We start from the raw sequence: 45,706 nt of genomic DNA on the forward strand, positions 1-45,706 counted from the left end.
GGCGGCGCGCCATGGCCTCGCGGGTCAGGGGTTGGAACATGCGGATTCCTTTGCGGTTCGGCCAGCCCTAGCTGGAAAAGGCGGCGTTGGCGACCTGGGTGACGCGCTTGACGAAGATGCCCGGCGTCACCACGGCCTCGGGCGACAGCTCGCCCAGCGCGACCTTGGCGCGCACCTGCACGATGGCGGTCTTGGCCGCCATGCACATGACCGGGCCGAAGTTGCGCGCGCTCTTGTTGTAGGTGAGGTTGCCCCAGCGGTCGGCCAGGTCGGCCTTTACCAACGCGAAGTCGCCATGCAGGGGCTGTTCGAAGACGTGGCCACGGCCGTCGATCATGCGCGTTTCCTTGCCGCGCGCCAGTTCGGTGCCGTAGGCTGTGGGCGTGTAGAACCCGCCCAGGCCGGCGCCGGCCGCCCGCAGGCGTTCGGCGATGGTGCCTTGCGGCACGCATTCCAGTTCGATGCGGCCCTGGCGGTAGAACTCGTCGAAGACCCAGGAGTGCGAGGCCTTGGGAAACGAGCAGATCACCTTGCGCACGCGCCCGGCCTTGATCAACGCCGCCAGGCCGGTTTCGTGGTTGCCGGCGTTGTTGCTGACCACGGTGAGCTCGCGCGCGCCCTGCGCGATCAGCGCGTGGATCAGCTCGGTGGGCATGCCGGCGCCGCCGAAACCGCTGATCAGCACGGTGGCGCCGTCGTGCACGTCCGCAACGGCGGTCTCGGGAGTGTCGTAGAACTTGTCGATCATGCGGGGCTCCTGCGCTTTCAGTCCACGGTGATACGCGCCTGCTTGATGATCCCGGCGTAGCGCGTCGAGTCCGTCTTCATCAGGTCGGCGAATTGCGCGGTGGTGCCGCTGACCGGCAGGAAGCCCGCGTCCAGGAATTTCTGCCTGACGTCGGGCTCCTTGACGATCTCGCTGATCTCGCGCGCCATGCGGTCGATGACCGGCGTGGGCGTGCCGGCCGGCGCCATCAGGCCCGCCCACGAACCGGTGACGAAGCCGGGCAGGCCGGCTTCTTCCATGGTCGGGATCGAGGGCTCGGTCGGCCAGCGCTGCTTGCCGGTGAACGCCAGCGCCTTCAGCCGGTTCTGCTTGACGTACTGCATGGGCACGAGGATCGGATCGAAGACCATGGACACGCGGCCGCCCAGCAGGTCCGCCAGGATGGGGGCGCTGCCTTTGTAGGCCACGTGCGTCATGGTGATCTTGCTTTGCAGCGCGAAGTCCGCGCCGGTCAGGTGCGCGCTGGAACCGTTGCCGCTGGAGGCATAGGTGAGCTTGTCCGGATTCTTGCGGGCATAGTCGACCAGTTCGGCCACCGTCTTCACGGGAATGTCTTCGGCCACGAACAGGAACAGGGGCAGGTCCGCCATCTGCACCACGGGCGTCAGGTCGGCGGGCTTGTAGCCCAGTTTGTATAGATGGAAATTGATGATGTAGGCGGGCAGGATGGAAAGAAAGGTGTAGCCGTCCGGCTCCGCCTTCGCGGCGATGGCGGCCCCCACGCTGCTGTTGGCGCCGGGGCGGTTCTCGATGATGATGGTCTGCTTCAGGCGCGGGCCGAGCTTGTCCATCACGATGCGCGTGACGATATCGGTCGAGCCGCCTGGCGTGTACGGCACGATGACTTTGATCGGCTTGCTGGGCCAGTCGTCTGCGGCGTGAACGCCAGCGCCGGCGGCCAGGCCGGCGGCCGCCAGGGCCGTGCCCAGCAGGGATTTGAGGGTGCTGCGGCGGGACTGCAAGTGGCTTGCATGGGTCATGGGTTGGGTCTCCTCCATGAATCGGCCGCTCGCGTAGTCGCGGCCGTTATTTTTTGAGAGATCGCGGCGCCGGCAGCGGCGGGCCCGGGACGCGAAAAAAGTATGGCACCAAGGCAAGCGGCCATCGCGGTCTGGCGGGCGGATAAAGTTCGTTCACCGGACAGGTCTGCAACCTTCAGGAATCGCGCCCCGTCCTCCGGGTTTCCACTAGGCGCCTTCGCGTTGTTCACGCCGTGGACATGGCTTAATCTGGCGGCCGGCCCAGTAAGGCAGGGCTCGGTTTCAACCGCAGTCGGCTTACAAGCCGGCGCGGCATCCATACTCAGGAGAAGTGATCATGAAGCGGTCCATCTTGTTTGCAGCCGGCGCCTTGGCCCTGGCTTGCGCATCCCAGGCGGCGGTGGCGGGGCCCACCCTCGATGCCGTGAAGAAAAAAGGATTCGTGCAGTGCGGCCTGACCGACGGCGTATCCGGCTTTTCGGCGACCAACAGCAAGGGCGAATGGGAAGGCATGGACGTGGACATTTGCCGCGCGGTCGCGGCGGCGGTGTTCGGTGATCCGACCAAATTCAAGGGCACGCCGCTGTCCACCCAGCAACGCTTCACGGCGCTGCAATCGGGCGAGGTGGACGTGCTGCTGCGCACCGTCACGCTGACGCAGACCCGCGACACGTCGCTGGGCCTGGCGGCCGTGGCGGCCAGCTTCTACGACGGCCAGGGCATCCTGGTGAGCAAGAAGCTGGGCGTCAAGAGCGCCAAGGAACTCAACGGCGCCACGGTCTGCGTGCAGCCCGGCACCACCACCGAGCTCAACCTGGCCGACTGGTTCCGCACCAACAACATCGAATTCAAGCCGGTGGTGATCGACAAGGTGACCGAGGTCGTGCGCGCCTTCGAATCGGGCCGCTGCGACGCCTTCACCGACGACGCCTCGCAACTGGCCGCGGTGCGCGCCACCCAGGTCGCCAAGCCGGACGACTACGAGATCCTGCCGGAACGCTTCTCCAAGGAGCCGCTGGGTCCCATGGTGCGCCAGGGCGACGAGAACTGGCTGGGCATCGTGCGTTGGACGCTGTTCGCGCTGATGGAGGCCGAGGAATACGGCATCACCCAGAAGAACGTCGACGAAATGTTGAAGAGCAACAACCCCAACATCGCCCGCATCCTGGGCGTGACGCCGGGGGCGGGCAAGAACATGGGGCTGGATGAGAAGTGGGCCTACAACGCCATCAAGGCAGTGGGCAACTACAGCGAAGTGTTCGAGCGCAACGTGGGCAAGGACAGCAAGCTCGGCCTGCAACGCGGCACCAATGCGTTGTGGAACAAGGGCGGCGCCATGTATCCCTGGCCGATCCGCTAAGGTTCGCGCCAGCCTGGACGGCCCGGATTTCCGGGCCGTTTTTTTATGGCATCGCCACGCGATACGTCTGCACCGTATTGCGGTACGCTATGCGCTTTCCACTGGACGGCCCACGCGCCATGACGCAGACCCGAAACGCCGAGGATTCCCCACTGTTCATCGCCGCGCTGGCGCGCGGCGTCTCCGTCCTGCGGGCCTTCAGCGAGGGGCAGCCCGCCATGACCTTGCCGGAGCTGGCCGAAGCGACCGGACTGAGCAAGAGTTCGGTGCAGCGCTTCACCCACACGCTGTGGACGCTGGGCTATCTGCGCAAGGACCCCTTGAGCAAGAAGTTCTCGCTGGGGCCCTGGTCGCTGGAGCTGGGCATGAAGTACGTGCAGACCAGCCCGCTGGTGCTGGGCGGCAATCCTTTCCTGCACACGCTCAACCGCAACAGCCAGGAAACCTGCAGCCTGGCCGAGCCCGACGGTCTGGACATGGTGTACGTGGCGCGCTTTGCCACCCACAAGGAAATGTTCGTGAACATGCCGGTGGGCATGCGCCTGCCGCTGTACTGCACGGCGGCGGGCCGGGCGGTGCTGGCCAGGCTGGATCCCGCGGTCGCGCGCGGTCTCCTGGAACGGTGCGACCGCAAGGCCTACACGGCCGCCACCATCACAAGCATGGACGTGCTCCTGGCCGAGCTGGAGTTTGCCCGCAGGCACGGCTATGCGCGCTCCAACGGCGAGTTCTATCCGGGCGACATCACGGTCAGCGCCGCGGTGCTGGATGCCGGTGGCACGCCGGTAGGCGCGGTCAACGTATCGGTGCCGTCCAGCCGCTGGTCGTTCGAGCAGGCGCAGGCTGTGTTCGGTCCGCAAGTGGTGGAAACGGCGCACGCCATCAGCGCGTCGCGCACGCTGGGGCGGTCGCGCCCCTTCTATGAAATGGAGCCGCCGGGCGGCGCCCTGCGCGACGCGATGCCGTTCGCGGGCGACGAGGCCTGATTCCAGGGGGCCCGGGTCCCGGGCGCGCCGACCACGTGCGTTCGTTATTCATACTAATTTAGTCGGATATAAAACTGCTGATTAGGGGAAACTCCCTAATTGGCCGGATGCTTGTACGCACGCTACTCTTATTTCGACACGATCATATCGCACAGCGATTTGATTGAATCTAAATAGTGATCCCAGCCTTATCAGGGCAGCGGTCGTCACCCAGGAGCCGAGTTGTGCAGCAGCCAGCCGAAGTCTGTTTTCATCCCGTCGCCGGGTTCATGGGCCTGCCTGCCGTCCGCGCCGCGGGCATGGGCGCGGCGCGCGCCTGCGTGGTCGGCATTCCCTTCGATTGCGGCACGCATCCGTTCCGGGTCGGATCGCGCCAGGGGCCGGACGCGATCCGCGAGCAGTCCAGGCTGCTGCGGCCGGTGGATATCTTCCGGCGCCACGGCATCGACAACCCGCCGGAGTTCCTGCGCGCCATCGACGTGGGCAATGTGGCCTGCCATCCGGGCGATCCGGACGCCTCCTATCCGCTGATCGAGGCCGGCATAGGCGCCATCCTGGATTCGGGCGCCATTCCGATTTCCATGGGAGGCGATGGCGCGGTCACCTTGCCGCAGCTGCGCGCCGTGGCGCGCCGCCATCCGGATTTCGTGGTGCTGCATTTCGATTCGCACACCGACACCTATCCCATCCCCGGCTACAACACCGCCACCACCTTCACGCGTGCCGCCGAAGAAGGGCTGCTGGACGTGGCCTCCAGCTTTCACGTGGGCACGCGCGGCAGTTCCTTCATGCCGGGCGTGCTGGAATTCGGCCGCGAGGTCGGCTACACGATCCTGCCCTATGACGACTTCGACCAGGACCAGAAGGGCGCGCTGGCCAACATCAAGCAGCGCATCGGCCAGCGGCCCGTGTACCTGTGCTTCGACATGGACATCTTCGATCCTTCCTGCGCGCCGGGCGTGTGCACGCCGGAGTGGGGCGGACTTACGGCCAAGGAAGGGCTGGCGCTGCTGCGCCAGCTCGCGGGCCTGAACTTCGTGGCGTTCGACGTGAACACCGTGTCGCCGCCGCAAGACGTGCAGGGGGCCACGGCCTTCCTGGCAGCCACCGTCATGCAGGAATTCTGCGCGCTGGCGGCGGTAGCGGTGCAGCAGTATCCGCAGGGGCGTCCGGCCTGAGCCGGCAGCGCCACGCCAACCAATTCATCCAAGGGGAAAACGATGAAACTCAAATCCATTCTGCTGGGCCTGGCTGTAGCCGGCCTGCTGGCCCAGGGCGGCGCGCAGGCGCGCACGCTGGACGAGATCCGCGCGGACCAGAGCCTGAACGTCGTCACCACGGCGTCCGCGCCGCCGCACGGCTTCAAGAATCCGAAGTCGAACCAGCTGGAGGGCATCATGGTGGACGTGGCCGCGGCCGTGGCCAAGCACCTGAAGGTGTCGGACAAGCTGTCCGACGTGCCGTTCTCCGGCCTGATTCCCACGCTGACCTCGGGCCGCGCCGACGTGATGTCCGCGCCGCTCTTCATCACCGAGGAACGCGCCCGCGCCATCGATTTCTCGGCGCCGGTCTATGAATGGGGCGAGGGCATCGTGGTCAGCGACAAGGCCGACAAGAAGTACGCCAAGTTCGAAGACATGAAGGGCCAGCGCGTAGGCGTGCTGGTGGACTCGGTGCAGTTCAACATGATCAAGGACATGCCCGGCACCAAGGTGTCGACGTACCAGGACTATTCCACGCTGCTGGCCGACGTGCGCGCCGGCCGCATCGACCTGGGCATCGTGGATCCGCCCAGCATCATCTACCAGATCAAGACCAAGAACATCCCCGGCGTGAAGCTGGACACGGGCTATCAGCCGCAGCGCAAGTGGCAGGTGGGCATGGCGGTGCAGAAGGGCAATGCCGCGCTGCTGGAGGCGGTCAACGGCGCGCTGGCACAGATGAAACAGAACGGCGAGCTCGCCGCCATCGGGCAGAAGTGGGGCGTGGCCGACCTGATGAGCAAGTGACGCCGTACCGGCACGGATAAGGAGTACGACTTGGATCTCGCGACCCTGCGCATGTACCTTACCCCCCTCGCCGAGGGCACGGTCTGGACCCTGGCGCTGTTTTTCTCTTCGGCATTCCTGGCGGTGGCCCTGGGCCTGGTCGTCTGTCTGTGCCGCCTGTCGCCGTCGCGGCTGCTCAGCCGCGGCGCGCGTTTCTACATCGACGTGATACGCGGCACGCCGCTGCTGCTGCAGCTGTTCTACATCTACTACGGCCTGCCCGAGATGGGCGTGGTCATCAACGGCTTCGTTGCCGGCGTATTGGGCCTGACGCTGAACTTCGGCGCCTATCTGGCCGAACTCTTCCGCAGCGGCATCCAGTCGGTGGACAGCGGCCAGTACGAGGCTGCGCGCGCGCTGGGCCTGGGCAAGATGCAGCGGCTGCGCCGCATCGTGCTGCCGCAGGCCTTGCGCACGGTGTTCCCGGCGCTGGGCAACTACGCGCTGGTGCTGATCAAGGAAACCTCGCTGGTGGCCGTCATCAGCGTTTACGAATTGATGCGCGCGGGCGAAATGCTGGCGGGCGCCACCTTCCAGGCGCTGACCGTCTACACCATGGTGGGCGTCATCTACTTCGCCATGTGCAGCGTGCTGTCCTACGTGTTCCGCCGTTCCGAAAAGCGCCTGACCGTGCCGGGCTACTGGAGCGGCGCGGGCGAAAACCATGACATTTCCAAGGCCTGATGCGATGGATGGATTGAACTACGCCGCCCCTATCATCACGATGCAGGGCGTATGCAAATGGTATGGCGACTTCAAGGTGCTGGACGAGCTGGCGCTGGAGGTGTTGCCAGGCGAAAAGCTGATCCTGTGCGGGCCGTCCGGCTCCGGCAAGTCCACCACCATCCGGCTCTTGAACCGGCTCGAGGAACACCAGCAAGGCCGCATCGTCGTCGACGGCATCGAGCTGAACGACGACCTGAAGAACATCGAGCGCATCCGCGCCGAGGTCGGCATGGTGTTCCAGCACTTCAACCTGTTTCCGCACCTGACCGTGCTGGACAATTGCACGCTGGCGCCGATGCTGGTGAAGGGCGTGCCGCGCGAGGAAGCCGAGGCCCGCGCCATGGAATACCTGGAGCGCGTCAAGATTCCGCAGCACGCCTCCAAGTACCCGGGCCAGCTGTCCGGCGGCCAGAAGCAGCGCGTGGCGATTGCGCGGGCGCTGTGCATGCGGCCCAAGATCATGCTGTTCGACGAGCCCACATCCGCGCTGGACCCCGAGATGGTCAAGGAAGTGCTGGACACCATGGTGGCGCTGGCGCGCGACGGCATGACCATGGTGTGCGTGACGCATGAAATGGGTTTCGCGCGCGAGGTCGGCGACCGCGTGGTCTTCATGGACCAGGGCGCCATCGTCGAGGCCGACACGCCGGACAATTTCTTCCGCGCGCCGCGCACCGAACGCGCGCAGGCCTTCCTGGGGCAGATACTGGGTTGATCGGGCCTTTCAAATTCCGTTTGGCGGAACCTGTGGAATGGTTCCATGACGGCGGCCTGAAATGGCTCTAGCCGGTTTCGGCTACGCTACCTATCATGCATGTCACGCGGGCGCGCATGCGCCCATGCACCGCCAATGGAAAATGATCAGGGAAAAACGATGAACGGCGCTGATAGTCTTTGCGATACCTTGCTGGCCAACGACGTGGATGTTTGCTTCGCGAACCCCGGCACATCCGAAATGCACTTTGTCGCGGCATTGGATCGCAAGCCGAAGATGCGCTGCGTGCTGGGCCTGTTCGAAGGCGTGGTGACCGGCGCGGCCGACGGCTACGCGCGCATGGCCGACAAGCCTGCCGCGACGCTGCTGCACCTGGGCCCGGGCCTGGGCAACGGGCTGGCCAACCTGCACAACGCCAAGCGCGCCCGCACGCCCATGGTCAACATCGTGGGCGACCACGCCACCTATCACGTCCAGTACGACGCGCCGCTGACCAGCGACGTCGAAGGCGTCGCGCGCCCGATGTCGCATTGGGTCAAGCGCACCACCAAGGCCGCCGACCTGTCCGCCGACGCCGCTGAGGCCGTGGGCGTGGCGCGCCGCTCGCCGGGCAACATCGCCACGCTGATCCTGCCCGCCGACGCGGCCTGGACGGACTTGCCGGAAAACACCGCGCCGGTGCTGGCCAAGAGCGAGGCCTTGGCCCAGACCTCGGCCGACGCGGTGCGCGCGGCGGTTGCCGCGATCCGCTCGGGCGAAGTCACGACGCTGATGCTGGGCGGTTCCGCGCTGCGTGAACGCGCGCTGAACGCCGCCGGCCGTATCGCGCGCGCCACCGGCGTGCGGCTGGTGTCGGAAACCTCCAACCGCCGCATCGAGCGCGGCGGCTCGCGCACGCCGGTGGACCGCCTGCCGTATCCGATCGACCTGGCGGTGGCCAAGCTGAAGGACGTGCGCCATCTGGTGCTGGTGGGCGCGAAAGCGCCGGTCGGCTTCTTTGCCTATCCCGGCAAGCCCAGCCTGCTGGCGCCGCCCGACTGCAAGCAGGTGGTGCTGGGCACGCCCGAGCAGGACCTGGCGCATGCGCTGGAGTGGCTGGCCGATGAGCTAGGCATCGCCCAGGACGCGCCGCGCCTGGCCGCTGCCCCCGCCAACTACGAGGTGCCGCAGTCCGGCAAGTTGACTGGCGCCGCCGTCAACATCCTGGTCGCGCACCATCTGCCGGAGCAGGCCATCGTCTGCGACGAGTCCATCACCCAGGGCCGCGAATTCCCGCTCTACAGCGTCAACAGCGCGCCGCACGATTGGCTCATGCTGACGGGCGGCGCCATCGGCATCGGCCTGCCGCTGGCGACCGGCGCTGCCGTCGCCTGCCCGGACCGCAAGGTCGTCACCCTGCAGGCAGACGGCAGCGGCATGTACACCTTGCAGGCGCTATGGACGCAGGCGCGCGAGAACCTGGATTGCCTGACCGTGATCCTGGCCAACCGTTCCTACGCCACCCTGCACGGCGAGATGAAGAACGTCGGCGTACAGGAACCCGGGCGCAACGCCCGCCGCATGCTGGATCTGGAAGAACCGTACCTGGACTGGACGCATCTGGCGCGCGGCATGGGCGTGGAAGCGGTCAGCGTGGATACGGTGGAAGGCTTCGCGCGCGCGCTGCAGGAAGGCTTGAAGCGCCGCGGCCCGTTCCTGATTGAAGCGGTGATCTAAACCCCCAGATAGCGCGTCAACTGCTCGGGCTGCCGGGCCAGCGACGCGCTGTCGCCGTCCTGCACGATCTGGCCTTTTTCCATCACCAGGCAGCGGTCGGTGTGTTCCAGCACCGCCCGGTAATTGCGGTCCACGATCAGCGTGGACATGCCGCTGGAGCGGATCTGGCGGATGATTTTCCAGATCTCGGCCACGATCAGCGGGGCCAGGCCCTCGGTGGCTTCGTCCAGGATCAGCAGTTCGGGATTGGTCATCAGCGCCCGGCCGATGGCCAGCATCTGCTGCTCGCCCCCCGATAGCTGCTGGCCGCCATGGCCCAGGCGTTCCCGCAGGCGCGGAAACACCTCCAGCACGCGCGCGTAGGTCCAGTCCTGGCGGCCGTCGCGGCCGGCGCGCGCTGCCACCTGCAGGTTCTCGCGCACGTTCAGGTTGGGAAAGATGCCGCGCCCTTCGGGTACATAGGCCACGCCCATGCGGGCGATGGCGTGGGGCTGCGCGCGGGTGCAGTCACGCCCGCTCACGCGCACGCTGCCCTGGGCGCTTCTGACGTGGCCCATCAGGCTGCGGATCAGCGTGGTCTTGCCCATGCCGTTGCGCCCCACCAGGCCTACGGATTCTCCGGGCGCGATATGCATGTCGATGCCGCGCAGCACATGGCTGGCGCCGTAGTAAACGTGCAGGCCGCCTGCTTCGATCAATGCGGTCATACGCTGGCTCCATGGCTGTCTTCGCCCAGGTAGGCGGTGCGCACGTCGGGGTTGGCGCGGATCGCGTCTGGCGTGCCGCTGGCGATGGCGGCGCCGTTGACCATGACGGTAATGGTTTCGGCGACGCGGAAGACCGCGTCCATGTCGTGTTCCACCAGCAGGATTGCGTGGCCGGGCTTGAGCGCTTCCAGCAGCTCCAGGATGCGGTCGGTTTCCTCGGGGCCCATGCCGGCCAGGGGTTCGTCCAACAGCAGCACCTGCGGTTCGCCAGCCAGGCACATGGCGATCTCAAGCTGGCGCTTGCGGCCATGCGGCAGCAGCCCGGCGTCGCGCGCGGCGTCGTCCGCCAGGCCGGTGCGCTCCAGCGCGTGACGCGCAAGCTCCGCGCTGTGGCGGCATTCGGCGGCGGACCGCCACCAGTGCCAGAAGCGCTGGCGGCGAGCCTGGGCGGCCAGCCTGCAGTTTTCGAACACGCTCAGTTCGGGAAAGATGGTGGACCGCTGGTAGCTGCGGCCCAGGCCCGCGCGCGCCCGCTCGGGCTGGCGCCAGGCCGTGATGTCGCGGCCGCCCAGCATGACTTGGCCGCTGCTGGGCGCAAGTTCGCCCGACAGGATGTTGATCAGCGTGGACTTGCCTGCGCCGTTGGTGCCGATGACGGCGTGGACCTGGCCGCGCTGCAATTCCAGCGACACGCCGTTCACCGCCGTCAGGCCGCCGAAGCGGCGCGTGACCGCGCTTGCGGCCAGCAGGACATCAGACATGGGGCTCTCCCTGGATGGGCAGGCGGGCGGGGGCCTGCTGACGGCTGGAATGCGCGGCATCCGGTTTGGGCGCGGCGCGGGCGGTGTCGGCGTCCAGGCTGGGGGCGGCAACGTGCGCCGCGCGGCGCTGGCGCAGCTGAGCCGGCAGCCCGGCCAGGCCGTTGGGCAGCAAGGCCACCAGCGCGATGATGGCCACGCCCAGCGGCAGGTGCCAGTGGCGCGCGTATTCGCCGAAAATCTCCTGCGACTGGAACAGTTCCTGCATCAGCACCAGCGCCACAGTGCCCAGCACCGCTCCGCCCAGGCTGCCCATGCCGCCCAGGATCACCATCAGCAGTACCAGGCCGGATTGTTCCCAGGCCAGCAGCTCGGGCGTGACGAAGCCGTCCTTCAGGGCGAACAGAAAACCCGCCAGGCTGGCCAGCGTGGCGCCGATGACATAGGCGGCCAGCTTGTAGGGATAGGTCGAGTAGCCGGCCGCGCGCATGCGCTGTTCGTTGATGCGGATGCCGGCGAGCGCGGCGCCGAAAGGCGAGCGCCGCAGCAGCGCCAGGAAGCCCCAGGTCAGCGCCAGGCAGGCGAGCACGAAGAAGTAGAAGGTCCGGGCATCGCCCAGGTCGAACGGCAGCCAGCCGCCCAGGGACAGTTCGGGCCGGAAGTACAGGTAGATGCCGTCGCTGCCGCCGCCGATCTTGGTGTCGTGGAACACGTAGTAGGCCATCTGCGAGAAGGCCAGCGTGACCATGATGAAGTACACGCCGCGGGTGCGCAGCGCCAGCGCGCCGGTCGCCAACGCATAGGCCGCGGCGGCGAGCAGGGCGGCCGGCAGCAGCCACCACAGGCCGGCGGCTTCGGATTCCGGCGACAGCAGCGCCGCGACGTAGGCGCCGATGCCGAAGAAGGCGGCGTGGCCCAGGCTGACCAGTCCCGCGCCGCCCACCAGCAGCTGCAGGCTGAGCGCGAAGATTCCATAGATCATGATCTTGATCGCCAGGCCGGTGTAGTAGTCGCTGCCGCTCCAGGAGAAAACGGCCAGCGCCAGCAGCGCCGCAATGGGCAAGAGTCGGTTCAACATGGTCAGCCCTGCTTGAACAGCCCTTCGGGCTTGCAAAGAAGTATGAAGGCCATCAGCAGGTACACCAGCACGCCCGCCGCGGACGGGAACAGCACCTGGCCGAAGGTTTCCACCACGCCCACCAGCATCGCGGCCAGGAAGGCGCCACGGATCGAGCCGATGCCGCCGATCACCACCACCACGAAGCAGATGATGAGTACGCCGTTGCCCATGCCGGGATAGACCGAGGACACCGGCGCGGCGATGCTGCCTGCCAGCGCCGCCAGCGCCACGCCTGCCGCGAACACCAGGCGGTAGAGCTTGTTGATGTCTATGCCCAGCGATCCGATCATCTCGCGGTTGCTGGCGCCGGCCCTCAGCATCATGCCCAGCCGCGTGCGCGTGATGACCCAGTACAGCAACAGCGCCACCGCGATGCCGACGGCGGAAATGAACAGCCGGTAGACCGGATAGGTCATGACGTCGCCCAGCGCGATGCTGCCCTGCAGCCAGGCTGGCAGGGGCACGCCGTGCACGTCGTTGCCCACCAGGATGCTGCGCAGTTCTTCGAAGACCAGGATCAGGCCGTAGGTCATCAGCACCTGCTGCAAGTGGTTGCGCTTGTACAGGTAGCTGAAAAAAGCGGCCTCCAGCAGATAGCCCAGGGCGCCGGCGGCCAGCACGCAGACCGCCAGCGTGGCCAGGAAGCCGCCGCCCAGCCAGCGGTCGACGGCCGGTCCCAGCGCGAACGCCATGTAGGCGCCGATCATGTAGAAACTGCCGTGGGCAAGATTGATGATGCCCATGATGCCGAAGATCAGCGTGAGTCCGCTGGCCACCAGGAACAGCAGCAAGCCGTACTGGAAAGCGTTCAGGCTCTGGATGAGCAGGATGCTGATGTCCATGGGGCCTCCCTGTGGCGGATTGCGGTCAGAGCTTGCAGCCGCGGGCCGGGTCGGCCAGCTTCTTCACGGCGATATCCACGACCTTGTTCTCCAGCCCGTCGACGCGGCGCAGGTAGATGTCCTGCACCGGGTTGCCCGCGCTGGACAGCGTGAAGGGGCCGCGCGGGCTGTCCACCGTGGCGCCGCGCATGGCCTTGCGGAAGTCTTCCTTCTTGGCGAAGTCGCCCTTGACCGCGGCCAGGCCCGACTGCATCAGCTGCGCGGCGTCATAGCCCTGCACCGCGTAGACGTCGGGCTGTGCCTTGTAGGCTTTGCTGTAGTCGGCGCGGAAGGCGTTGTCGCGCGGCGTGTTCAGGCCGTCTGCATAGTGCAGCGTCGTCAGCAGGCCTTGCGCCGAAGCGCCCTGGGCCTCCAGCGTGCCATCGGTCAGGAAGCCCGAACCGTACAGCGGGATGGTCTTGCCCAGGCCCGCGGCGTAATAGTCCTGCACGAACTTCACGGCGCCGCCGCCTGCAAAGAACGTGAACACCATGTCGGGCTTGAGCGCCGCGATCTCGGTCAGCAGCGGCTGGAATTCCACGTTGGGAAACGGCAGGCTCAGTTCCTTCACGACCTTGCCGCCGGCCTTCTCGAAGCCTTCCTTGAAGCCGCCGATGGCCTCGTCGCCGGCCGCGTATTTCCAGGTGATGGTGACGGCCGTCTTGTGGCCCTTGGCAAAGGCCACTGGACCCATGGCGTAGGCCGGCTGCCAGTTGGTGAACGAGGTGCGGAAGATGCCCGGGCCGCACAGCGGACCGGTGATGGCGTTGGCGCCCGCGTTGGTCACGATGAGTGTGGTGTCGGCATCCTTGGCGGCCTTGGCCAGCGCCATCGCCACGCCCGAGTGCACGGTGCCGATCAGGACGTCCACCTGGTCGCGCTTGATCAGGCGGTTGGCGTTTTCGGCGGCCTTGGCGGGGTTGGACTCGTCGTCCACCTTGAAGTATTCGATCTCGCGTCCGCCCAGCTTGCCGCCTTGTTCCGCGACATACAGCTTGAAGCCGTTCTCGATGGCGTTGCCCAGCGCGGCGTAGGTGCCGCTGTAGGGCAGCATGAAGCCGACCTTGATCTTGTCGGCGGCCTGGGCGCCGGTGGCGGCGAGCGTCAGAGCCGCGGCGAGCGCAGCCCGAGTCAGGGCGTGGTTCATGGTTAGTCTCCGTGCTTGTTATGGGCCGACGTGAGGTCAGCGGGGTTGTGCCAGGCCGCCGACGAAAGCGGCGACGGCCTGGATGACTAGCGCCGGCTGATCCTTGTGCGCAGAGTGGCCGCAGTCGGGCAGTTCCAGCAGTTCGGTCTGGGGCGCGAGCCTGCGTATGCCGCGGATCTGCGCCAAGGTGCCGTATTCGTCGTCCAGGCCCTGGATGGCCAGCACCGGACAGGCGATGCGCGACAGGTAGTCGTGCAGGTTCCAGCGGCGGAACGCCGGGTCCAGCCAGATATCGTTCCAGCCCCAGAACGCCGAATCCGGGTCCGCGTGATAACGCCCCAGCCGGGCGCGCAGGTCAGTGTCCAGGTAGGCCTGGCGCGCCTGCGCGATGCTGGCGACCGACACGTCTTCGACCAGGATATGGGGCGCGGCGGCGACCACGCCGGCCACCGCGTCCGGATGCATGGCCGCATACAGCAGGGCGATGGAGCCGCCGTCGCTGTGGCCGAACAGCGCCGGCTTGTCGCGCCTGGCGTCCACGCCCAACGCGGCGAGCAGCGCGGGCAGCACCTCGCGCGCCTCGACGTGCATGAAATCCACCGGCCGCCTTTCTTCAGGCGGCCGCGGCGTCGATTGCCCATAGCCATAGCGCGAATACACCAGTCCACGGCAGCCGGCTGCCGCACAGACGCGGTCGGGCCAGTCCTTCCACATGGACACGGAACCCAGCCCTTCGTGCAGAAAGACCAGCAGCGGGGCGCCGGAACGGTCGGACCCGATCCACCGGCATTCCAGGCGCAGATCCCGGCCGCCGGCATGAAACTCGGCAAACACGGTCTCGGCCACGGCGCAGGCGCTCATAGCGTGGCCTCTTCCAATTGGCGCAGGCGGAAGCGCTGTATCTTCCCGGTGGCCGTCTTGGGCAGTTCTTCCGTGAAATTGATCTGGCGCGGATACTTGAACGGCGCCAGATGCTGCTTCACGTAATTCTGCAGCGCAGCCCCGGTCTGCGCGTCGGGCTCGAAGCCGGGACGCAGCACCACGTAGGCCTTGGTCTTGACCAGCCCGTCGTGGTCCGGCACGCCGATCACGGCCGCTTCCAGCACAGCCTCGTGCTGCACCAGGATGTTCTCGACCTCCACTGGCGACACGTACTGGCCGCTGACCTTGATCATGTCGTCGCTGCGCCCGGCATAGGTGTAGTAGCCGTCCGCGTCGCAGGTGTACTTGTCGCCGCTCTTGAGCCAGTCGCCCAGGAAGCACTGGCGCGTCTTGTCGCGGTTGTTCCAGTACATCAGGGCTGCGCTGGGGCCTTTGATGTAGAGGTCGCCGATGGCGCCGGGCGGCACCGGGGCGCCGTTCTCGTCGCGCAACTGCACCTCATAGCCCGGTACGGGCTTGCCGGTGGTGCCGTAGCGCAGTTGTCCCGTCTGGTTGGAGATGAAGATGTGCAGCATCTCGGTGGAGCCGATGCCATCCAGGATCTCGCAGCCGAAGTGGCGCGTGTAGCGTTCGCCGATGTCGCGCGGCAGCGCTTCGCCGGCGGACGTGCAGATGCGCATGGCGACCTGTTCGCGCGCCGGCAGGTCGGGCGATGCCAGCATGCTGGCGTACAGCGTGGGCACGCCGTAGAACACGGTGGGCCGATGCTGCGTCAGGCGTTTGAAGACCGCTTGCGGCGTGGGGCGTTCGCCCATCAGGATGACGGTCGCGCCCACGGACAGGGGGAAGGTCAGGCCATTGCCCAGGCCGTAGGCGAAGAACAGCTTGGCGGCCGAGAACACCACGTCGTCCTCGCGGATGCCGAGCACGGGCTTGGCATAGAGTTCGGCCGTGTGCCACAGGTTGCCATGGGTGTGGACCACGCCCTTGGGTTTGCCGGTGGAGCCCGACGAATACAGCCAGAAAGCGATCTCGTCGGACAGGGTGCGCGCCGCTGGCGCGAGCGGGGCGGCGGCCAGCAGCGATTCGAATTCGCGCCCGCCTTCGGGTAAGGGGCCGGCGGGCTGGGAAACCACCAGGTGTTCGACATCGGCGGCGGCCTGCCCCAGCGCGGTCTGCACCACTGGCAGCAAGGCGCCCGATACGAACACGGCGCGCACGCGGCTGTGGCCAATGATGTAAGCGTAGTCATCGGCGGTAAGCAGGGTGTTCACGGCCACCGGCACCACGCCCGCATGCAGCGCGCCCAGGAATACCACCGGCCAGTCGACAGTGTCCTGCATCAGCAGCAGGATGCGCTCCTCGCGCCGCAGGCCCAGCTGGCGCAGCGCGCCGGCCATGCGCGCCACCCGCTCCGCCAGTTCGCCGTAGCTGATCTGGCGGGTGTCGTCGATGTAGGCCGGCTTGGCGGCGCGCGGCGCATTGAGCGCCGCCAGGTGGCTGGCGAAGTTGAGTTCGTCGGGACAGGCGTTCACGGTTGTCTCCTGATGTCCTGTGGGGGGAGCCGCGCTGTGTGTGTTTTTCTGGCGGCGGGTGGGGCGGGGCCTCTCAGGTGCGCGTGAATTCGATGGCGCCGCCCGGCAGCAGATACAGCACCAGCGCGCGGCCGCCGCTCACGGTCGGGCTGTGCGCGCTGCCGGGGCCATAGACCAGCCAGCCGGCGCCGTGGCCGTCGAAGCGGGCGCCCTCGGTCAGCGGCATGATCATGTCGATCTCGCCATTGGGGTGCGCGTGGTGGGGGCCGGCAAGATCGTTCATGTCCACCACGTCCACGGAGCAGTCCGCCAGGTCTGGCGCGGGCTTGATGACGCGGCCGTAGCGGATGCCGCCGCCTTCCCGGCTGCACATCCAGCCCTCGGCCACGCCCTGCCTACAGGTGGCGTAGATCTCCTGGAACAGGGCGCTTTGCGGGCCGGCCTCGCGGTTCAGGCTTTCCTGCAGCGCCGCGTCCAGCGGCTGGCCTTGCGTCAGGCGCGTGACCTCGCGCATCAGGGCATGGAATTGATCAGGCGTACTCACCGGGCTCCTCCTTTACACTGTCGGCGCTTCAGAATCGACATGAAATCGACTGCTGCTTTTTTGCACATGAGGCGCTTTGGACTGATTGAATGGAAAAATAGTGCTTCCATTGATTATGGTCAAGCACTATAGTGCATAAAACGTGGTAATCAGGGTTTTTGCGGAGTCACGTAAACATGAATCAAGCGCTAGATGCGGCGCCATCCGAACCCAGGCGGGAAGCGTTCCTGGTGGCCTTGGGCGAGCGGGTGCGCCGCCTGCGGGCCATACGCGGCATGACCCGCAAGAGCCTGTCGCAGGTGACTGGCGTATCGGAGCGCCATCTGGCCAATCTGGAACATGGGGTGGGCAATGCCTCCATCCTGGTGTTGCTGCAGATCGCACGGGCCTTCAACTGCGCGCTGGCCGAATTGGTGGGCGACGTCACCACCGAATCGCCCGACTGGCTGCTGATCCGCGAGCTGCTCAGCGGCCGCACGGAATCCGACCTGCAGCGCGCGCGCGAGGCCCTGACCCAGCTGTTCGGCGTAGGGGCGGGGGCGCAGCGCCCCAACCGCACCCAGCGCGTGGCGCTGATCGGCCTGCGCGGCGCGGGCAAGTCCACGCTGGGCCAGATGCTGGCCGATGACCTGGGTTATCCGTTCGTGGAGTTGAATCGCGAGATCGAGCGCGTGGCCGGCTGCAGCATCCTGGAAATCCACAATCTGTACGGCCCCAATGCCTACCGCCGCTACGAACGGCGGGCGCTGGAAGAGGCCGTGCAGATCTACCCGGAAATGGTGCTGGCCACGCCGGGCGGGCTGGTGTCCGAGCCCGCCACCCTCAATCTGCTGCTGGCGCATTGCTACACGGTATGGCTGCGCGCCACGCCCGAGGAGCATATGGGCCGGGTCATGGCGCAGGGGGATTTCCGTCCCATGTCGGGCAACAACGAGGCCATGGCGGACCTCAAGCGCATCCTCGCCGGACGCGAAGCCTTCTACGCCAAGGCCGACCTTACCTGGGTCACCAGCAACCTGGACGTGCAGGAGAGCTTTGCCGGCCTGCGCACCCAGGTGCGCAAGGCCTGCGGCCTGCCGCTATAGCTGGATTCGATGCCGGCAGCGCCGGCAATATGCATTTTTGTGCATGCCCCGCTTGACGGGGCTTTTTTTGTCCTCTAATCTGCACAATAATTCATGTAGTGCAGTATTTTTCCTGTTTTGGCAGGCGTACGAGGAGACACACTATGAGCAGCACCCTCAACCGGGTTGATTTCCGGACCGACCCCGAGCAGTACCGCCACTGGCGCTTGAGCTTCGACGGCCCGGTCGCCACGCTGGCCATGGATGTTGCCGAGGACGGTGGCCTGCGTCCGGGCTACAAGCTCAAGCTGAATTCCTACGACCTGGGGGTGGACATCGAACTGCATGACGCCTTGCAGCGCATCCGCTTCGAACACCCGGAAGTGCGCACCGTGGTCGTGACCAGCATGAAGGACCGCATCTTCTGTTCCGGCGCCAATATCTTCATGCTGGGTCTGTCCTCGCACGCCTGGAAGGTGAACTTCTGCAAGTTCACCAACGAAACCCGCAACGGCATTGAAGATTCCAGCCGCCACAGCGGCCTGAAGTTCATCGCCGCGCTCAACGGCGCCTGCGCCGGGGGCGGCTACGAGCTGGCGCTGGCCTGCGACGAGATCATGCTGATCGACGACCGATCGTCGGCGGTCGCGCTGCCCGAGGTGCCGCTGCTGGGCGTGCTGCCCGGCACCGGCGGCCTGACCCGCGTGACCGACAAGCGCCGCGTGCGCCACGACCATGCCGACATTTTCTGCACCCTGGTCGAGGGCGTGCGCGGCCAGCGCGCCAAGGATTGGCGCCTGGTGGACGAAGTGGTCAAGCCGGCCCGCTTCGAGGAGGCCGTGCGTGAGCGCGCGCAGGCGCTGGCGCAGGGCAGCGACCGCCCGGCAGGCGAGCAAGGCATCGTGTTGACGCCGGTGCAGCGCACGGAAAGCGCCGATGGCCTGTCCTACCGCTATGTGGACATCAAGTTGGACCGCGAGAAGCGCCAGGCCACCTGGACGGTGCGCGCGCCCGAGGGCGCGGTGCAAACCGAGCTGCAGGACATCGTCGCGGCCGGCGCGGCCTGGTGGCCGCTGCAGATGGCGCGCGAACTGGACGATGCCATCCTGTCGATGCGCACCAACGAACTGGACATCGGCACCTGGATCATCAAGACCGAAGGCGACGCCGCGCTGGTGTTGGCCGCGGATGCCGCGCTCCAACAGCATGCGGACCACTGGTTCGTGCGCGAAACCGCCGGCATGCTGCGCCGCACCTTGGCGCGCCTGGACGTGACCTCGCGCAGCCTGTTCGCGCTGATCGAACCCGGCTCCTGCTTTGCAGGCACCTTGCTCGAACTGGCGCTGGCTGCCGACCGCAGCTACATGCTGGACAACGAAGACGAATCCGCGCCCGCGCAGATCGTGGTGGGCGAGCGCAATTTCGGCGCCTATCCGCTGGTCAACGGCCAGAGCCGCCTGCAGCGCCGCTTCTATGAAGAGGAAGCGCCCCTGGAAGCGGTGCGCGCGCGCGCCGGCCAGCCGCTGTCGGCCACCGACGCGCTGGAGCTGGGCCTGGTCACCTATGCGCCCGACAACATCGATTGGGACGACGAGGTGCGCATGATGCTGGAAGAGCGCCGCGCGCTGTCGCCCGACGCCCTGACCGGGCTGGAAGCCAACCTGCGCTTCGGCGGCCAGGAAACGATGGAGACCCGCATCTTCGGCCGCCTCACGGCCTGGCAGAACTGGATCTTCAACCGCCCCAACGCCGCCGGCGACAAGGGCGCGCTCAAGCTCTACGGCAAGGGCGAGCAAGCCGCATTCGACTGGAACCGGGTCTGACGGCCCCGCGTCACCGCGCCGCGTGAACGCGGCCACCCCAAAGGAACAGGAGCGAGACATGTCTGGAATCAACTACACCGATAAGATCCCCAACAACGTCAATCTGTCCGGCGACCGCACCTTGCAGCGCGCGCTGGAGCATTGGCAGCCCAACTACCTGCAGTGGTGGCAGGACATGGGGCCTGACGGCTCCCACGGCTTCGACGTCTACCTGCGCACGGCGGTCAGCGTGCAGCCCGACGGCTGGGCGCACTTCGACCACGTCAAGATGCCGGACTACCGCTGGGGTATCTTCCTGGCGCCGCAGGACGGGCAGCGCAAGATCCATTTCGGCGAGAACATGGGCCGCGACGTCTGGCAGGATGTGCCCGGCGAGCACCGCGCCAACCTGCGCCGCATCATCGTCACGCAGGGCGACACCGAACCGGCCTCGATCGAGCAGCAGCGCCACCTGGGCCTGACCGCGCCGTCGCAGTACGACTTGCGCAACCTGTTCCAGATCAACGTCGAGGAAGGCCGCCACCTGTGGGCCATGGTCTATCTGCTGCACCGCTACTTCGGCCGCGATGGCCGCGAAGAGGCGGACGCGCTCCTGCAGCGCAGCTCGGGGGATTCCGACAATCCGCGCATCCTGGGCGCGTTCAACGAGAAGACGCCCGATTGGCTGGCCTTCTACATGTTCACCTATTTCACCGACCGCGACGGCAAGTTCCAGCTGTGCGCGCTGGCGGAGTCCAGCTTCGATCCGCTGGCGCGCACCACGAAGTTCATGCTGACCGAGGAAGCGCACCACATGTTCGTGGGCGAATCCGGCATCTCGCGCGTCATCCAGCGCACCTGCGAGGTCATGAACCAGCTCAAGACCGATGACCCGCAAGCGGTGCGCGCGGCCGGCGTGATCGACCTGCCCACCATCCAGCGCTACCTCAACTTCCACTACAGCGTCACCATCGACCTGTTCGGCGCGGATCAGTCCTCCAATGCGGCCATTTTCTACGGTTCGGGCCTGAAGGGCCGCTACGAGGAAAGCAAGCGCACCGACGACCACCAGCTGAAGAACGACACCTACCGCGTGCTGACCGTGGAAAACGGCAGGCTGCGCGAGATCGAGGTGCCGATGCTGAACGCCCTGAACGAAGTGCTGCGCGACGACTTCATCCGCGATTCGGTCGCTGGAATCGGGCGCTGGAACAAGGTCATCGAAAAGAGCGGCCTGCCGTTCCGGCTGCAAGTGCCGCACAAGGCCTTCAACCGCCAGATCGGCACGCTGGCAGGCATCCGCATGTCGCCCGAAGGCGAGATCCTGTCCGAATCGCAATGGCAGGCCAACAGTCACAAATGGCTGCCGACGCCCGAGGACCGCGCCTTCGTTGCATCGCTGATGGGCCGCGTCACCGAGCCGGGCAAGTTCGCCAACTGGATCGCGCCGCCCGTCATGGGCGTCAACCGCCAGCCGGTGAATTTCGAGTACGTCCGTTTCAACTAAAGCGGGGCGGCGGCTGTTTCCACGGCCGCCTACCGGAGCATGGGGAAGACCGAGATGAACGCTCCCTTACCAGCAGAAGTCCTGAAGCAGCACCTGATCGATCCCGAGATCTGCATCCGCTGCAATACCTGCGAAGAAACCTGTCCGATCAAGGCGATCACCCACGACTCGAACAACTACGTGGTGGACCCCGAGATCTGCAACGGCTGCATGGCCTGCGTGCCGCCTTGCCCCACGGGGGCGATCGACAACTGGCGGCTGATGGTACGCGCCGAAGCCTATGGCGTGCAGGAACAACTGGGCTGGGAAGAACTGCCGGGCGAGAAGGCGCTGCCGGAAACGGCTGCCGCCGCGCCGGCCGGCGATGAGCCGGATACGCCGCAGCCTGCCGCGCCCGCGCCGTCCACCGCGCCCGGCGCAACGGTCCCGCCCTGGTCCGCCGCCCATCCATACGTCAACCTGTACACGCACAAGACGCCGATGACGGCCACCGTGGTCGGCAACTACCGCGTGACCGGCGCCGACACGGAAAGCGACATCCACCATATCGTGCTCGACTTCGGCGAGCTGCCGTTTCCCGTGCTGGAAGGGCAGTCCATCGGCATCCTGCCGCCCGGCGTGGACGCGCAGGGCCGGGCGCACCACGCGCGCCAGTACTCGCTGGCCAGTCCGCGCGACGGCGAGCGGGCCGGCTACAACAATCTTTCGCTGACCGTAAAGCGCGTCACCGAGGACCATGCGGGCGCCGCCGCGCATGGCGTGTGCTCGAACTACCTGTGCGACCTGGCCAAGAACGACAAGGTGCAGGTGATCGGGCCGTTCGGCCACACCTTCCTGATGCCCAATCACCCCCGCGCCAATCTCATCATGATCTGCACCGGCACGGGTTCGGCGCCCATGCGCGCGATGACGGAGCGCTACCGCCGCCGCATCGAGACCGGCGAAAACGGCAAGCTGCTGCTGTTCTTCGGCGCGCGCACCGAGCGTGAACTGCCGTACTTCGGGCCGCTGATGAAGCTGCCGCGAGATTTCATCGACATCAACCTGGCGCTGTCGCGCGAAGCCGGGCAACCCAAGCGCTACGTGCAGGACCTGATCCGCGACCGCGCAGGCGCGGTGCGGGAACTGCTGGCGGACCGCAATACCTGCATCTACGTGTGCGGGCTGAAGGGCATGGAAGTAGGCGTGCTGGACGCCCTGCGCGATGTGACGGTGCAAGCGGGCCAGGATTGGTCTATCCTGCATGATGCATTGCGCCGCGAAGGGCGCCTGCATTTCGAAACGTACTGAATCCACAAACATGCGTGGCAATCGGCGCGCGCTGGCGCGCCGATTGCATTTGCGGGGGGAATCCACAAAATGAAGTTCGCCGAGTTCAAGGACGGCATGGTCATCAAGGGCGGTCCGGTCACCCTGACGGAAGCCGAGATCCTGGAGTTCGCACGCAAGTTCGATCCCCAGTGGTTCCACACCGATCCCAAGCGCGCCTCCGAAGGGCGCTGGGGCGGCCTGATCGCCAGCGGCTGGCATACCTGCGCGCTGGCGATGCGCATGGCCGTGGACGCGGCGCTGCACGATTCCGAATCCTTCGGCTCGCCCGGCCTGGGCGAGGTGCGCTGGCGCACGCCGGTGCGTCCGGGCGACACCCTGCGCCTCGAAGCGCGCGTGCAGGGCGTGCGCACCTCGTCGTCGCGTCCCGACCTGGGCATCATTACCTGGGCCTGGACGGTCCTGAACCAGCACGACGAAGGCGTGCTGGAGCTGGACGCGACCAGCCTGTTCGATCTGTCCGGCGAAAACTGAGGCTGGCCGTCTAGCGCTTGCCTGTCTGCTTCAGGATGGCGGCGGCTTCAGGACCGGCTGCTGCCTTCCAGTTCTTGACCGAGTCCGCCGCGGCATCCTTCAGCGCGCGCTGCACGGGCAGCGGCACCGACGTATTGATCGCCACGCCGTTCTTGCGCATGTTGGCGTAGTTCTGCTGCAGGCGGCCGTCGATGCGCTTCCATTGTTCGGTTTCGGTCTGCGCCGCCGCCTGGTCGATGGCGCGGCGCGTGCGCGCATCCAGCGCCTGATACGCCTGCAGGTTCATCGTCGCCACCGAGATCGGCATCGCGTAGTTGATTTCCGCGAAGTTGGGCAGGTGCTCCCAGAGCTTGCGGCCCGCGCCGCCGTCGCCTGACGACAGTACTGCGTTCACCTCGCCCGAGGCGATCAGCGGCATCGCATCCGCGAAGGAAATGTTCTGCGCGCGGGCGCCGGCTTTCTGCATGACGTCCTGCGACGTGGCGTCGTAGGTGCGGATGCTCAGCTTCTTCAAGGCCGCGACGCTGTCCAGCTTCTGCTTGGACCAGATGCCGGACGCCGGCCACGGCGTGGTGTACAGCAGCTTCTGCCCATGCGCCGCTAGCAGCTTCTCGTAGGCGGGGCGGGCGGCCTTGTTCAGGTTGCGGGCCTTGGACAACGAGTCCGCCAGGAACGGCAGGGACGACACGCCGAACAAGGGATACTTGGCCGCCAGTGCGCCGGCGAAGGCATCGCCCGCATCCACCTTGCGCGCTTGCACCGCATCGATCATGTCGGCCGACTTGATCCCCTTGGACGCGTCATAGCTGGCGTCGATGACCACGTTGCCCGCGGTCTTGGCGCGGACCAGTTCGGCAAACGTGGATACGCCTTGTCCGGGCATGGAGGTGGCCGGATACTCGGTGGCCATCGTGAGGGTGGTGACGGCGTAGGCGCCATGGGCCATGAACGCCATGGCAATGCCTGTCATCAGGCGGAGGGTGGGACAGCCTTGCATGCGCGGCTCCTGGGCTCGGGGGGAAACCTGGTCGGGACACGCGGCAGGGCGCGGGAGCGCCCGGCCCTGTGCCTGGCCGATGCTGCAAAGCGTACGGCGAGTGCAAGGGCTCGCCTATACGGGCTTTCGGCAATGCGCGGGTTGTTGCGGGGACGAGAGCGGCCTGGCGGCAATTACTGGATGGGCAGGCCGTGCATCTTCAAGAAGGACAGCTTGTCCCAGTAACCCCGCTGGAACACGATCCTGCCGCCGCGCACCGTAAAGAATCCGCAGCCGCGCAGTCCCAGGGGATCGCGCCATTCCAGGGCAGCAACCTCGCCGGCTTCATGGATCGTCTCCACGATGCAGGTCATGTCGGCCTGGGCGAACTCCCGTTCAAACATCGCTCGTATGGCCTCGCGTCCGACGATGGGCTCCTGGGTTACCTGATGGTTCACCGCCGCTTCATCGTAAAGCTCCGCCAGGCCAGCGGCATCGGCGGCATTGAACCGTAGGACCCATTCTTCGACCAGTTGCCGCGGAGTCATGTGTGCTTCCTTTTTTTGGGGGGACTTACGTTGTAAACGAAATTTGGGTGGCGCGGCCACAGCCGTCTCGGCCTAGCAAAAACTGCGCATTAATGCATGGATATTGCTACGTAATATGCTGTAATTACTAGAAGAATTGCCAGTTATAAAGTACAGTGACCTTATGGAATTCAATGCTCCGTCGGAGGTAAAGTATGAAGCTGGAAGACCGCATGAGTCGCTCGATCAAGCAGCGCGCAGGGGTTGTCGTTTTGCGCTCGGACTTTGCTGATATGGCGAGCGACTCACAGGTCGGGCGAGTCTTGGCCCGCTTCGTCGATGACGGGATGCTTGTACGCATCAGCAAAGGGGCTTTTGCCAAGACCCGCGTCAACCAGTTCACGGGCAAGCCGACCGCTGCAGGAACGCTGGAAATGATTGCTGCGGAGCTTTTTCGCAAGCTCAAGATCTCTGTGAAACCTAGCGCGTTCGTAGCCGAATACAACTGCGGCAAATCGACCCAGATTCCCATGGGGGCGACTGTCAGTACGGGACGCCGGCGCATCACTCGAAAAGTGACTGTAGGGAGCAGCACGCTGACGTATGAAAAGGATCTCAGACGAACAGAAGTCTGATGTTGAAGACGCCGCCACGGCAGGCCTGCTGGGCGCCTTGCCGCCTGCCGTCGTTGAGAAAGACCTGCACATCACTGATGTGCTACGAATTCTGGCCCAGATCGAGGTCGCGCACATTGCGCATCAGAAAGGCCGCAAGAAGGGGGATCCCAGGCCGGCGTCCATCCCCGTGGCTACGCGCTTGGTCTTCGCCGGCGGGACCTGCCTTTCGAAAGCGCATGGTCTGGTTGAGCGGATGTCCGAGGACATAGACATCAAGGTTGTGCTGGACAATGTGCCGGAAGGCTATGTGCTGCAAGACGGTCACACAGACCGGGCTCGGCTAGGCAATCTGCATCGGCAGGTGGAGCGGCTTCTCACGGATATCGGCTTCCAACTTGTGACCCGTGACGATGAGGATAACCCCGTTGCGCGGGACAGCCGTCGTTACTACTGTCTTTCGATTTCATATGCGGCGCATTTTCAGGACGTATCTGGTGCGCTGCGTCCCGAGCTCAAGCTTGAGCTGATACATCGTTCTACCGTGTTGGCGGCTGAAATGCGCGACATGGGCTACATGTTCGACGGCCTTGTTCCGCGCGTAGCGCCCCTGCGTTTTTCGATGGCATGCATCACGGTCGCGGAGACGCTCGCGGAGAAGGTGTTGTCACTGCTGCGGCGCTGCGCTTGGAATTGGGATGGGCATCAGCGCGGGGAGTACGACGCCGCCTTGGTGCGCCATGTCTATGACGTCTGGCGTATTGCAGAAATCCGGCCCGATGCCTTGGCGGCAGCCCGTCAGATCTTTGCGGAACTGGTCCGAAAAGAGGTAGAGGAATTCCGCGGCCAGCATCCTGGGTTTGATCAAGACGCATACTCGGTGCTGAGGCGCACATTGGCGTCTGCTGCCGTTCATGAAGGATTGAAGACGAACTTCGAGCAAAGTCTGAAGCCACTGCTCTACGCTGCGCGGAAGCCGGAATTCGAGACCTGCTATGCGGTCTTTGCGCGTACTGCAGAACAGTTGCTGAATCTCCCCCCGTCTGACTAACGACTTTTCAACGGCACCGGTATCAGGAAGGCGGGCGCGGCGCTCGCTGTCCAGGGGCAGCAGGCGCCGCCCTGTGTTGAGTCGCGCGAAAAAAAACCGCCCCGTAGGGCGGTTTCGTCGGAACCGAACAAGCGATCAATAGAACGCCTGGATGCCGGTCTGCGCGCGGCCCAGGATCAGGGCGTGCACGTCGTGGGTGCCTTCGTAGGTGTTGACTACTTCCAGGTTCACCAGGTGGCGGGCCACGCCGAACTCGTCGGAGATGCCGTTGCCGCCGAGCATGTCGCGCGCCAGGCGGGCGATGTCCAGTGCCTTGCCGCAGGAGTTGCGCTTCATGATGGAGGTGATTTCGACGGCGGCGGTGCCTTCGTCCTTCATGCGGCCCAGGCGCAGGCAGCCTTGCAGGGCCAGCGTGATTTCGGTCTGCATGTCGGCCAGCTTCTTCTGGATCAGCTGGTTGGCGGCCAGGGGGCGGCCGAATTGCTTGCGGTCCAGCGTGTACTGGCGGGCGGTGTGCCAGCAGGCTTCAGCGGCGCCGACGGCGCCCCAGGCGATGCCGTAGCGGGCGGAGTTCAGGCAGGTGAACGGACCCTTCAGGCCGGACACGCCGGGCATCATCTGGTCGGCGGACACTTCCACTTCGTCCATGACGATTTCGCCGGTGATCGAGGCGCGCAGGCCGACCTTGCCGTGGATGGCCGGGGCCGACAGGCCCTTCATGCCCTTTTCCAGGATGAAGCCGCGGATCTTGCCGTCGAAGTCGCCGCCGACGCACTTGGCCCACACCACGAAGACATCGGCGATGGGGGAGTTGGTGATCCACATCTTGTTGCCGGAAATCTTGTAGCCGTCGGACGTCTTGACGGCGCGGGTTTCCATGCCGCCGGGATCGGAGCCGTGGTTGGGTTCGGTCAGGCCGAAGCAGCCGATCCATTCGCCGCGAGCCAGCTTGGGCAGGTACTTCTGCTTTTGCGCTTCGCTGCCGAATTCGTTGATGGGCACCATCACCAGGGACGACTGCACGCTCATCATGGAGCGGTAGCCGGAGTCGATGCGTTCGACTTCGCGGGCGATCAGGCCGTAGCTGACGTAGTTCAGGCCGGCGCCGCCGTATTCGACGGGGATGGTGGCGCCCAGCAGGCCCAGTTCGCCCATTTCGGAGAAGATGGCCGGGTCGGTCTGTTCGTTGCGGAACGCGTTCAGAACGCGCGGGGCGAGCTTGTCCTGCGCATAGGCGTAGGCTGCGTCACGCACCATGCGTTCTTCTTCGGTCAGTTGCTGGTCCAGCAACAGGGGGTCTTGCCAGTGAAAGGAAGGATTCGAGGACATGCTGGGTCTCCGCTATGGATTTCGGAATGCTAGAAAGTTTAAACCTAAAATAATTCAGGCGGCAAGCGGCGAATGGAACGGCGGGCGCGCGGCGGCGCCGTTCCGTCCCGCCTTCAGTGCTGCGCCTTGAGCGCTGCGTCGCGGATTTTTTCCAGGGTCGTGCCCGGGGTGATGGTTTCCGGATCGATGAAGCAGTGCAGGATGGCCGGCTTGCCGCTGGCCAGGGCGCGTTCGAAGGCCGGGCCGAACTGCTCGGTGGTTTCGACGCGTTCGCCGTGGCCGCCAAAGGCGCGCGCGTAGTCGGCGAAATCCGGATTCTTCAGCTCGGTCGCGGAAATGCGGCCGGGGTAGTGCTTTTCCTGGTGCATGCGGATCGTGCCGTACATGCCGTTGTCCACCAGCACCACGACGATGGGCAGGTCGTACTGCACCGCGGTCGCGAATTCCTGGCCGTGCATCAGGAAGCAGCCGTCGCCGGCGAAGCAGACCACGGTCTTGTCCGGCGACACGCGCTTGGCGCCCACGGCGGCGGGCAGGCCGTAGCCCATGGAGCCCGACGTCGGCGCCAGCTGCGTGCCGTAGCGGGTGAAACGATGGAAGCGGTGCAGCCAGGTGGCGTAGTTGCCGGCGCCGTTGGTCATGATGGCGTCTGCCGGCAGCGTCTTTTCCAGGTAGGCCATGACCTGGCCCATCTGCAGCGCGCCAGGCGTCGTGATGGTGCTGGGGTCGCTCCATTTCAGGTACGACTCGCGCATGGCCTGCGTGCCGGCGGCCCAGGCGGGCTGAGCCGGCGCCTTCAGGCCGGCCAGCGCCTGCGCGAAGGCGGCGGGCGAGGTATTGATGGCCAGGGCGGGGCGGTAGACGCGGCCCAGCTCGGCGGTATCGGGGTGCACGTGCACCAGCTTCTGCTTGGGTACCGGAATGTCCAGCAGCGTGTAGGCCTGGCTGGGGTTTTCCGACATGCGGCCGCCCACCAGCAGGATCAGGTCCGCGTCGGCGACGCGCTTGAGCAGCGCGGGATTGATGCCCAGGCCCACGTCGCCGATGAAGCAGGGGTGGTCGGCCGGGAACAGCATCTGGCGGCGGAAAGACACGGCCGTGGGCAGCGCATGGCGCTGCGCAAAATCGGCGAACTGCTGCACCGCGCGGGCGTCCCAGCGCGTGCCGCCCAGGATGGCGACCGGATTCTTGGCTTCGGCCAGCAGCTTTTCCAGGTCGGCCAGTTGGCCGGCCGTGGGGGCGGAATCAATGATTTCGTAACGCGGCGCGTCGGCGACCTTGGCGGCTTCGACCAGCATGTCCTCGGGCAGCGCGATCACGACCGGGCCGGGACGGCCCGAGGTGGCAATGTGGAAGGCGCGCGACACCAGTTCGGGAATGCGTTCGACCTGGTCGATCTCGGTGACCCACTTGGCTTGCGTGCCGAACACGGCGCGGTAATCCATTTCCTGGAAGGCTTCACGTTCGCGCATGCCGCGCTCGATCTGGCCGACGAACAGGATCAGGGGGGTGGAGTCCTGCTTGGCGATGTGCACGCCGGCCAGCGCGTTGGACGCGCCCGGGCCACGGGTCACCATGCAGATGCCGGGTTCGCCGGTCAGCTTGCCGTGGGCGTCGGCCATCATGGCCGCGCCGCCTTCCTGGCGGCACACCGTGACCTTGATGTCCGCATCGTGCAGGCCGTCCAGCACTGCCAGATAGCTTTCGCCGGGGACGCAGAAAACATGTTTGACGCCCTGCGCAACCAGCTGGTCGACCAGGATGTGACCGCCAAGGCGGGATTCTTGCTGGGACATGGGGGTGGTAGTCATGATGAGCCGAGGTTAGGACATCCGAGCATAATGTTCCTTGATCGCACAATGCAATTGATAAAATTGCACAATCTATTGACCCACCGGCACGACCTGCCATGCTGCGCCGCGGCAAGATCCGCCCGGCCGAGCGGCGGGGACGCCCGCCGGCACCTGGCGGTTCCCTCGATATGAGAAACGGCATTCCCAACCTGAGCGCCCTGCAGGCGTTTGAAGCGTCAGCCCGTCTGGGCAGCTTTTCCCGCGCGGCCGAGGAACTGTCCCTGACGCACAGCGCCGTCTATCGCCAGGTGGCCAGCCTGGAGGCGCGCCTGGGCGTGCAGCTGTTCACCCGGGTACGCCGGCGCATCGTGCTGACCGACCATGGGGCCGAGTACGCCGGCCGCATCCGCCACCATCTGGACCAGATCGAAAAAGACACCTTCGGCCTGGTCAGCCGCACCGGCATGGGCCGCAGCATCCATATCGCCGTGGTGCCCACCCTGGCGACGACCTGGCTGATCCCGCGCCTGGCGGATTTCCAGCGCGAGCATGGCGACATCACGGTCAGCCTGTCCGTGCGCACGTTGCCATTCCAGTTCAAGGACCAGCCCTTCGACGGAGCGCTGTATCACGGGGACGGATTGTGGCCAGGCACCCAGGGCGTGCTGCTGTTCCCCGAGCGCGAACTGGTGCCCGTGTGCGCGCCGGAGCTGGCGGCGCGCACGCCGGAGCCGGGCGCCAGCGCCTTGTCCGGCATGACCCATTTGCACCTGGTGTCACGGCCCGACGCCTGGCGCCAGTGGTACGCGGCCAATAGCCATCTTTATGGTCCGCACGCCGCCGGCGGCCCGCGCTACGAACTCTTCACCATGGTGATGGCGGCGGTGCAGGCCGGCCTGGGCGTCGGGCTGATGCCGCGCTTCTTGGCCCAGCCCGCGCTGGACCAGGGCACGCTGGCGATGCCCGTGCCGCAATCGCTGTCGGTCAGCCAGGGCTACTACTTCGGCTATCCGCAGCGCAGCGAACGCTCCGAGGCGCTCAAGCTCTTCGAGAGCTGGCTGAAGTCCGCCGCCGCGGGCGTGGGCGGACGCTGAGCCGTAGAATCCTGGCATGCCCGCGACCCGCCCCCCGCTTGAATCCCAGGCCGATATCGACGCCTTCATCGACGCCGTCTGGCTGGAAGACGGCCTGTCGGCCAACACCCTGGCTGCCTACCGGCGCGACCTGACGGGCTTTGCCCGCTGGCTGGAAGACCCCGAAGCCTATGCGCGCGAAATGGCCGACCGCCATGGCGATGCGGCACAGGCCCACGCGCTGCCTGCTGGACCCGCCAAGCCCTTGCGCGATGCCGGCAAGGCTGACATCGAAGCCTGGTTCGCCTTCCGCCACGAGGAAACCCGCGCCACCACCGCCAACCGCAGGCTGGCCGCGCTGCGCCGCTTCTACGCCTGGGCCTTGCGCGAGCACCGCGCCGAACGCGATCCCTGTCTGACGCTGATCGCGGCCAAGCAGCCGCCGCGCATGCCCAAGACGCTGTCCGAGCAGCAGGTGGATGCCTTGCTGCGCGCGCCCGACCTGGAGCAGGCCCGTGGCCTGCGCGACCGCGCGATGCTGGAAACGCTGTATGCCACGGGCTTGCGCGTGTCCGAGCTGGTGGGCATGCGCACGCTGGACGTGAGCCTGAACGAAGGCGTGGTGCGGGTGGTGCTGGGCAAGGGCGGCAAGGACCGACTGGTGCCGTTGGGCGCCGAGGCTGCGCATTGGATCGACCGCTACCTGAAGTCCGCGCGGCCAGAGCTGGCGGCCGGGCGCGTGAGCGATGCGCTCTTCATCACCGGCCGGGCCGAAGCGATGTCGCGCCAGGCGTTCTGGCAACTGGTGAAGAAGTACGCCTTGCTGTCGGACGTGCGCGCGCCGCTGTCACCCCACGTGCTGCGGCACGCCTTCGCCACGCACCTGCTGAACCACGGCGCCGACCTGCGCGTGGTGCAGATGCTGCTGGGGCATGCCGACATTTCCACCACGCAGATCTACACGCACGTCGCGCGCGAACGCCTGAAGGCGCTGCACGCGACCCACCATCCCCGCGGCTAGCCGGCGCGCGCCGCTTCGAAATTCTTCTTTCACGCATAACCATGAGCAAAGCCCGCCACGTTTCCGAAACGCCCGCCACCCAGTTCCTCAAGCAGAACAAGGTGACGTACACGGAACATACCTATGACTACATCGACCATGGCGGCGCGGGCGAAGCCGCGCGCCAGTTGGGCCTGGATCCGCATGCGGTGGTGAAGACCCTGGTGATGGAGGACGAATCCGCCAAACCCCTCATCGTGGTCATGCACGGCGACCGCGAAGTTTCCACCAAGAACCTGGCGCGCCAGGCCGGGCTCAAGCGCGTCGAGCCCTGCAAACCCGAGGTCGCGCAGCGCCATTCGGGCTATCAGGTGGGTGGCACCTCGCCCTTCGGCACGCGCAAGAAGATGCCGGTGTGGGTCGAGGCCGAAGTGCTGGACTACCCGGTGGTCTACATCAACGGCGGGCGGCGCGGGTATCTGATCGGCATAGACCCCAAGGTACTGGTCACGCTGCTGGGCGCCAAGGGCGTAACCGTCGCGCTGGAATAGGGCGGGCTGGCGTGGGCGTGGTATTCCCATACCACCACCCAAGCCGATGGCGGCGTCACAATAGGGGCGTAGATCAAGAACCGGAGCCCGGCCACGGGCGCTGAACCGGCTTTCCGCCATCCCTAGGAGACAAACATGAGCAAGCGACTGTTGATGCTGGTCGGCGACTACGCCGAGGACTACGAGACCATGGTGCCGTACCAGACCCTGCTGACGGTGGGGCACACGGTGCATGCGGTATGCCCGGACAAGAAGGCGGGCGACACCATCGCGACTGCGATCCATGACTTCGAAGGCGCACAGACCTACACCGAAAAGCGCGGCCACAATTTCGCGCTGAACTATGACTTCGATCGCGTCGAGCCGTCGTCCTACGACGGCCTGGTGATTCCGGGCGGCCGCGCGCCGGAGTATCTGCGCCTGAACGAAAAGGTGCTGGACATCGTGCGCGCCTTCGACAAGGCGGGCAAGCCCATCGCGGCGGTCTGCCACGGCGCGCAACTGCTGGCCGCGGCCGGCATCCTGAAGGGCCGCACCTGCTCCGCCTATCCGGCGTGCGCACCGGAAGTGCGCCTGGCAGGCGGCACCTATGCCGAGATCGGCATCGACCAGGCCTACACCGACGGCAATCTGGTGACGGCGCCGGCCTGGCCCGCGCATCCGGCCTGGATGTCGCAATTCCTGGCGGTGTTGGGCACGAAGATCACGCCCTGATCTTCACCGCCACAAAGCGCCAGGGCCGCAAACATGCGGCCCTGGCGCTTTTCCTTTACGGCTTGGAAATCAGGCGAAATCGAGCACGATGCGGCCTTCGATCTGGCCGCGCCGCATGCGGTCGAACACGTCGTTGATGTTCTCCAGGCTTTCGGTGGCGACAGTGGCGTGCACCTTCCCCTCTTCGGCGAACTGCAGCGATTCCTGCAGGTCCAGGCGCGAACCCACGATGGAGCCGCGCACGGTGACGCCGTTGAGCACCATGTCGAAGATCGACAGCGGGAAGTCGCCCGGCGGCAGGCCGTTGAGCGCCACGGTCCCGCCGCGGCGCACCATGCCCAGCGCCTGCTCGAAGGCCTTGGGCGATACCGCCGTGATCAGCGCGCCGTGCGCGCCGCCGATCTCGCGCTTGAGGTAGGCGGCCGGGTCGGTAGTCTTGGCGTTGACCGTGACCTCGGCGCCCAGGCGGCGGGCGAAGTCCAGCTTGGCGTCGTCGATGTCCACCGCGGCCACGTTCAGGCCCATGGCCTTGGCGTACTGCACCGCCATGTGGCCCAATCCGCCAATGCCCGAGATCACTACCCAGTTGCCCGGACGGGTGTCCGTCATCTTCAGGCCCTTGTAGACGGTCACGCCGGCGCACAGCACGGGCGCGACCTCGACGAAACCGACGTTCTTGGGCAGCAGGCCCACGTAGTTGGCGTCAGCCAGCGCGTATTCGGCGAAGCCGCCGTTCACGGAGTAACCGGCGTTCTTCTGTGTTTCGCACAGCGTTTCCCAGCCGCCCAGGCAATGCTCGCAATGCCCGCAGGCGGAATACAGCCAGGGTATGCCGACGCGGTCGCCTTCCTTCACATGGGTCACGCCCGCGCCCACCGCGACCACATGGCCGACGCCCTCGTGACCGGGAATGAAGGGCGGGTTGGGCTTGACGGGCCAGTCGCCTTCGACCGCGTGCAGGTCGGTGTGGCAGACCCCGCAGGCTTCAATCTTTACCAGCAATTCGCCCGGACCCGGGCGCGGCACCGCGACTTCTTCGATTGCCAGGGGCTTGCCGAATGCTCGTGCAACCGCTGCTTTCATGGTTTTATCCATCACTGCCTCCGAAGTCTGATCAAGATTCCTTATGCTCGAACGTGGACGCTTTCCCGACCATGATTTATATCAACCGAGCGGGCTGCCCGCCGATGCCGGAAACGTGTGGTTGCAGAAAGAGGCCGGCCGCCGCGCCCTTGCCCGGGCCGCGGCAAACGGCGTACAGTCAGCCGTAGGCCTCCCGGCCCAGGCCTCGCGCCCAGTCCCGAGTTCCAGGAGCTCCCATGTGTGAAATCTTCATCCGCGCCAGCGAACAGTCCTACGCGCCCGAAACCCGTTCGCTGCGGCTGCATGGCGTGGCTACCAGCCTGAGGCTGGAACAGTTGTTCTGGCAGGTATTGGAAGAAATCGCCGGCCGGGACGGCATGCGCGTGACGCAGCTGATCGAACGTTTGTACGACGAACTGATCGAGTATCGCGGCGAGGCCGCCAATTTCACGTCGTTCCTGCGCGTATGCTGCCTGCGCTACCAACTGTTGCAGGCGGAGGGCCGCATTCCGTTGGATGCGGCCGTGCCGATCCGTTCGCTCAACCCGCAGGCCGTGCTGGAAGGCTTGCCGCCCACGCTGTACGACGCCCAGCCTCTGCGCCCGAAACGCAAGGCTGCCTAATCCGTCAACACTGGCGCCGCCGCCACGGCAAAAAGCAAAGGGCCCGAATTCTCGGGCCCTTTGTTCATGTGGAGGCAGCGCAGCAGGCGTTCAGCCGCCAGACTGGATCGACGCCATCGCCACTTCGTTCTGCACGATGCGGCGGATGCGCACCGCATCGCCGATGCGTGAGAGTTTGCCTTGCGAATCCAGCAGCACGATGGCCAGATCGCGGCCGTTGATGCGGGCCAGCATGACCAGGCATTCGCCGGCTTCGTTGATGTAGCCGGTCTTGGACACCTTGATGTCCCAGTCGGGCTTGCGCACCAGCAGGTTGGTGTTGCGGAAGGTCTGCGTGCGGTTGTTGACCTCGACGTCGTACTCGGTATCGGTGGAGTAGCGGTGGATCAGCGGGCGCTGGGAGGCCGCGCGCAGCAGTCGGGCCAGATCGTGCGGCGACGAGACGTTGTCGCTGGACAGGCCGGTGGGTTCGATGAAGCGGGTGCTGGTCATGCCCAGCGCCTGCGCCTTGGCGTTCATGGCGGCCACGAAAGCCGGCAGGCCGCCCGGATAGTGGCGGCCCAGCGCGTTGGCGGCGCGGTTCTCGGACGACATCAGAGCCAGGTGCAGCATGTCGCCGCGCGACAGCTTGGTGCCCACGCGCAGACGGGAGGTGGTGTGCTTGAGGCCGTCGACGTCTTCGTCGGTGATCTCCAGCATTTCGTCCATGGGCAGGTTGGCGTCGACCACGACGACGGCCGTCATCAGCTTCGAGATCGAAGCGATGGGGCGCACTACGTTTTCGTTCTTGGCGAAGATGACCGTGGACGTTTCCAGATCCTGCACGTAGGCGGTGCTGGAACGCAGGGCGGCGGCTTCGGCGCGCACCGAGGAGGCGGGCGGCGGCATGGCGGCCGAACCGACTGCGGCGGCAGCGGCGGCCCGTTGCGCGCGCGACGGCTTGTTTGGCTTGCCGTTCTTGCCGGCGGCCGCGCCCTTCTTGGGCGGCGTGCCCTTGGCTGCGACCTGCTTGCCGCCTTTGGGGGCGGCGGCTTTCTTGCCAGATGAGGATTTGGGGGGAGCTTTCTTGGCGGAGGAGGCGGCTTGTTTGCCGGAGGCGCTCTTGCCGGAGCTGGCTTTGGGGGCCGGAGCCTTCTTTGCTTGTTGCGCCTTGCAGGCCGACGACTTGGCGTTGGTCTTGCAAGGATCCGTATTCTTCGCGGCTTGGGCGGCGGGGGGCAGGAGCGCGCACACCGCCAGCGCCACAGGCGCTATCGCGTTCGCAATCGCACGTTTCCAGGGAAATGCCATGGTTTGAGCTGGCTTGTCAGTCTGTCAGTAAATGTTTCTTAAGCCGGCGTTTCGTCGGGCCAGAAAAAGTCCAGATGAATTAGAGGCTTACGCGTCGAATTTAAACAGCAATTTCAAGTTGCGCGCAAGGCGATTCGCTATCATCGTCCAAAAAAATAATAGTGACGTATTGACGCAGCTTCAATTCGTCACAAGACAAGTGCGAGAAGCTAACGGCAGGCCGCGCGTGAGCGTAGCCCGGATTAACCCTCATCCGGCTGAACGCGCGAGGTTTTTGTCCATGCCGGAGCAGGCAAACCGCGCTCACAAAAGCGCAGGGCTTCGGGCGCGTAGGGGGATGCAGGGAAGGGGGGCGTCGGAACCGACGCCAGAGATGGCCTCGCCGGGTGGAATCGAACCACCAATTGACCCTTAGGAGGGGCCGGTTATATCCATTTAACTACGGCGAGACTATTGCTGATCAGGCGGCAGCGTCGGTCGAGTGATCGCGCTTGCTTGCTAAGGCCTTGATATCGCTACGATTCTGTCGGCCCTGAGTTTATCACTGGGGGCACGGGTTTCGGCGCAGGACGCAAGTCTATCAGCAGGCGGCGCAAGCCCCAAATCCGTTGCCCTGCAACCCGGCTCGCTGGACCCGACGCCCAACGTGGCTATTGCCGGAGCGCGGAGGCTATTTGTATATGATGACCGGGTCCCGCGCTGCGCGCCGGACCGTCCCGTGGAGGGGGCGACGAACAAAACAACGAAAAACGGGTTTCATGTCTAACCAAACCGATACGAATTTCATCCGTACCCTGATCGTGGGTACGCTGGTGGTGCTGCTCGCGATGGGGGTGCGCGCCACCTTCGGGCTCTTCATGCAGCCGATGGGGCTGGCGCAAGGCTGGGGACGCGAAGTGTTCTCCATGGCCTTCGCTTTGCAGAACCTGGTGTGGGGCGTGGCCTGTATCTTCATGGGCATCATGGCCGACCGCTACGGTTCGGGCCGCACCATCGCGCTGGGCGCGCTGCTGTACATGCTGGGCATGATAGGCACGCGCTTCGCCACGGATGAAGCCACGCTCTATCTGACGGCCGGCGTGCTGGTCGGATTGGGCCAGGCCGGCACGACCTTTCCGGTGATCCTGCCCGTGGTGGCCCGCGCGGTTCCTCCCGCCTACCGCAGCACGGCGATGGGCATCGCCAGCGCTGGCGGCTCGCTCGGTCAGTTTGCCGTGGTGCCCACGGGACAGGTGCTGATCAGCGGCCTGGACTGGACGGGCGCATTGTGGGTGCTGTCGCTGTTCGTCGCTTGCGGCGCGCCCCTGGCGTACTTCCTGCGCGGACGTCCGCAGGCCCACACCGGGCCGCAGCAATCGCTGGCCTCGGCGGTCAAGCAGGCGGTACGCCACCCCTCGTTCCATTTCCTGTTCTGGAGCTACTTCGTCTGCGGCTTCCACACCGCCTTCATCACGCTGCACTTGCCCGCCTATGTCACGGACGGCGGCCTGAGCGCGGGGCAGGGCGCGACCGCCATTGCGCTGATCGGCCTGTTCAACGTGCTGGGCTCGTTCTATGCCGGCAAGCTGGGCGGCAAGTACAGCAAGAAACGGCTCCTCGCCGTGGTGTACGGCATGCGCGCCTTCGGCATTCTGCTGTTGCTCTGGATGCCGTTGTCGCCATGGGTGCTGTACGCCTTCGCCGCGTGGATGGGTTTGTTCTGGCTGGGGACCGTGCCGCTCACGCAAGGCCTGATCGGCCAGATCTACGGCCTGCGCTATGCGGCCACGCTGTCGGGCATCGTCTTCCTGGGGCACCAGCTGGGCAGTTTCATCGGCGTATGGCTGGGCGGATATGCCTATGCCAAGACCGGCAATTACGACGCCGTCTGGTGGCTGGGCGTGGCCCTGGCCGTCATCGCGGCGCTGTTGTGCCTGCCGGTGCGCGAACAGCCGGTTGCCCAGCCGGCCGCGGCCTGAGACGTTCATGAACCCGGCCAATCGTTCCGCGCCAGCCGCCCGCCGCCATCGCGGCTGGCGCGCGATTGGCGCGCTGGCCCTGGTTGCCGTCCTGGGCCTGGCTTTCTGGGGCTACACCACGCCGGAAATGCAGATCCACTGGGAAAACCTGGCCGCGCTCTGCGGCTTCTAGGCGCTTTTTCCGCTCGGCCTCGCGGTATCCTACGGCGGTATTTCTCCCCTCATCGCGCGCCGCCTGCGGGCGGGCGCAACGGATGCCCATGCAGGACTCATCGCCCTCCTATCCCGATCTATCGCTGCCGGACATCGGCGGCATGCCTGCCGCCGACACGCTGGTGCTGACGGTGAACAACCGCCTGTCGCGCCGGCTTACGCTGGAGCTGGCGGGCCTGCTGCGCCAGGAGCGCCAGGTCAGCGAGTTGCCGCGCATATTGCCGCTGTCCGCCTGGCTGGCCGATGCCGCCAATGAACTCGCGTTCGAGACGGATGGCGATGTGCCTGCCTATCGGCTGGACAGTTTCGCCACGCAACTGGTGTGGACCGAGGCGATACGCGCTGAAGAAGCCGAGCGCGTGCTGTTGGATGCGAGCCAGGCCGCGCGCTTGTCGATGGATGCAGACCTGCTGATGGACGAATGGCAACTGCACGTGCCTTCGGGCGCGGATACCGACGAATACCGCGGCTTCGCGAAATGGCGGGTTCGCTACCGCCAGGCGCTGGCCGGCATCGATGCCGAGGATGCCAACCAGGGCTATGCGCGCGTACTGCGGGCGCTGGAGGACGGACGCCTGCCCGTGCCGCGCCAACTTGTGCTGGCCGGATTCACGGACATGTCGCCGCGCTTTCGCCGGCTGCTGCAGGCGTTTGAAGAGCAGGGCGCGGCCGTTGCGCAGTGGCGCGACGCGCAGCGCATTGAAACGCCGGCGCGCAGGTTCGAGGCCGCCGATCAAGGTGCGGAATGGCGCGCTGCCGCGGCCTGGGCGGCCGAGCGCTTGAAAATGCATCCCCATGGCCGCTACGCCATCGTCTCGCCCCAACTGGAGGCGGAATCGCCGTTCGCGCGGCGGGTGCTGAGCCAGGCCCTGGCCGGGCGTGGCGGCGAAGCCGCGTACGCCTTCAACGTGGCGGTGGGGCGGCCGTTGAACGAATGGCCGATGGCGCGCGCCGCGCTCGCTTGGTTGCGCGCCCTGGCCGAATGCGCGCCGGGCAAGGGCTGTGGCGTGGAGGTGCTGGGCGCGGCCCTGTTGGGCGGGCATTGCGCGGGCGACGTGCGCGACCGCGCGCGGCTGGCCTCGATCGACGCGCGCTGGCGGCGCCAGGCGCAACTGCATGTCGGCCCGCAGGATTGGCGCAAGCTGCTGGCGGACTTGCCAGCGTTGGCGCAGGCCTGGAATCAGGCCATGGAAATCTGGACGCAGGGCGGCCGCCAGGCCACTTGCGACGTGTGGATGTTGCGCATGAAGGCCGCGCTGATGGCGCTGGGCTTTCCCGGCGAAGGCGTGCTGGACAGCGTCGGCTATCAGGTGATGGGCGCCTTGGGCGATGCGCTGGGCAGTTTTTCGGCGCTGGCGCCGGCCGCCGGGCGCCTGGGCGGCGTGGCCGCCGTGAACCTGCTGGAAAGCGTGGCGCGTTCCGCCTCGTTCCAGCCGCAACGCGATCCGCAGGCGCGCCTGGACGTGCTGGGTTTGCTGGAAGCCGAGGGCGGCTATTGGGACGGCGTCTGGGTGTTGGGCCTGACCGATGACGTGTTGCCGGCCTCGCCCAAGCCCAATCCGCTGTTGCCGCTGGCAGTGTTGCGCCAGGCCAAGGCGCCGCGCGCCACGCCCGAGCGCGAACGCGAATGGGCCGAAGGCATGTACGCGGCATTGTGTCGCTGCGCGCCCGAGATCATCGTCAGCCACGCGCACATGGACGGCGAACGCGAGCTGCGTCCGTCGCCGCTGATCGCGGCGGCAGCGCTGACGGACTGGACGCCCGCGGCGGCGCAAGCGTTGCCGGCCTTGCCGCAGGAATCGCTGGACGACGCGCAAGGGCCCGCTCTGGCGGCCGGCAATCGTGGCGGCGGCGGCCTGGACGTGCTGGACACGCAGGCGCGCAATCCGCTGTGGGCCTTCGTGCGGCATCGCCTGGGCGGCCGCGAAATGGCGCCCTATGCGGATGCGGCCACGGTCAACGTGCGCGGCCAGTTTTTGCACAAGGCGCTGGAACTGGTGTGGGGCATGATGCCCGACCAGGACGCGCTACACGAAGTCATGGCCACGGGCCGCCTGCCTGCCTTGCTGGAGCAGGCGGTGGCGCAAGCCGCGGACGAGGAACTGAAAGACTACGCGCCCGCCTTGCGCACGCTGGAATGCCAGCGCGCCCAGGCCGTGCTGGCGTCCTGGCTGGATATGGAAGCGCAGCGCCTGCCCTTCGCGGTGGCGCAGGTGGAAAAGAACCATCAATGGCAGCGCGGCGCGCTCAACCTGAAGCTGCGGCTGGATCGCATCGATACCCTCGGCGATGGCCGCAATGTCATCGTCGATTACAAGACCGGCGTGGCGGCGGCCAAGCCCGAACCCGACTGGTCGCGCAGTCGCCCCGTGAACGTGCAGTTGCCGTTCTATGCCTCGGTGCTGGCGGACGCCGCGGGCGGCGAAGTGGCGGGCCTGGTGCTGGCACAGATCCATGCGCGGCAGGTCGCCGCACAAGGCCTGGCCGACGAGGACCTGGGCGTGCCCGGCGTTACGCTGGCCAGCGACAGCAAGTACTTCGACGGGCTGTCCTGGCCGGAGATCCGGCAGCGCTGGCGCAGTGCCATCGAAGCGCTGGCCGACGAGTACGCCGCGGGCTACGCGGCCAACGTCGCGTATCGCCGCGACGACCTGAAATACTGCGATGCATTGCCGTTCCTGCGTTTGCATCTGGACGACGAGGACGCATGAGCCATGGCTGAACAAGAACGCTTGCCGCATGACCATATGGCGCGCGCCGACGCGCTGGATCCGACCCGTTCGTTTCTGGTGCAGGCGCCCGCCGGCTCGGGCAAGACCGAGCTGCTGACGGACCGCATCCTGGCGCTGCTGGCCACTGTGAACCGTCCGGAGGAAATCGTCGCCATCACCTTCACGCGCAAGGCCGCGTCGGAGATGCACGCGCGCGTGCTGAGCAAGCTGCGCCGCGGACTGGATGCCCCGCCCGAAGCCATGCACGAGCGCCGCAGCTGGGAACTCGCGCGCGCCGCATTGGCGCGCAACGACGAGCAGGGCTGGCATCTGCTGGACCATCCCGCGCGCCTGGCCATCCGCACCATCGACTCCTTCTGCGCGGGCCTGGTGCGCAGCATGCCTTGGTTGTCGGAGCTGGGCGGCATGCCCGAGATCACGGATGATGCGCGCACCCACTACGAGGCGGCGGCGCGCGCCACCCTGGACCTTGCCGACGACTACGAGGCCGTGCGCATCCTCCTCAAGCATCTGGACGTGGACGTGCAGGCCGCCAAGGAGGCCATCGCCGACATGCTGGGTCAGCGTGACCAGTGGCTGCCACTGCTACGCCACGGCTCCGACCGCGAGGGCATGGAAGCCATGCTGGCCGAGGCCATCGGCGAAGACCTGGACGCGCTCAGCGAGGCCATGCCCTATGGCTGGGCCGAAGCGCTATGCGGCCCGGCGCGGCTGGCTGCCGCCAATCTGCAGGATGGAGAGGCCGAAAACAAGCTGCTGGCCTTGCTGGACTGGACAGAAGAGCCGCCGCCTGACGCCGAAGCGCTGGAGCTCTGGCAAGCCGTGGCGCATCTGCTGCTGACGGGCACCGGCACCTTGCGCAAGACCGTCAACAAGAACCTGGGCTTTCCTGCCAAGTGCGCGCACAAGGACCCGTTCGTGGCGTGGCTGGAAGCCGCCGACCCGGACGCAGTCTGGGTGCGCCGCCTGCATGCGGTGCGCGACGTGCCCGCGCCACATTTCACCGATGCGCAATGGGAGGTGCTGGGCGCGCAGCTGATGACGCTGGCGCTGGCGGTGGCGCAGTTGCGGCTGCGCTTCGCCGACACGGGCGAGGTGGATTTCATCGAAATCTCGCAGCGCGCCGCGGCCGCGCTGGGCAGCGCCGACGATCCGGGCGAACTGCTGCTGAAGCTGGACGCCTCGATCCGCCATCTGCTCATCGACGAATTCCAGGACACCAGCCAGACCCAGCTGGACCTGCTGCGCACGCTGACCTCGGGCTGGCAGCAGGGCGACGGCCGCAGTCTGTTCCTGGTGGGCGACCCGATGCAGTCCATCTACCGTTTCCGCAAGGCGGAAGTGGGCCTGTTCCTGGAAGTCGCCGACATCGGCGTAGGCGAACTGCAGCCGGATTTCCTCAACCTTACCGACAACTTCCGCTCGCAGGCGGGTATCGTCGAATGGGTCAACCAGTCGTTTGCGCAGTTGCTGCCCCGGCGCAGCGATGCGGCGGCGGGAGCCATCGCCTACAGCCCGTCCACCGCTTTCCATGAAGCGCTGCCGGAACCCGCTGTGCGCTTTCACCCGGCCTGGTCGCGCGAGGGCGCGGCCCCCGCGGAAGCGCAGGCTGAAGACATTGCGGTGGACCTGGTACGCCAGGCGCTGATCGACCACAAGGGGGCCAAGCATCCCGTCGCCGTGCTGGTGCGGGCACGCAGCCATCTGGGCAACCTGACCCGCCGCCTGGCGCAGGAAGGCATACGCTGCCGCGCGGTGGACCTGGTGCCGCTGGCGCTGCGGCCGGTGGTGGCAGACCTGGTGCAACTGGTGCGGGCCTTGTCGCATGCAGGCGACCGTCTGGCCTGGCTGTCGGTGCTGCGCGCACCGTACTGCGGCTTGACGCTGACATCCCTGCAGCGCTTATTCGGCGACGACCACATCACGCCGGTGCCGGTGCTGCTGGAGCGCGCCCTGCGCATCGCGCCGCAGACCGTACCTTCATCCGCCACCAGCGCGCCTCAGGGGTCATTGTTCGACGCGGCGCCCGCAGCGCCGGACACGCCATCGGCGCAAAGCGTGCTCGGCGCCGACGAGTTCGAGCGCTTGCGTCAGGTGGCGGGCATCCTGCTCGACAAGCGCAACGCCTCGGGCGCCATGCCTTTCGCGGCGTGGGTGGAGTCGCTGTGGCGCCGCCTGGGCGGCCCGGCGTTGTACGCCGGCCTGTCTGTCGCCAACGATGCGGAAAGCCTGTTCCAGCTGGTCGAGCGCCTGGCGCCGCACGGCGCCATCGACGTCGCGGCCCTGGACGCCGGCATCGCGCGCTTGTTCGCCGCGCCGGACGCGGCGGACGAAGACACGGGCGCGGTCGAAATCATGACCATGCACAAGTCCAAGGGACTGCAGTTCGAAACCGTCATCCTGTACGGCCTGCACCGCGCGCCGCGCGGCGATCAGGCGCCGCTCGTGCGCTTTGAGCAGAGCGGCGGCCGCGTGCTGTTCGGTCCGGTAAAGCCGCGCGCCGAAACCGAGGCCGACCCCCTGTCGCGCTACCTGGGCGCGCGCGAGGCGCGCCGCGCATCCTACGAAATCGATCGCCTGCTGTATGTGGCAGCGACGCGGGCGCGCAAGCGCCTGCACCTCGTGGGCCACGTGTCGGTGGACGAAGCCAGCGGTCAGGTCAAGACGCCGTCCTCCGCCAGCCTGCTGGGCCGCTTGTGGCCCTGCCTGGCCACACCGACACCGCCGTCGCTGGATGGCGAAACGGTGGTGCAGGAAGCCGACGGTCCCGAGTGGCAGGGCGAACCCTTGCGGCGCGTGGACCGCGCGGGCCTGGCGCAATTGGCGCGCGTGGCGGACGTGGCGGTCAGCCCCGGCTTTGGCGCCGCAGCGCGCGGCGCCTGGGGCGATGGCGGCGAACATCCCGCCTGGCAACTGGAGGCCGGCTACGACGCTGCCATCGGCACCTTGTCGCATGCCTGGCTGGCGCGCATCGGCCAGGACGGCGTTCAGGCCTGGTCCGCCGACGCGCTGGCCGAACGCTTGCCCGCCATGCGCCGCCAACTCACGCGCGCCGGCATCCCCGCCAGCCAGGCCGACGCCGCCTCCGAGGCCGTGCTCGAAACCCTGCAAGCCACCCTGGCCGACGAACGTGGCCTGTGGCTTTTGTCCCAATCCGGCGCCCGCCGCGAATGGCCCCTGATCGACGCCGCCGGCAAGGTGTCCGTCATCGACCTGGCCCTCAGCACCGAAGACGGCTGGCTCATCGTCGACTACAAAACCGGCCGCCCGCACCCCGGCGAAACCCCCACCGCCTTCGCCGCTCGCATGCGCCAACGCCACGGCGACCAACTCCTGCGCTACTGCGCCCAAGTCACCGCCCTCGACGGCCGCACCGCCCGCGCCGCCCTCTACTTCCCAAGAGCACGCGCCTGGATCGACCTGAAGGAATAGCGCAGAGACAAAAGGAGTAGAGAGGGTGTAGAGAGGCAAAGCGAAGCGAGCCGAAAGGACCAGCGAAGCGACGTCCCAACCCCCTCCCCCTCGGGGGGAGGGCTGGGGAGGGGGCGCACATTCAGCCCCCCGGGGCCCGCCAGCCGAGAGGCTAGCAAGCAAGCGAAGCGCAGCTCTGCTAGAATCTCGGCTGGCGGGCCCCTCCGCATGGTTCGGCGGTGAACCTGGTCAGGTCGGGAACGAAGCAGCCATAGTCGTTTAGGGTCAGTGCCGGAGTAAGGCTCGCCAACCGGATTCTTCAAAGCAGCGCGTCATGACTATCCATGATGTCGCCGCTTTCAAGGGGGACGGGGTTATTTTCCAAGGATACGTTCCACGGGAATAAGCCCGTCCCCTTTGCGTTTCAGGCCGCGCTGAGCATGGATGCCATGCTCAGCGCCGAACCCCGGCAGCTGGACCGGCCATTTCGGGCCAGCTTGCGAAACAGGCTCTACAATCCACCCATGACTTATCTGGTACTGGCCCGCAAGTGGCGGCCGAGATCGTTCGATACCCTCGTGGGACAGGATCACGTGGTGCGCGCGCTGACGCATGCGCTCGACACCCAACGCCTGCATCACGCCTGGCTGTTCACGGGAACCCGCGGCGTCGGCAAGACCACGCTCTCGCGCATCCTGGCGAAGTCCCTCAACTGCGAAACAGGCATCACGTCCAAGCCTTGCGGCGTCTGTCGCGCCTGCACGGAGATCGATGCCGGGCGTTTCGTCGACTACCTCGAGCTGGACGCGGCCTCGAACCGCGGCGTCGAGGAAATGACGCAGTTGCTGGAGCAGGCGGTGTACGCGCCGGGCGCAGGGCGCTTCAAGGTCTACATGATCGACGAAGTCCACATGCTGACCGGGCATGCGTTCAACGCCATGCTCAAGACACTGGAAGAGCCGCCGCCGCACGTCAAATTCATCCTCGCGACCACCGACCCGCAGAAGATTCCGGTGACGGTGCTGTCGCGCTGCCTGCAGTTCAACCTGAAGCAGATGCCGGCCGATTCCATCGTCGGCCATCTGCAGGCCGTGCTCGGCCAGGAAGCGGTGGGCTTCGACGTGCCGGCCTTGCGGCTGATCGGGCAGGCGGCCGCGGGCTCCATGCGCGACGCGCTGTCGCTGACCGACCAGGCCATTGCCTATAGCGCTGGCAACCTGACCGAGGACGCCGTGCGCGGCATGCTCGGCACCATCGACCAGCGGCATCTGGTGCGCCTGCTGGATGCGCTGTCCGCTGGCGACGCCAAGGGCGTGCTGGCGGTGGCGGATGAACTGGCCATCCGCGGCCTGTCCTATGCTGGCGCCTTGGCCGACCTGGCCGTGCTGCTGTCGCGCGTCGCCATCGAGCAGCGCGTGCGCGGCGTGACCCCCGCCGAGGATCCGCTGGCCGGCGACATTGCCCGGCTGGCGCTGGCTCTGCACCCGGACGCGGTGCAGCTGTTCTATTCCGTGGCGGTGCACAGCCGCAGCGAACTGACCCTGGCGCCCGACGAGTACGCGGGCTTCATCATGGCCTGCCTGCGCATGCTGGCGCTCAATGGCGACGCCGGCCCGCAGACCGCGCTCGAAGCGCCCGCCGCGCCGGCCCGTCAGACTGCCGATGCGGCCGCAGCGCCGGCGGCAGTTGCCGCGCCTGCG

41 protein-coding genes, 1 tRNA gene and 1 other RNA gene (1 of these 43 cut by a window edge) are annotated in these 45,706 nt (G+C 66.5%); 25 read left to right on the forward strand and 18 right to left on the reverse strand.

The window, feature by feature from the left end:
* The 3 genes in view from HV766_RS23250 to HV766_RS23260 are tightly spaced (at most 27 nt apart) and all read right to left on the reverse strand, a layout consistent with a single transcriptional unit that may run on beyond the window.
* A protein-coding gene (locus HV766_RS23250; RefSeq protein ID WP_175181925.1) for a 3-oxoacid CoA-transferase subunit B crosses the window boundary here: on the reverse strand, positions 1 to 40 show its 5' portion. 602 nt of this gene lie to the left of the window's left edge; 40 of the gene's 642 nt are visible here — the first part of the coding sequence; its start codon is at positions 38 to 40; the stop codon falls past the left edge of the window.
* Between the two features lie 27 nt (positions 41 to 67).
* Positions 68 to 748 (reverse strand): 3-oxoacid CoA-transferase subunit A, encoded by a 681-nt coding sequence (locus tag HV766_RS23255; RefSeq protein ID WP_175181926.1) that lies wholly within the window; start codon positions 746 to 748, stop codon positions 68 to 70.
* Positions 749 to 765: 17 nt separating this feature from the next.
* On the reverse strand, positions 766 to 1,767 hold the full coding sequence (locus HV766_RS23260) for a Bug family tripartite tricarboxylate transporter substrate binding protein (RefSeq protein WP_054451456.1): 1,002 nt from the start codon (positions 1,765 to 1,767) through the stop codon (positions 766 to 768).
* Between the two features lie 337 nt (positions 1,768 to 2,104).
* Between HV766_RS23260 and HV766_RS23265 the strand changes: the two genes are divergently transcribed.
* The 7 genes from HV766_RS23265 (at position 2,105) to HV766_RS23295 (ending at position 9,318) form a co-directional block, all read left to right on the forward strand.
* A complete protein-coding gene (locus HV766_RS23265; RefSeq protein ID WP_054451454.1) occupies positions 2,105 to 3,127 on the forward strand; it encodes an amino acid ABC transporter substrate-binding protein in 1,023 nt (340 codons plus the stop codon).
* A gap of 119 nt (positions 3,128 to 3,246) precedes the next feature.
* Entirely contained in the window at positions 3,247 to 4,113 is an 867-nt protein-coding gene (locus tag HV766_RS23270; protein WP_175181927.1) for an IclR family transcriptional regulator, read from the forward strand.
* A gap of 269 nt (positions 4,114 to 4,382) precedes the next feature.
* Complete coding sequence (locus tag HV766_RS23275; RefSeq protein WP_175181939.1) at positions 4,383 to 5,291, forward strand: arginase family protein; 909 nt, start codon at positions 4,383 to 4,385, stop codon at positions 5,289 to 5,291.
* 42 nt (positions 5,292 to 5,333) lie between these two features.
* Positions 5,334 to 6,122, forward strand: coding sequence for an ABC transporter substrate-binding protein (locus HV766_RS23280; RefSeq protein WP_054451452.1), 789 nt, complete (start codon positions 5,334 to 5,336; stop codon positions 6,120 to 6,122).
* A 30-nt stretch (positions 6,123 to 6,152) separates the two neighbouring features.
* Positions 6,153 to 6,845, forward strand: coding sequence for an amino acid ABC transporter permease (locus tag HV766_RS23285; RefSeq protein ID WP_175162083.1), 693 nt, complete (start codon positions 6,153 to 6,155; stop codon positions 6,843 to 6,845).
* Between the two features lie 4 nt (positions 6,846 to 6,849).
* Complete coding sequence (locus HV766_RS23290; RefSeq protein WP_054451448.1) at positions 6,850 to 7,602, forward strand: amino acid ABC transporter ATP-binding protein; 753 nt, start codon at positions 6,850 to 6,852, stop codon at positions 7,600 to 7,602.
* Between the two features lie 159 nt (positions 7,603 to 7,761).
* The gene (locus tag HV766_RS23295; protein ID WP_054451445.1) at positions 7,762 to 9,318 is read left to right on the forward strand and encodes an acetolactate synthase large subunit; all 1,557 of its coding nucleotides are present in this window, start codon (positions 7,762 to 7,764) and stop codon (positions 9,316 to 9,318) included.
* Here HV766_RS23295 and HV766_RS23300 read toward each other — a convergent pair.
* From HV766_RS23300 to HV766_RS23335, 8 genes are all read right to left on the reverse strand, one after another.
* Positions 9,315 to 10,025: an ABC transporter ATP-binding protein gene (locus HV766_RS23300; protein ID WP_175181928.1), complete on the reverse strand. Its 711-nt coding sequence runs from the start codon at positions 10,023 to 10,025 to the stop codon at positions 9,315 to 9,317. The two genes, HV766_RS23295 and HV766_RS23300, sit on opposite strands and share 4 nt — an antisense overlap.
* Positions 10,022 to 10,786: an ABC transporter ATP-binding protein gene (locus HV766_RS23305; RefSeq protein WP_054451442.1), complete on the reverse strand. Its 765-nt coding sequence runs from the start codon at positions 10,784 to 10,786 to the stop codon at positions 10,022 to 10,024. Before HV766_RS23305 ends, HV766_RS23300 begins: the two co-directional genes overlap by 4 nt.
* Entirely contained in the window at positions 10,779 to 11,861 is a 1,083-nt protein-coding gene (locus tag HV766_RS23310; RefSeq protein ID WP_054451440.1) for a branched-chain amino acid ABC transporter permease, read from the reverse strand. Before HV766_RS23310 ends, HV766_RS23305 begins: the two co-directional genes overlap by 8 nt.
* Before the next feature lie 2 nt (positions 11,862 to 11,863).
* Positions 11,864 to 12,745 (reverse strand): branched-chain amino acid ABC transporter permease, encoded by an 882-nt coding sequence (locus HV766_RS23315; protein ID WP_042794742.1) that lies wholly within the window; start codon positions 12,743 to 12,745, stop codon positions 11,864 to 11,866.
* A gap of 25 nt (positions 12,746 to 12,770) precedes the next feature.
* Positions 12,771 to 13,931 carry an ABC transporter substrate-binding protein gene (locus HV766_RS23320; RefSeq protein ID WP_054451436.1) on the reverse strand — a complete coding sequence of 387 codons (1,161 nt, stop codon included), beginning with the start codon at positions 13,929 to 13,931 and terminating at the stop codon, positions 12,771 to 12,773.
* A 36-nt stretch (positions 13,932 to 13,967) separates the two neighbouring features.
* Positions 13,968 to 14,792: an alpha/beta fold hydrolase gene (locus HV766_RS23325; RefSeq protein ID WP_175181929.1), complete on the reverse strand. Its 825-nt coding sequence runs from the start codon at positions 14,790 to 14,792 to the stop codon at positions 13,968 to 13,970.
* On the reverse strand, positions 14,789 to 16,348 hold the full coding sequence (locus tag HV766_RS23330; protein ID WP_119450591.1) for a benzoate-CoA ligase family protein: 1,560 nt from the start codon (positions 16,346 to 16,348) through the stop codon (positions 14,789 to 14,791). Before HV766_RS23330 ends, HV766_RS23325 begins: the two co-directional genes overlap by 4 nt.
* Positions 16,349 to 16,421: 73 nt before the next feature.
* A complete protein-coding gene (locus HV766_RS23335) occupies positions 16,422 to 16,892 on the reverse strand; it encodes a DUF4863 family protein (RefSeq protein ID WP_054451429.1) in 471 nt (156 codons plus the stop codon).
* 176 nt (positions 16,893 to 17,068) lie between these two features.
* Here HV766_RS23335 and HV766_RS23340 point away from each other — a divergent pair, with 176 nt between their 5' ends.
* The 5 genes from HV766_RS23340 to HV766_RS23360 all read left to right on the forward strand — a co-directional run bounded on the left by HV766_RS23340 (position 17,069) and on the right by HV766_RS23360 (position 23,068).
* Positions 17,069 to 17,977: a helix-turn-helix transcriptional regulator gene (locus tag HV766_RS23340; protein ID WP_042794737.1), complete on the forward strand. Its 909-nt coding sequence runs from the start codon at positions 17,069 to 17,071 to the stop codon at positions 17,975 to 17,977.
* A gap of 143 nt (positions 17,978 to 18,120) precedes the next feature.
* Positions 18,121 to 19,779 (forward strand): 2,3-epoxybenzoyl-CoA dihydrolase, encoded by a 1,659-nt coding sequence (gene boxC / locus HV766_RS23345; RefSeq protein ID WP_175181930.1) that lies wholly within the window; start codon positions 18,121 to 18,123, stop codon positions 19,777 to 19,779.
* A 58-nt stretch (positions 19,780 to 19,837) separates the two neighbouring features.
* A complete protein-coding gene (gene boxB, locus HV766_RS23350) occupies positions 19,838 to 21,265 on the forward strand; it encodes a benzoyl-CoA 2,3-epoxidase subunit BoxB (RefSeq protein WP_054451425.1) in 1,428 nt (475 codons plus the stop codon).
* Positions 21,266 to 21,319: 54 nt separating this feature from the next.
* On the forward strand, positions 21,320 to 22,555 hold the full coding sequence (gene boxA / locus HV766_RS23355) for a benzoyl-CoA 2,3-epoxidase subunit BoxA (RefSeq protein WP_054452206.1): 1,236 nt from the start codon (positions 21,320 to 21,322) through the stop codon (positions 22,553 to 22,555).
* A 69-nt stretch (positions 22,556 to 22,624) separates the two neighbouring features.
* The gene (locus HV766_RS23360) at positions 22,625 to 23,068 is read left to right on the forward strand and encodes a MaoC family dehydratase (protein WP_054451423.1); all 444 of its coding nucleotides are present in this window, start codon (positions 22,625 to 22,627) and stop codon (positions 23,066 to 23,068) included.
* A gap of 10 nt (positions 23,069 to 23,078) precedes the next feature.
* On the opposite strand, the gene HV766_RS23365 is transcribed toward HV766_RS23360, so the two are convergent.
* Both HV766_RS23365 and HV766_RS23370 read right to left on the reverse strand, forming a co-directional pair.
* Positions 23,079 to 24,065 carry a TRAP transporter substrate-binding protein gene (locus tag HV766_RS23365; RefSeq protein ID WP_054451421.1) on the reverse strand — a complete coding sequence of 329 codons (987 nt, stop codon included), beginning with the start codon at positions 24,063 to 24,065 and terminating at the stop codon, positions 23,079 to 23,081.
* Between the two features lie 173 nt (positions 24,066 to 24,238).
* Positions 24,239 to 24,592 carry a nuclear transport factor 2 family protein gene (locus HV766_RS23370; protein ID WP_054451417.1) on the reverse strand — a complete coding sequence of 118 codons (354 nt, stop codon included), beginning with the start codon at positions 24,590 to 24,592 and terminating at the stop codon, positions 24,239 to 24,241.
* A gap of 194 nt (positions 24,593 to 24,786) precedes the next feature.
* Here HV766_RS23370 and HV766_RS23375 point away from each other — a divergent pair, with 194 nt between their 5' ends.
* Positions 24,787 to 25,206: a DUF6088 family protein gene (locus HV766_RS23375; RefSeq protein ID WP_054451416.1), complete on the forward strand. Its 420-nt coding sequence runs from the start codon at positions 24,787 to 24,789 to the stop codon at positions 25,204 to 25,206.
* Positions 25,175 to 26,236 (forward strand): nucleotidyl transferase AbiEii/AbiGii toxin family protein, encoded by a 1,062-nt coding sequence (locus HV766_RS23380; protein WP_175181931.1) that lies wholly within the window; start codon positions 25,175 to 25,177, stop codon positions 26,234 to 26,236. Before HV766_RS23375 ends, HV766_RS23380 begins: the two co-directional genes overlap by 32 nt.
* A 135-nt stretch (positions 26,237 to 26,371) precedes the next feature.
* On the opposite strand, the gene HV766_RS23385 is transcribed toward HV766_RS23380, so the two are convergent.
* Together HV766_RS23385 and HV766_RS23390 are read right to left on the reverse strand one after the other, a co-directional pair.
* Positions 26,372 to 27,565, reverse strand: a complete 1,194-nt coding sequence (locus HV766_RS23385) for an acyl-CoA dehydrogenase (protein ID WP_054451413.1) — start codon at positions 27,563 to 27,565, stop codon at positions 26,372 to 26,374.
* A 113-nt stretch (positions 27,566 to 27,678) separates the two neighbouring features.
* On the reverse strand, positions 27,679 to 29,361 hold the full coding sequence (locus HV766_RS23390) for a thiamine pyrophosphate-binding protein (protein WP_175181940.1): 1,683 nt from the start codon (positions 29,359 to 29,361) through the stop codon (positions 27,679 to 27,681).
* Between the two features lie 185 nt (positions 29,362 to 29,546).
* Between HV766_RS23390 and HV766_RS23395 the strand changes: the two genes are divergently transcribed.
* The 4 genes from HV766_RS23395 (at position 29,547) to HV766_RS23410 (ending at position 32,696) form a co-directional block, all read left to right on the forward strand.
* A complete protein-coding gene (locus tag HV766_RS23395) occupies positions 29,547 to 30,452 on the forward strand; it encodes a LysR substrate-binding domain-containing protein (protein WP_175181932.1) in 906 nt (301 codons plus the stop codon).
* Positions 30,453 to 30,468: 16 nt separating this feature from the next.
* Positions 30,469 to 31,452 (forward strand): site-specific tyrosine recombinase XerD, encoded by a 984-nt coding sequence (xerD, locus tag HV766_RS23400; protein WP_175181933.1) that lies wholly within the window; start codon positions 30,469 to 30,471, stop codon positions 31,450 to 31,452.
* 41 nt (positions 31,453 to 31,493) lie between these two features.
* Entirely contained in the window at positions 31,494 to 31,982 is a 489-nt protein-coding gene (ybaK, locus tag HV766_RS23405; RefSeq protein ID WP_054451406.1) for a Cys-tRNA(Pro) deacylase, read from the forward strand.
* Positions 31,983 to 32,117: 135 nt separating this feature from the next.
* Positions 32,118 to 32,696: a DJ-1/PfpI family protein gene (locus HV766_RS23410; protein ID WP_054451405.1), complete on the forward strand. Its 579-nt coding sequence runs from the start codon at positions 32,118 to 32,120 to the stop codon at positions 32,694 to 32,696.
* A gap of 69 nt (positions 32,697 to 32,765) precedes the next feature.
* Here HV766_RS23410 and adhP read toward each other — a convergent pair whose 3' ends face one another.
* Entirely contained in the window at positions 32,766 to 33,791 is a 1,026-nt protein-coding gene (gene adhP, locus HV766_RS23415) for an alcohol dehydrogenase AdhP (protein ID WP_054451403.1), read from the reverse strand.
* 224 nt (positions 33,792 to 34,015) lie between these two features.
* Between adhP and HV766_RS23420 the strand changes: the two genes are divergently transcribed.
* Positions 34,016 to 34,402 (forward strand): ribbon-helix-helix domain-containing protein, encoded by a 387-nt coding sequence (locus HV766_RS23420; RefSeq protein ID WP_054451398.1) that lies wholly within the window; start codon positions 34,016 to 34,018, stop codon positions 34,400 to 34,402.
* A 90-nt stretch (positions 34,403 to 34,492) separates the two neighbouring features.
* On the opposite strand, the gene pbpG is transcribed toward HV766_RS23420, so the two are convergent.
* Together pbpG and HV766_RS23430 are read right to left on the reverse strand one after the other, a co-directional pair.
* On the reverse strand, positions 34,493 to 35,692 hold the full coding sequence (pbpG, locus tag HV766_RS23425; protein WP_225588909.1) for a D-alanyl-D-alanine endopeptidase: 1,200 nt from the start codon (positions 35,690 to 35,692) through the stop codon (positions 34,493 to 34,495).
* A 374-nt stretch (positions 35,693 to 36,066) separates the two neighbouring features.
* Positions 36,067 to 36,141 (reverse strand) — tRNA-Arg (locus HV766_RS23430).
* Positions 36,142 to 36,450: 309 nt separating this feature from the next.
* Between HV766_RS23430 and HV766_RS23435 the strand changes: the two genes are divergently transcribed.
* The 6 genes from HV766_RS23435 to dnaX form a co-directional block, all read left to right on the forward strand.
* Positions 36,451 to 37,650 (forward strand): MFS transporter, encoded by a 1,200-nt coding sequence (locus HV766_RS23435; RefSeq protein WP_119450599.1) that lies wholly within the window; start codon positions 36,451 to 36,453, stop codon positions 37,648 to 37,650.
* Positions 37,651 to 37,657: 7 nt separating this feature from the next.
* Complete coding sequence (locus HV766_RS23440; RefSeq protein ID WP_166738338.1) at positions 37,658 to 37,822, forward strand: hypothetical protein; 165 nt, start codon at positions 37,658 to 37,660, stop codon at positions 37,820 to 37,822.
* Between the two features lie 88 nt (positions 37,823 to 37,910).
* The gene (locus HV766_RS23445; RefSeq protein WP_119450668.1) at positions 37,911 to 40,574 is read left to right on the forward strand and encodes a PD-(D/E)XK nuclease family protein; all 2,664 of its coding nucleotides are present in this window, start codon (positions 37,911 to 37,913) and stop codon (positions 40,572 to 40,574) included.
* A gap of 3 nt (positions 40,575 to 40,577) precedes the next feature.
* A complete protein-coding gene (locus HV766_RS23450; protein ID WP_175181934.1) occupies positions 40,578 to 44,027 on the forward strand; it encodes a UvrD-helicase domain-containing protein in 3,450 nt (1,149 codons plus the stop codon).
* Positions 44,028 to 44,219: 192 nt separating this feature from the next.
* Positions 44,220 to 44,317, forward strand: an RNA gene (ffs, locus tag HV766_RS23455) — signal recognition particle sRNA small type.
* Between the two features lie 213 nt (positions 44,318 to 44,530).
* Positions 44,531 to 45,706, forward strand: a 1,176-nt coding sequence (dnaX, locus tag HV766_RS23460) for a DNA polymerase III subunit gamma/tau (RefSeq protein ID WP_175181935.1), incomplete at its 3' end; no start/stop codon positions are given.

It is taken from the genome of Achromobacter aegrifaciens (genome assembly GCF_902859735.1).
GTDB classification, from domain to species: Bacteria; Pseudomonadota; Gammaproteobacteria; order Burkholderiales; family Burkholderiaceae_B; genus Achromobacter; species Achromobacter aegrifaciens.

Bases quoted from the DNA above. Each gene is read 5' to 3' on its own strand.
- HV766_RS23255 (WP_175181926.1), bottom strand. From the start codon at position 748: ATGATCGACAAGTTCTACGACACTCCCGAGACCGCCGTTGCGGACGTG.
- HV766_RS23260 (WP_054451456.1), bottom strand. From the start codon at position 1,767: ATGACCCATGCAAGCCACTTGCAGTCCCGCCGCAGCACCCTCAAATCC.
- HV766_RS23265 (WP_054451454.1), top strand. From the start codon at position 2,105: ATGAAGCGGTCCATCTTGTTTGCAGCCGGCGCCTTGGCCCTGGCTTGC.
- HV766_RS23270 (WP_175181927.1), top strand. From the start codon at position 3,247: ATGACGCAGACCCGAAACGCCGAGGATTCCCCACTGTTCATCGCCGCG.
- HV766_RS23275 (WP_175181939.1), top strand. From the start codon at position 4,383: ATGGGCCTGCCTGCCGTCCGCGCCGCGGGCATGGGCGCGGCGCGCGCC.
- HV766_RS23280 (WP_054451452.1), top strand. From the start codon at position 5,334: ATGAAACTCAAATCCATTCTGCTGGGCCTGGCTGTAGCCGGCCTGCTG.
- HV766_RS23290 (WP_054451448.1), top strand. From the start codon at position 6,850: ATGGATGGATTGAACTACGCCGCCCCTATCATCACGATGCAGGGCGTA.
- HV766_RS23295 (WP_054451445.1), top strand. From the start codon at position 7,762: ATGAACGGCGCTGATAGTCTTTGCGATACCTTGCTGGCCAACGACGTG.
- HV766_RS23300 (WP_175181928.1), bottom strand. From the start codon at position 10,025: ATGACCGCATTGATCGAAGCAGGCGGCCTGCACGTTTACTACGGCGCC.
- HV766_RS23305 (WP_054451442.1), bottom strand. From the start codon at position 10,786: ATGTCTGATGTCCTGCTGGCCGCAAGCGCGGTCACGCGCCGCTTCGGC.
- HV766_RS23310 (WP_054451440.1), bottom strand. From the start codon at position 11,861: ATGTTGAACCGACTCTTGCCCATTGCGGCGCTGCTGGCGCTGGCCGTT.
- HV766_RS23315 (WP_042794742.1), bottom strand. From the start codon at position 12,745: ATGGACATCAGCATCCTGCTCATCCAGAGCCTGAACGCTTTCCAGTAC.
- HV766_RS23320 (WP_054451436.1), bottom strand. From the start codon at position 13,931: ATGAACCACGCCCTGACTCGGGCTGCGCTCGCCGCGGCTCTGACGCTC.
- HV766_RS23325 (WP_175181929.1), bottom strand. From the start codon at position 14,792: ATGAGCGCCTGCGCCGTGGCCGAGACCGTGTTTGCCGAGTTTCATGCC.
- HV766_RS23340 (WP_042794737.1), top strand. From the start codon at position 17,069: ATGAATCAAGCGCTAGATGCGGCGCCATCCGAACCCAGGCGGGAAGCG.
- boxC (WP_175181930.1), top strand. From the start codon at position 18,121: ATGAGCAGCACCCTCAACCGGGTTGATTTCCGGACCGACCCCGAGCAG.
- boxB (WP_054451425.1), top strand. From the start codon at position 19,838: ATGTCTGGAATCAACTACACCGATAAGATCCCCAACAACGTCAATCTG.
- boxA (WP_054452206.1), top strand. From the start codon at position 21,320: ATGAACGCTCCCTTACCAGCAGAAGTCCTGAAGCAGCACCTGATCGAT.
- HV766_RS23360 (WP_054451423.1), top strand. From the start codon at position 22,625: ATGAAGTTCGCCGAGTTCAAGGACGGCATGGTCATCAAGGGCGGTCCG.
- HV766_RS23365 (WP_054451421.1), bottom strand. From the start codon at position 24,065: ATGCAAGGCTGTCCCACCCTCCGCCTGATGACAGGCATTGCCATGGCG.
- HV766_RS23370 (WP_054451417.1), bottom strand. From the start codon at position 24,592: ATGACTCCGCGGCAACTGGTCGAAGAATGGGTCCTACGGTTCAATGCC.
- HV766_RS23375 (WP_054451416.1), top strand. From the start codon at position 24,787: ATGAAGCTGGAAGACCGCATGAGTCGCTCGATCAAGCAGCGCGCAGGG.
- HV766_RS23380 (WP_175181931.1), top strand. From the start codon at position 25,175: ATGAAAAGGATCTCAGACGAACAGAAGTCTGATGTTGAAGACGCCGCC.
- HV766_RS23385 (WP_054451413.1), bottom strand. From the start codon at position 27,565: ATGTCCTCGAATCCTTCCTTTCACTGGCAAGACCCCCTGTTGCTGGAC.
- HV766_RS23390 (WP_175181940.1), bottom strand. From the start codon at position 29,361: ATGTCCCAGCAAGAATCCCGCCTTGGCGGTCACATCCTGGTCGACCAG.
- HV766_RS23395 (WP_175181932.1), top strand. From the start codon at position 29,547: ATGAGAAACGGCATTCCCAACCTGAGCGCCCTGCAGGCGTTTGAAGCG.
- xerD (WP_175181933.1), top strand. From the start codon at position 30,469: ATGCCCGCGACCCGCCCCCCGCTTGAATCCCAGGCCGATATCGACGCC.
- ybaK (WP_054451406.1), top strand. From the start codon at position 31,494: ATGAGCAAAGCCCGCCACGTTTCCGAAACGCCCGCCACCCAGTTCCTC.
- HV766_RS23410 (WP_054451405.1), top strand. From the start codon at position 32,118: ATGAGCAAGCGACTGTTGATGCTGGTCGGCGACTACGCCGAGGACTAC.
- adhP (WP_054451403.1), bottom strand. From the start codon at position 33,791: ATGGATAAAACCATGAAAGCAGCGGTTGCACGAGCATTCGGCAAGCCC.
- HV766_RS23420 (WP_054451398.1), top strand. From the start codon at position 34,016: ATGTGTGAAATCTTCATCCGCGCCAGCGAACAGTCCTACGCGCCCGAA.
- pbpG (WP_225588909.1), bottom strand. From the start codon at position 35,692: ATGGCATTTCCCTGGAAACGTGCGATTGCGAACGCGATAGCGCCTGTG.
- HV766_RS23435 (WP_119450599.1), top strand. From the start codon at position 36,451: ATGTCTAACCAAACCGATACGAATTTCATCCGTACCCTGATCGTGGGT.
- HV766_RS23440 (WP_166738338.1), top strand. From the start codon at position 37,658: ATGAACCCGGCCAATCGTTCCGCGCCAGCCGCCCGCCGCCATCGCGGC.
- HV766_RS23445 (WP_119450668.1), top strand. From the start codon at position 37,911: ATGCAGGACTCATCGCCCTCCTATCCCGATCTATCGCTGCCGGACATC.
- HV766_RS23450 (WP_175181934.1), top strand. From the start codon at position 40,578: ATGGCTGAACAAGAACGCTTGCCGCATGACCATATGGCGCGCGCCGAC.